This is a genomic window from Curtobacterium sp. MCBD17_030 (assembly GCF_003224255.1).
Classification (GTDB): Bacteria; Actinomycetota; Actinomycetes; order Actinomycetales; family Microbacteriaceae; genus Curtobacterium.
Genome location: NZ_QKLI01000009.1, coordinates 56,229 through 109,281, shown reverse-complemented (window position 1 = coordinate 109,281; position 53,053 = coordinate 56,229). Strand labels below are relative to the sequence as shown.

The window sequence follows — 53,053 nt, the reverse complement described above, 5'->3', positions numbered from 1 at the left end:
ACAGTCAGCGCTTCGTCGTAGAGCGGGAAGGAACCAGGTACTGGATCGCCGCGACAACGAGCGGCGGCGTGTGCTTGATCGCCCGGAACGGCGACCCGAACAGCACCGGGAACTGGGCAGTCTTCGCCGGCCCCACGGTCGAGCCAGCGACCGTCGTCACGAGCATGATCGATGAGGCAGGCCACCAAACGGCACTCGTGTCGGATGGGTATGCGGCGTCTGATCCCTCGGAGTTACACGAACTCGCAACGAATTTGTGGACCGGGAACCTCGACCCGAACATGCGCGAGGACGTCAGCGAAGGCTGACCGCCCGGCCGGGCACCTCGATCTGAGGCGACAGCGGCACGGGCACGGCAACTGCTCCAATCGACTCGCACTTCGACCTCCTGAACCAACGGGCCCGGTAGCCGATGGGCTACCGGGCAGGCAGACAGGTGCTGACTAGGTCCGGTCCTTGGGTTCGCGAAGCTCACCCCAGGCAAACGAGGACTCTGCGAGGAAGTCCTGCAGATCGCTTTGGACAGAGAGCACCATCTCTTGGGTGCCGCCAGCCAGCTGCAGCGTTCCTGAGCTCCCGTCCTCGCCGAACACCGCCCAGCGAAGGCGGGCCGAACCGCTCTCCACGATATCGGAGTCGAAGAGCTCTTGTCGGTCGGTGATCCGCTCGACTCGAACGGTGAGCGCCTTACGTTCACGAGGAGAGAGCATGGAGTCGAACATGGGGTCGAGGAGCCGCGTCAGATCCGTCACGGACAGCAAGGTGCTCATGCGATCACCGTAATCGCTGAGTGGTCTCGTTACTCAGACCGCCCCGTCTCGGTCGAGGATCCCCTATCGGAACCCTGCCTCCCCCTCCCTCCGCTCGCGTTTCGCAGTAACCGACGGTGACAGGGTCTGGAGCCGATACTCATATGTCCGATTTGGTTTTGCTAGCCGCTCTTCCGTCATCCGCCCGGTAACCGAGCAGTAACGGAGAGCCGGTTGCGAGGCCTGCGAAGGTGGGAGCAACTGCGTCCATCTTCCCCGTCAGGACGCAGATCTCGCTGCTTCGCCCGTGTCCTGAGGTCGTGCTCATGGGTTCAAATCCCACCGGTACCGCCACAGAAACCCCCGTTCGCATGGGGGTTTTCTTCTTGGGTGGCGCTGGTGGATAGGTGGTGTGTTCCTCCGAGAGGACCGCTTCACCTCGCCGCATCGCCGAGCGTGATGGCGCGGCCGAGGTCAAGGCTCATCGCGTCGATCGGGTGTCTGTGCTGCCGCGGGTGCCGCGCAGACCGAGGGCGAGTCCGTGCGCCGACTGCACTGGATGAGCATCAACGCAGAGCCTCAGTTCGAGGCCGTCGGCCTGCCGTCCCCCTCCGGCGGACCCACCTCCGCCCGCCGTTGTCAGCGGTTCCGACCCTCGTCCTCCACTCCGCTGCAGACCGGGACGCACCATACGGAGCATCTGCCAGCGCGCCGCAGCGCATCCCGTGGACGTCACCATGGCGTCGATCCCGCCGGTCCCGCACGGGCTGGAACGCAGCGCCGACCCGGCAGCGTTCGACGCGCACGTCGCCCACTTCCTCGGCAGGGTGACGGCGCATCGTCAGACGACGTCACCCTCGGTAGTTCCGCTGATGCCGAGGCGAACGGCGGCAGCAAACATCACGACAGGGCAGGAAGCCACCAGGCACGAGCCCCAGACACCAGCAACGAGATCGGAACAGCCATGACTCCGAATCAGGACGCGCCTGATCGCCCAGAGGACGCCCTCACCGGCGCCATCGACCCCTTCGCTCCTTACCAGTTCGCCGGACGCTCGCTGCGCAACCGCATCGTGATGTCGCCGATGACGCGCAGCCGTGCGCCCGAACCGGCACGGACCGCGACACCGTCGATGGCGCTCTACTACGCTCAGCGCGCCTCTGCTGGCCTCATCGTCACCGAGGGCACGTCGCCCTCCGAGGAGGGTCACGGCTACACGAACACCCCTGGAATCCACTCCGGCGAGCAGGTCGAATCGTGGAAGCAGGTGACCGCTGCAGTCCACGACGAGGGCGGGGTCGTCCTCGCGCAGCTCATGCACGCCGGCCGGATCGGGCATCCGGACATCCGCCCGGACGGCTTACCCCCGATCGGGCCCTCCGCGGTGACGCCGGTGGGCCAGACCTTCACGCATGACGGCATGCAGGACTACGTCGAGCCGCGCGCGTACTCCGAAGCAGGGATCGAGCGGACGATCGCGGATTTCGCCAGCGCAGCGCGGAACGCCTTGGAGGCGGGATTCGACGGAGTCGAGCTGCACGGCGCGAGCGGGTACCTCATCCACCAGTTCCTGTCGCCGCACACCAACCGGCGCTCCGACCGGTGGGGAGGTTCCGTCGAGAACCGCATCCGCTTCGCCGTGGAGGTGGCCACAGCGGTCAGCGCCGAGATCGGCGCCGAACGGGTCGGTTTCCGGATCTCGCCCGGGATCGCACTGAACGACATCAACGAGGGAACTGACCTGGCGGCCACGTACCTCCCACTCGTGTCCCGGCTCGCGGAGCTCGACCTGGCTCACCTGCACGAGATGGAGTCGGCTGGTCGCGCGCTCACCGAAGAGATACGAGCCGCCTGGCCCAACACCTTCATCCTCAACCCGGACACACACCCCCGACCCACCGGTCCGGACGAACTGATCCTGATCGAGGACGGCACCACGGACCTGATGTCGTTCGGGGCGAACTTCATCGCGAATCCGGACCTCCCGGAGCGGCTGCAGAACGGGAAGCCGCTCGCCGAACCCGACGGTGCGACGATGTACGGCGGTGGCGACGTGGGTTACATCGACTACCCGCGAGCGTGATCCAGGGCGACGGTGGTGGGTACACGGACAGCATGAGGATCACGCGCCGGTCGCTCTTCCTCTCCCTGGCCGTCGCGGGTCTGGCCTGGATCGTCGGCGTGGTCGTCTTCGGCGCTGCCGACCTGGCCAGCCAGGTGATCGCGGGCGACGACGGGTAGGCCGTGGCCGAACGCTCCGGCTGGATCGCTTGACACGGCCGGGCGACGGCCCTCCTGATTTGGAAACAGTTCAGGAGGGCCTCTCCGCGTCCGTCAGAGGTACTGCGAAATTGCGTCAGCCACCGCCTGGGGGTTCTCCCGCTGGAGGAAGTGGCCAGTCTCGTCGACCTCGATCAGATGCCGTCCGCTGGCGAAGTACGGTGCGTTCGCGCGCGCGAGTGTCGGCGTCTCGCAGCCGTCGTCCATGCCGTGCAGGAAGGTCGCCGGCGTGGGGATCCGCGGCCAGCCGTCCAGGAACTCCTGGGTCTCGGCGTACACCGCCACTCCCGGTGCCTCGCCCGTGCCGTGGCGGTAGTAGTGGACGACGTGGTCGGCGAAGTCGTCGGTGCCGACCGCGCGCAGGACCTGAGCGAGTTCTCCGTCGGACAGGGTGATCGCCGGCGACCAGTGCTTCCACGCCCACCGGACCAGGGCCTCCGGGTCCTGTCGGAACGCGTCGGCACCCGCCTGCGTGCAGAGCCAGTAGCGGTACCACGCGACGGACACCTCGTCGAGCGCCTCCTGGCCGTGGAGCAGGGACGACGGACCGTAGGCGGTGGCGACGGTCACCAGGCCGCTGACCGCCTCCGGCGCGAGTGCGGCGACGGCGTGGGCGGCTCGCGCGCCCCAGTCGTGGCCCACCAGGACGACGGGTCCGAGCGCGAGCTCGCGCAGGAGGTCGAGGACGTCAGTCGCCAGCGCGGCGACCTGTGCCGACCGGGCCTCGGGCGCGACGACCCGGCTGCGGCCGACCCCGCGGAGGAACGGGCGGATGATCCGGAGTCCGCTCGGCAGCAGGGAGACGACGCCGTCCCAGGTCCCCGGGTGGTCCGGGAACCCGTGGACCATCACCACGGGTGTGCCGGTCCGGGGGCCCTCGTCGAGGTACTCGACGTCGGTGAAGCGGGTGTGGGCGATCGGCAAGGTCGGTCCTCCGGTTCTTCGGTGCTTCGGTCTGCGGGTGGTGCCGTCCATGGTGCCGAGGGGCCAGGCGACCCGTCGGTCCGACACCCGTTCCCCGTCCAGGACCGGTGGTCCCACCGACGCGGGCGCACGCCGGAGCGGACAGCCTCTGACGATGAACGTCATCGTGCTCCTCTCCGTCCCCGGTCGTCCGCTGTGCTGACGGACCCCGCGGAGGCCGGCGTCCCCCGCCCCGGCGTCCGCGACTGGATCGCCGGCGCCCGTCCGCGCACACTGCCCCTCAGCATCGTCGCGGTGGTCCTCGGCACGGGCGTCGCCGCAGCCGGGGACGTCACCGGGAGCGGGTACTTCGGCCGCGACCACCACCTGCTCATCGCGGTCCTCTGCCTCGTCGTCGCCCTCGGCCTGCAGATCGGCGTGAACTTCACGAACGACTACTCGGACGGCGTGCGCGGGACCGACACGTTCCGTGTCGGCCCGCCACGACTCACGGGGGCTGGGCGTGCGACGCCGGACGCGGTGCTCGACGTCGGGCTGGCCTTCTTCGCGATCGCGGCCGTCGCGGGCCTGGTCATCGTCCTCATCACCCAGCTGTCGTGGATGCTCCTCGTCGGTGCGGTGACGATCGCGGCCGCCTGGTACTACACCGGCGGTCGCCGCCCCTACGGGTACCTAGCACTCGGTGAGGTGTCCGTCTTCGTGTTCTTCGGTCTCGTCGCCGTGCTCGGCACGCAGTTCGTCCAGACGCGGCACACCACGCTCGAGGGCTGGGTGGGCGCCGCGTCCCTCGGGCTGTTCGCGTCCGGCGTGCTCATGGTGAACAACATCCGGGACATCGGGCCCGACCAGCAGGCCGGCAAGCGGACGCTCGCCGTCGTCATCGGCGGCCGTGCCGCGAGGACCGCCTACGCGGTGTTCATGCTGCTGCCGTACCTCCTGTTGCTCGTCATCGTCCCGGAGCGCCCGCTCGTGCTCATCGCGGCCGTGTCCCTCGTGCTGGCCGTGCCGGCGGTGCTCGCCGGGACCCGCGCTCGGAACGCCCCCGGGCTGATCGCGTCGCTCCAGCTGTCCTCGTCCACGTCGCTGGTCCACGGGATCGTCCTCGCCGTGGTGCTCGTCGTCAGCACCGCCCGCTGAGGCGGCGTCGCCGGGTGAGAAAGCCGTCCCGACGAGGGCGGCTGCGGAGCGCTCGACGGCACCGGCCGTCCGGCCGTCCGGCCCTCCGGCCCTCCGGCCGTGCCGGGCTCGGAAGCGGGTACTGGTGGGGTCTGGGTCACGGTGCACCTTCTGTTCGCAACCTCCAGCAGCCTCCGTGCCGTCGCGCCCGTGGTCGCACTGAGACCAGCGGCTGCTGCGAGCCGCAGACCCTCGGCGTCACCGACCATCTCCGGGGAAGCACCGGCGCGCCGAGGGCAGCGGACTCACCAGTCCTCGGTGGCCGTCTCCGACAGTGCCCACAACTTCGCCGCCGTGTCCTCGTCGAGGGCGAACGGTGCCACGCCGCGGAAGGTCTCCGGTCGGCTCATGTCCCGGACCTCGTCGACGGCGAGCGGTGCCTCGGCGACGTTCTCGAAGTACTTGCCGCCGGCGGAGGCGGCGTCTGGCGAAGCGGCGAGGAACACCGGGGTGGCGGCGCCCTCGGAGAGGGTCTTCGCACCCGCCGTGGAGACCCGCATCTCGGCGGGCAGGTTCTTCTGCAGGCCGGTCTGGATGAAGCCCGGGTTGTAGGCGCTGACCGTGATCCCGCGGGCACTCCAGCGTCGGTTCGCCTCGACGGCGAAGAGGATCAACGCGGTCTTCGAGACGGCGTAGGCCGACCACGGCTCGTACGGCTCTGCCTGCCCAGCCAGGGCGTCGACGTCGACCGGGCCGAGCAGGTGCGCGTTCGAGCTCGCCAGGACCACGCGCGCGTCCCTGGCGGTGGTCAGTGCCGGCAGCAGGCGCTCGGCGAGGGCGAAGTGGCCGAGGTGGTTCGTCATGAACTGCGACTCCCACCCCTCGGCGGTCCTGGACTCCGGCGGCACCATGATGCCGGCGTTCGCGACCAGGATGTGGAGCGAGCCGGTCCACGCCGCCGCGGTGCGCGAGATCGAGGCGGGGGACAGCAGGTCGAGCTCCATGACACGGGGCCGGCCCCGTCCGGTCGAGGTGGCGATCCGGTCGGCGGCGGCGTCCCCGCGGGCGAGGTCGCGGACGGCGAGGGTCGTCTCGGCGCCGGCAGCGGTCAGTGCACGGGCGATCTCCTCCCCGAGCCCGGAGGACGCGCCGGTCACCAGGGCGCGGCGTCCGGTGAGGTCGACACCGGACAGCACGTCCGTGGTGGTGGGGTGGGCGGACGAAGTGGAAGCAGGCATGCGAGTCTCTCTGGGAGGGCCGCGGATCACGACCTCGGTGGTCGGTACGGCTTCCGCCAGTGAAACGAACACCCGTGTTCGTTTCAATGGGTGTCGATGAGGTCCCGTGGTTCCGCTGAGGTCCTGACGGTGGGCGTGGCGCGGCCGACCGTCATGGAGCGAGAGCCCGCAGGACGAGCGTCGCCGCACGTGCCCACCGTTCCGGGTCGCGCTCCTCGGAGGCACGCAACTGCCGCACGACGCCGCAGAGGACCAGGGTGAAGTCCCAGAGGGAGGTGTCCCGGGCGACCGTGCCGACGTCCTTGCCGCGTTCGGCCAGGACCCAGAGTGCGTCCACGGCCGCCGAGAACGCCGCCGCGCCCTCACCGGCCAGGGCGTCCGCCAGCAGGCCGTTCTCCGACAGGGCGGCGAACAGGGCCGACACCGCGGCCCCGAGCCCGTCATCGCGGGGGGCCTGCCTGCTGATCCCGATGATGGTGGTCGCGATCGCTGCGCCCTCGCTGGCGACGACCGCGGTCACCAGGTCAGCCTTGGTCGGGAACGCCCGGTAGACGGAGGCGGTCCCGACCCCGGCCGCGGCGGCGATCTCGGGAACGGTCGCCCGGAGCCCCGAAGCGGCGAACGTCGCCACGGCAGCCAGCACGATGCGCTGCCGGTTCCGCACTGCGTCCGATCGTCGTGACACGCGCGGCGCGACCTCCGCGCTCCTGGTCAGGTCCTCCACGGGCCCATTGTCACGCAGCCAGCGCGGTTCGGCGTCCGGACCCCGTCCCGGTGTGAGCCGGTGGTCGCCCCCGGTCCGGGATCCCGGTGGTTCCCCTGACGTGGCCCCCGAAGCGGATGGAAACACTCGCCGGATGACCCAGGACGAAACCAGGACGGACCCCGTCCGCATCAGCGACGCACTGCGCGACCTCGTGTTCGAAGCCGACCCGAACGAGGACGTCCACGACGTGCTCGACCGGTACTACCACCCCGACTACACGCACCGGAGTGACGGCGTCGTCATGGACCGCGCCGCGTTCGTGGCGATGGTGGTCGCGTCGCGGGCCGGGATCGTGCGCGGAGGAGCGGTCGTCGTCGACGAGCTCCGCGACGGCCGGATTTACGCCGAGCGGCATCGCTTCCACGTCGAGTTCACCGACGGGACGACCGCGGACCGTGAGGTCGCCGTGTTCGGCGCCGTCGGCAGCGACGGGCGGTTCGAGCACCTCAGCGAGGTCGGCTTCGCCGTGGCCGACGAAGACGCCGTCCGATGACGCGCCTGCCGGAACCGGCGCCCGGCTCGCTGCCGGCCGAGGTTGAGGCGTTCCTGTCCACGCTGCCGTCCGATCCGATGGTCAGCATGATGGCGCTGTCCTCGAGCACCACGATCCAGTTCGTCCGCTTCGCCGGCACCCTCTTCACCTCGCTCGAGTTGCCGCCCAGGACACGGGAGGTCGTGGTCCTGACGGTCGCGGCGAACACCGGTGCGGACTTCGTCCACGCGCAGCACCAGCCGATCGCGGACGCTGCCGGGGTGGAGCCGAGGGTGCGCGAGCTGATCGCCGACCGACGGTCGGACAGTGCCGAGCTGTCGGCGAGCGACGCCATCGTCATCCGATTCGCCGCGGGCACGGTGCTGTCGCCGCGGGTGTCCGACAGCCTGTTCGCCGAGGCGAGGCAGCTGCTGGGCGACCGGCAGGTCGCCGAGGTCATCCAGGTGATCGGCTTCTACTGGGCCTTCGGACGGCTCTCCACGATGCTGGACGTCCCCGTCACGACCATCCACGGTGACCGCGGGCCGGGCGACGCTGCGTCTTCCGTCCGGTTCGGTGATTCCGCGGGCGCTCGTGCGTCGTCCTCTGTCCTACCGTCGCCGCATGACCACTCCTGAAGCACCTCCCACACTCCGATCGGGGGCACCGTCGGACGTCGATGCCCTGGTCGCACGGCTCGCGCCGGGCAGCCACACGGCCGACGTCAACGGCAACCGTCTCCACTACGAGGTCCGCGGGTCCGGCCCGGTCATGCTCTTCCCGTCACCGGGGTGGGGCCCCTCGATCAGCTACCTGCTCCCGCAGCCGGCCCTGGAGCAGCACTGCACGGTGGTGTACTTCGACACCCGGCACAGCGGTGACTCGACCGGTCCGGAGCAGCCCGACCACTACACCCTGTCCCACTTCGTCGCCGACATCGAGGGTCTCCGCCGGCACCTCGGCGCCCCTCCTGTCTTCCTGGCCGGTCACTCCGCCGGCGGCCAGCAGGTGCTCGCGTACGGCATCGAGCACAGTGAGCACCTGCTCGGGATCATCGCCATCGACGCGATCGCGGCGCCGGACGAGCTGCGCACCCGTGAGCTCCTGGCAGCCATGGAACGACGCCGGACCCACCCCTTCTACGAGACCCGCCCCGGCTTCGTCGATGCCGCGATCGCGATGATGACCGGTGCCGACACGACGCCGCGCAGCATCACCGAGACCCTGGACGCCATCGGTCCCTTCTACTTCCACGACCCGGAACTCGCCGCGACCGTGATGCCCACGCTCCAGATCGACGAGACCGCGAACGGGTACGCCAACGCGTCCGGGTTCCAGGGTGACGACGTGCTCGCCGACCTCCACCGGATCGACGTGCCGACGCTGGTGGTCGTCGGTGACGACGACTTCATCTGCGATCCCGTCTCGCAGGCTGCCCGCATCGTCGAGCGCATCGCGGGGTCGACCCTCGCCGTCATCGAGGACAGCGGCCATGTGCCGTGGGCAGAGCAGCCGGAACGCTTCGCCGCGGCCTGCGACGAGTGGCTCGCCACGGTGACGGCCGAGCACGCCTGACCGAGACACGTCCGGGATGCCCTCCCGATCCACTCATCCGCGCGGTACCGGTCTGGTCCGGACTGCGCCCCAGGAAAGGAACCCAGATGACCACCCACCCAACCTCCCGCATCCCGAGCCGTGCCGACTCCTTCGACGTGGAACGCATCAGGACCATCCGTCTCATCGCCGAGCACGCAGAGAACGGCTGGTTCGTCGGTGACGATGAACTCGCCGTCGCCTGGACCGGCGCCGGGACGATCACCGCGAACGGACTCGTCACCGCGCGACCGGACGAGCCCGCCGCCGAGTTCGACCGGCTCCTCAGCCGACTCGGCGACGACCAGCGGGTCCGCGTCGCACAGGTCGGCGCCACCCCCACGGCCGAGCAGGCCCGGTGGGCCGCCGACCGCGGGTACGAGGGGTCCGCGGTGCTGCCGACCATGTCGACGGGACTGCTGGACGAGATCGCGGCGCCTCCGGTCACGCGGGCTGTGCGCCCTGCCGAGCGGTCGCACATCGCGGGCATCCAGCAGTGCATGGCGACCGCCTTCGGGCTGACCGACGTCGCCGGCACAGCACCGTTCGCGAACGACGCCGTGCTCGCCCGTCCGGAGGTGTCGGCGTTCGTGGTCACCGACGATGACGGCCAGGTGGTGTCGACGGGGATGTCCGTCCAGACGTCCCCGACGATCGTCGGCCTGTACGCGATCGGCACGCTGCCGGACCACCAGCGCAACGGCCATGGTGCGGCGATCACCTGGGCCCTGATGCACGCGGCTCGCGAGCAGGGTGCCGAGGTGGCGTACCTCCAGGCGAGCGACGAGGGTGCGCGCGTGTACGAGCGTCTCGGGTTCGAGACCGTCGCCACGCGGACCTACTGCTTCTGAGGCACGACGGGAACGGGGAGTCGGCCCGGCGGGAGAGCCGGACCGGCCCCCGACGAGACCGGGGAGCCGGGCCGGCCGTCGCTCAGACCGCGGCAGCCGAGACGGTCGAGAGGACCAGGTCGGCGAGTGCACCCGGCTCGGACAGGAACGGCGAGTGGCTGCTGGCGAGGTGCCGCACCGTGGCACCGGCGTGCGCTGCCATCGCGGCCTGCATCGAGGGCGGGATCGCCTGGTCCTGATCGCAGACGACGTACGTCGTCGGCACGGACCTCCAGCCGGCCCCGCGGACCCGCTCGACGAAGGCGCGTTGCGTCTGCTCGACCATCCGGGCGACGGCGACGGCAGCGCGTTCGTCGGTCAGGTCACCGTAGAACGTGGTCCGCGGATCCGGGACGGTCGGGACGAGGCCGCTGACGTCCTCGGGGTCCGGGACGCCGTGGAGGGTGTACATGGACCCGTCGACGTCCGGTACGTACGCCGCGACGTAGATCAACTGTGTGACACCGGTCGCAGTCGCGGTCGCCTCAGTGGCCGGGATCCCGCCGTAGGAGTGCGCCACGACGACGACGGGACCGGCGATGGCGGCGATGGCGGCCGTGACGGCGTCCGCGTCGTCGTGCATCGACCCGGTCGGTGCCGTTCCGGCGCTGGGGAGGTCGGTGACGACGGTGCGCACTCCGCGGAGGAAGAGCTCACCGCGCAGCGGCAGCCAGGCGTCCGGGTGGTGCCAGGCGCCCTGTACCAGGAGCACCGTGGGGTGGTCGGTTCGTGTGGTCATGCGATTTCCTTCGTCATGTGGCAGACGGCCGGCGGAACGAGCCGAACCACTGCTGTGCGGACAGTTCCTCAGCGACGGCCGAGTCGTGTGCGGGTGCGCCGGAGAGCACCTGCTGGGTGATGGCCTGCATGCCGCCGTGGACGAACATCCTGCTGGCGACCTCGACGTCCACGCTCCGGGGTGTGCGGCCGGCATGCTGCTCTCGGTGCAGCAGCAGCTCTGCATGCCGGACGAAGACCTCGAGTTGGTCGTCCCAGAACCGTCGGGTGTCCGCGTCGTAGGCCGCGACCTCCACCACGGCCCGGAGGAGCGGGGCTCTGTCCCGGTAGTGGGCCAGGATCTGGCGCATGATCGCGCTCAGGTCCTGCAGCGCGGACACGGCGGAAGGGTCCCAGTCTGCGAGGAGTCCGAAGGACGAGTCGCCGAGGTCCGCCGCGCAGCGGCGCAGGAGCTGCGTCTTGTCGGGGAAGTGGGCGTAGAAGCTCGACCTGGCGACGCCAGCAGCCTCGACGATCGCACCGACGCTCAGCTCGGTGAACAGCGCCCCGCCCGCCAGGAGGTCCTGCGTGGCGGAGAGAAGGCGCGACTCGACCGAGGAGGGCGAGGGGGCCTTGGAAGCGGAACGCGTCACGGAGGGCATGGCAGCAGCGTAGCGCACATCGGACAGCATGTCCGGACAGGCTGTCCGATGCTCGTGCTACGGTTCACTCGATCGGACAATCTGTCCGGACACACTGTCCGAACAATGCCGAAGACCCGAGGAGCTCCCGATGGACACAGATCACCACGACAACACCGGCGACCACCACGACACGTCACCGGAGCGCCGGACGACCGCCGCGGACGTCCTGGCCGGCGTCGACCTGACCGGGCGGAGGTACCTGGTCACCGGGGGTGGGTCCGGTCTCGGCCTCGCCTCCGTGGAGGCACTCGTCGGCGCCGGAGCTGCCGTCATCATCGCGACGCGGGACCCGTCGAACGTCGACGCCCTCGCCCGGTCGGGAGACGTCGACGTCCGGCAACTGGACCTGGCCGACCTCGATTCCGTCCGGTCGTTCGTCCGTGCGTGGGACCGCCCGCTCGACGGCCTGATCGCGAACGCGGGGGTGATGGCACTCCCAGAGCGCCGGTTGTCGGCGAGCGGCTGGGAGATGCAGCTCGCCACGAACCACCTCGGGCACTTCGCGCTCGCACTCGGACTGCACGAGCACCTCGTCGCCGCGGGGGACGCGCGCATCGTCGTGGTGAGCTCCGGGGCGCAGCTCCTCGCGCCGCTCGATCTCGACGACCCACACTTCGCCCGTCGCCCGTACGACCCCTGGGTCGCGTACGCCCAGTCGAAGACCGCCGACGTGCTCATGGCGGTCGGGATGGCCAGGCGGTGGGCCGGCGACGGCATCACCGCCAACGCGGTCGCGCCGGGATGGATCCGGACCCGTCTGCAGCGGCACGTGGACCCGGTCAGCCTGCGGTCGATGGGTGTCTACGAGGAGGACGGGAAGGTGCACACGCCGGCGTTCTTCAAGACGACGGCACAGGGCGCAGCGGACCAGGTGTCGCTCGTGGCCGCGCCGGCCACGGCGCACGTGACCGGTCGGTACTTCGAGGACGGACGACCCGCCGCGGTCGTCGAGGGCGGCACGGGTCTGCAGAGCGGCGTCGCGTCCTGGTCCATCGACCCGGACACCGCAGACGGCCTCTGGGAACTCGGGCTCGCAGCGATCGAGTGAGCGAGGACCCGATCCCGCGCGACGGACGAACCGGCACGACGACACCGGCACGACGACACCGTCACGACGACACCGTCGGCCGACACCAGGAGGACCCACACCATGCTCGACCCCTCGACGGAGCGCCAGCCCGTCACCAACTCCCGTATCGCCATGCGCGCCCGCCCGACGGGGCCCCTGCAGCTGCAGCACTTCGAGCGGCACGACGAGCCGCTCCGGGACGTGCTGCCGGACGAGGTCCTCGTCGAGAACGAGATGCTGTCCGTCGCGGCGGCGGCACGCGCGTCCATGGAGATGGACACCTACCGACCGCAGCTCGTCGTCGGCGAGACCATCCCGAGCACGGTGATCGGCCGGGTCCTCCGGGGACCGGAGGACGGGCCGGCCGTGGGGTCGCTCGTCGCCGGGTTCGCGGGGTGGGAGCGGTACTCGATCATGCGAGCGGACCAGCTCCGGGTGCTGGAGACGCCGGCTCCGATCGAGCAGTACCTCAGCGTCCTCGGGCAGAACGGCCTGACCGCCTACTTCGGGCTCACCACGGTCGGGAGGGTCGCCGCCGGCGAGACGGTCGTGGTGTCCGGCGCTGCCGGGGGTGTCGGGCACCTGGCGGGACAGATCGCTCGCTCGCTGGGTGCGCGTGTGGTCGGGATCACCAGTTCCGACGACAAGAACACCGCCCTCATCGGACGCCTGGGGTTCGACGCGGCGGTGAACCGTCGGTCGAGCACGTTCCTCGACGACCTGACCCGATCCGTGCCGTCGGGCATCGACGTCTACTTCGACAACGTGGCGGGCCCGGTGACCGCAGGGGTCCTGCCCCGGATGAACCGGCACGGGCGCATCGTCTGCTCCGGGGCGACGTCCGCGTACCAGGGCGGTGCTCGCGGTGTCACCGGGTTCGAGGACCTGGCGCTCACGGCGATCACGAGGAGCCTCCGCCTCGAGGGGTTCCTCGTCGGCGACTTCCGCGCGGAGTGGACCGAGGCGACCTCTGTCCTCAGCGCGTGGCGGCGTAGCGGCAGGATCACGTCGATCGAGACGATCACGACCGGCCTCGACAGTGCTCCGGCAGCGCTCCTGGAACTGCTCGACGGGCAGAACCTGGGGCAGTTCGGCGTCGCGCTCCGGGCATGACGAGCGCCCGACCGTCCCCGGGTGTTCCGTGCTCCCACGATGACCGGGGCAGGGGTGCTGGGCCTCTGTCGACAGCCGTCGATCAGGGGAGCGTGGACCGCTCGCTGAGCGTGAACTCGTTGCCCTCCGGGTCGAGGAACTCCCACGTGGTGGTCCCGCTCGGCCCGCCCGCGGTGCGGATGAACGGCACATGCATCTCGAACAACCGACCGAGGTGCGCGTCGGTGTCGTCCGAGACGAACCGGAACGAGATGCGGTTGCGCCAGATCTTCGGCTCCTCGGTCCGCGTGAACACGAGCGACGGGATCCGGTTGCTCGTCACGAGCGAAGCGCTGTCCGTCGTCGAGCCCGGGTTGACCGGGACGCCGAGGACCGCGGACCAGAACCACGCGAGCGCGAGCGGGTCGGCGGCGTCGATCTGGATGGTGTTCAACGACAGCGGGGCGGTCGAGATCGATCCGGCGACGTCCATGAGTGCTTCCTCCCGGTGGCCAGGACGTCCCTCGCGACGGTCGAGGGCTGCGGGCCACCGGCTGATCCTCACCGGTCCGCCGGTCGTTCCGCATCAGTGGGACCACGGTGGGGGGCGCACGGTTGTTCACCGGACCGTCATCTCCCCGATCTTTGACACAAATTCGAGTGCCACTCGGTTGATGTAACGTCATCCATCGAATTGCATGGTCTACAAAAAAGGAACGACGTGATGCAGCAGCACGGACAGGACGACCCGATGGGCCTTGCCCCGGAACGCCGAGGGCTGCTGGCGCGGGCGGTCACCGCAGCGACCACCTCCGGGGGACGGCTCATGCTGGTCGGCGAGCCCGGGATCGGGAAGTCCCACTTGATCGACACGGTGGTCCGACGGATCAACACCCGCCGGACGGTGCTCTTCGTGCGCCCGACCGAGGGCGACCGGCAGCCGTTCGCCGGCCTCCGAGACCTCCTCGCACCGGTTCCGGACGCGGTCTTCCGGCAGCTGCCGACGGGACAGCGGGAGTCCCTCCTCGCGGTGCTCGGCCGCGGAACGGGCCTGGGGATCAACTCGGTCATGGTCCAGGCCGGGGTCACGCAGGTCTTCACCACCCTCGCCAGGGACGGCGCGACGCTCGTCATCGACGAGTGGCAGTGGCTCGACCCGGAGACCCGACGGACGGTGGAACGGGCGTTCCTGCGGCAGGCCGTCGGGTCCACGCTTGCCGTGGTCGCCGCACGGCGTGCCGACGGAGGGCCGGAGGACCTCGCCGTCCGCCCGCTCTTCGCGCCGACCGACGTCGCGGCGGTCGTCCCCCTCGGGGCGACGTCCGTCCGCCGGGTCGTCGCCGATGCCGGACTCGGAGGACTCACGCCGTCCACGCTCGCGGAGGTCGCCGAGGCGAGCGGCGGCAACCCGCTCTGGGCCATCGAGCTCGCCGCCGCCCGGGCCGAGGGAGACCTCCGTCGGTGGGCGACCGGGTCCGTCGTCGAGGCGGTCGCGCACCGCGTCGCCTCACTCCCCGAGTCGGTCCGCGCGGTGCTCCAGCTCGTCGCAGTGCTCGGATCGGCGGAGGTCGACGACCTCGCCCTCATCTGCCCGAGCGCAGCTACCGCCCTGGCGGACGGCGCCGGTCGGCGCGTGTTCCGGTACGAGGCCGGCCGGGCCACCGCCGCGCATCCGTTGCTCGCGGCCGCCGCACTCCAGGCGCTCTCCGCCGACGAGGAACGGGCCCTCCATGCGACCGTCGCGGAGCTCCCGCTGCCCGCGACACGACGTCTCGAGCACCGGGACGCCGGGACACCGCCCGGTGCCGACGAGCAGCTCGCAGCGGAACTCGCGGACGCGGCCGGTCGTGCACGCCGAGCGGGTGCGACCGAGACCGCGCTCCGGCTCGCCTGGCGGGCACTCGCACGGACCGAGCACGCGTCGGCCGGTCGTGCGCTCCGCGTTGCGGACGCGGCGGAGTTGGCGTTCGCGGTGGGTGACCCCGCACTCGCACTCGAGGTCATGGCGGAGCTCGACGTCGAGACGCTCGACGTGCCCACCTACGACCGTGTGATCGCGGTCCTCGTCCAGGCACTCGAGCGGACCGGTGGGCATGGTGCCGTGGTCCGTCGCCTGAACGCCCTGCAACGGGTCGCACACGTCGGTAGCGTCCGGTGGAACATCCTCGAGACCTGGCGCCTGGCGTCGATGCCGGGCCACGAGGACGCCTCTGTCGCGCGGCTCATCGGCATGAAGGACCTCCTCTCGCGCGACGATGCTCCGCGTGCGCGCCGCGCCGCGCTGTCCTGGGCGGCCTACTTCCGCCTCGACCGTGGTGACGGCGTCGATGACGCGTTCCTCGCGGAGCTCCGCGCCACCGAGCGTTCTTCCGGCATCCCCGCGCTCGAGGACACCGCGGACGCGCTGGAAGCGCTGTGGCCGTACCAGGCTGACGACCTCGTCCGGTCGCGCGCGAACCTGGGCGCGTTCGTCCGGGCCGCGAAGACCGCTGGCGAGGTGTACGCGATCGTCCAGGGCCTGTCGCACTCGTCGATCGTCGAGACACTCGCCGGGCAGCTGTCGGTGGCCGACGATCTGCTGGAGCAGAGCGAGCACGAAGCCCGATCGCTGACGCTGCTCCCACCCAGCCTGTACCGCGCCAGAGGGCTCATGGCGCTCGCACAGAACGACCGTGAGGCGCTCGACGAGCTCCTCCTGACCCCCCTCAGCCCGGCGGCCGAGGGCCGCGGGGCGCTGCTCCGGGTCGGCATCTCGGGGCTCGACAACGCCTGGTCGGAGCGCTGGGACGAAGCACTCGAGGACCTCGAGGCGGCGTACTCGGCCGCTCGGCGACACGGCATCGACGAACCGGGCAAGCGGCTCTGGATCGACGTCGAACTCGTTCGCGCCCTCGTGCACGCCGGTGACGTCCACCGCGCCACCGCGGTCATCACCGACCTTGCGGAACTCGGCCGGCGCCCCGGTCGGACACACGCCCGCGGGCAGGCGCTCCGCTTGCAGGCTCTCGTCGCGGCGCACCTCGGCGACGAGGAGCGCGCCCTCCGGCTCTCGAGCCAGGGGCTCGTCGACCTCCGCCGAAGTGGGTTCCGCCCGGAGGTCCTCCGCGCCGAGCTCGAACAGATCGCGATCCTGTTGCGCGCCGACCAGGCCGCACGCGGCCTGCACGTCCTGGAGACCGCTACGGAACTGGCGGGCCGGATCGGTGACCCGCGCCTGCTCGCTCGGACGGAGACGGCACGGGTCCGCCTGGAGGAGGCTGACGGCAGGGCTCGCCTGACCCCCGCGGAACAGCGCGTGGCGTGGGCGGCGGCTGCCGGGCAGTCGAACCGGGAGGTCGCCGCGTCGTTGTTCCTCAGCGTGCGGACGGTCGAGACCCATCTCGCCGCGGTCTACCGGAAGCTCGGGGTGCGGTCGCGCACGCAGCTGGCGCTGAACCTCCACGAGGTCGCGTCGGTACAGTCGGCGTGAGCCACCGCGTGCACCGACTCCTGCCTGCCGCTGTCAGTGGCAGGAGGAACCGGTGTCAGCGATGTCGTTGACGGCGTGCAGCATCCCGCACAGGAGGTGCTCGTACACGGCGACGACCGGCGTGGAGACCTCGTTCGCGATCTGCAGCGGCTGCAGGCCGAACGCGATCGACGAGCCGATCAGGACGACGAGCGCAGGCGCAACGATCCAGGCGCCGCACGCAGGCCTTCTCGGAGACGGAGCGGCTCCACCTGCCGTTGGTTCGATGTCTGGTTCCACGGTGTCAACAGGACCATCCGCGCATGTGTCACCGCATCAGTACTCGTACGCATGGTGATTGCGAGGATCTACTGAGGCGGTGGCGCCGGATACCCGCGAACATCGCGACCATGCCTTCGTTCCTCTTGTGCGCACCGCCCATGCACGGTCACGTCATGCCCGTGATCGAACTCGGACGGGGGCTCCTGAGCCGAGGAGCCGACGTCACCGTGCTGACCGGGCGCCGGTACGAGGACGCCGTGCTCCGCTCTGGTCTCACCTTCGAGCCCCTCCCAGCCGAGGCCGACTACGACGACAGCGACCTGGAGGAGTGGCTCCCCGGTCGGCAAGCGATCAAGGGCCTCGCCGCGATGCGCCACGAGGTGATCGGCATGTTCGCTCGGGTGCTCCCCGGCCAATGGCGTGCCGTCCGGGCGCTGCTCGCTTCGCACCGGTTCGACGGGATCATCGGCGATGCCACCTTCACGGGGCTCGCTCCGTACTCGTCGCGTCCGGCTGCCGAGCGGTTGCCGGTCATCGGGGTGTCCCCCATCCCGGTCGTGATGACCAGTGTCGACACCGGACCGTTCGGCCTGGTGCTCGCGCCCGCGAAGACCGCCGTCGGCCGTCTCCGGAACCGAGCACTGACCAGCTTCCTGCTCCGCGGCCCGCTGAGACCGATCGGGATCGCTGTGGACGAGGCGTTGGCCGAGATCGGCGAGCCGCCCACCACGGTCTCGTTCTACGACCACCCCTACGTCTCCTACGACCGGCTGTTCCAGCTCAGCATCGCGGAGCTCGAGTACCCGCGCCGGGACCTGCCGGACACGGTCCGCTTCGTCGGTCCGATGCGCCATCGGCACCGCGTGAGCACCGGGGTGCCGGGCTGGTGGGCGGACCTCGACTCCGGCCGCCCGGTCGTGCACGTGTCGCAGGGCACCATGGACAACCGTGACCTCGGGCGGGTCATCGTCCCGACGCTCCGTGCTCTCGCAGACGAGGACGTCCTCGTCGTCGCCGCGACCGGTGGCCGCCCGGTCGACGACGTCGTCCGTGCCATGGGGGGCCGTCTCCCAGCCAACGCCCGGGTCGAGGAGTACGTACCGTACGACGAACTCCTGCCGAGGTGCGCCGTGTTCGTGACGAACGGGGGATTCGGCGGCGTCCAACGGGCCATCGCGGCCGGTCTCCCGCTGGTGGTGGCTGGTGCCACCGAGGACAAGCCGGAGATCGCGGCACGCGTCCAATGGGCCGGGTGCGGGATCGACCTCCGCACCGGGACACCCACACCGGAACAGGTCCGCGGAGCTGTTCGACGGGTGCTGGCCGACGACCGCACACGTCGTGGCAGCGAGTTCCTGCGCGACCGGATGAACGCCCTCCCGGACCCGGTCGACGTCATCTGGGACACCCTGGCAGAACTCACCACCGCCGGGTCCTCCCGCGGGACCGGTCAGCAGGAACCGACAGCCATGCGCCGCCCGATCGGGCCGGGTGAGGGCTGGGACTCGGGCCTTGCCTGACCCACCATCGCCTCGACGTCGACCCCGGGCCCCGGAGCCGGTGCAGTAAACTCCGACCGGTGGAGACACGTCCGTACCGCTCCCGCCGTCGCGCGTCATCGGCTGCCGAGACGCGTCGCATCATCCTCGACGCAGCGCTCGCCGCGTACCGCGAACACGGCTACGCCCGCGCCACGATCGCGGGCATCGCGGCCCGCGCCGACGTGGCGGTGAACACCGTCTACACGAGCGTCGGTGGCAAGCCGCAACTGCTCGTCGCGCTCGTCCGGTCAGCCGCTGCCGAGGCGTTCGCGCGCGTCGACGAGGACGTGCCGACCGCCGTCGGATCAACGGCGGAGGAGGTGCTCGGCCGGATCAGCCGGGTGGTCGGTTCGCTGTACAGCGAGCACACCTGGCTCCTCGACCAGCTCTGGGGACATGCACCGGCGGATCCCGCGATCGCCGGTGCCCTCCAGGAGGTCGAGGCGATCCACTCCGGCCACATGGCGCAGGTCGCGCGGCAGCTCGAGGTGCTCGGTCGGTTGCGTCCCGGGCTGGGGGTCGACGAGGCCACCGACGTCCTCTGGTTCTCCTTCGGCTTCCGCCAGTGGAAGACCCTCTGCGAGCGAGGGTGGGACGCCGACCGTGCCCGCTCGTGGCTCGACGAGCAGATCGCCGCGACTGTCCTCGCACCCGTGCCCGCGTCAGAGGGCTCGCCGGCGAGCGACTCCTCAGCACACCGCCGCTCCCACCGAACCTCCTCTGCCGGACCGGTGCAGTAGGGTTCGGCGGGTGGAGACACGTCCGTACCGGTCCCAGCGTCGGGCATCGTCCGCAGCCGAGACGCGTCGCATCGTCCTCGACGCGGCGCTCGCCGCCTACCAGGAACACGGCTACGTCCGCGCGACGATCGCAGGCATCGCTGCGCGTGCCGACGTCGCGGTCAACACGGTCTACACGAGCGTCGGCGGCAAGCCGCAACTGCTCATCGCCCTCGTCGAGTCGGCCGCCGCCGATGCCTTCCGCAGTGCGGCCGAGGGGGACGGCACCGAGGCGGCGACGGCGGAGGAGGTCGTCGCGGGGCTCGAGCGTCTGGTCGAGTCGCTCTTCATCGAGCACGCCTGGCTGCTGGGCGAGGTGTACAGCAACGTCGCGGCCGATCCGGTGATCCTGGAGTCGATCCGTCGGCTCGAGCAGCTGTACGAGGCGCGCGTGCGCGAGGCGGGCCGACGACTCGAAGCCCTGGGGTGCCTGCGTGCCGACGTCAGCGCCGAGGACGCCGCCGACGTCCTCTGGTTCTACCTCGGGTTCGGCCGCTGGAAGGTCCTGCGCGACCGCGGCTGGTCGGCGGACCGCGTGCGGTCCTGGCTCGGAGCGCAGCTGACCACCGCCCTCATCGCACCGAAGGCGACCTTGTAACTGTGGGGGTCCGTGAGCGCAACGCGGAGCACACGCGGTCGTGGATCGCGGACGCCGCGCTCGAGCTGTTCGAGGCGCATGGGTACGAGGCGACGACGCTCGACGAGTTGGCTCGGCGGGCGGGCGTGAGCGTATCGACACTGCACCGGTACTTCCCGACCAAGGACAGCCTCCTGGTCGACCATCCGATGATGGAGATCGGGACGCTCGCTCGGACGTTCCGGTCGAGGCCAACATCCGAATCCGTGGCAGAGTCGCTCGGCGCATCCGTTCGGGCGTTGCTGATCGGCGCTGACGAATCGCGCGACGTCGTGAGCCGGATCCGCGCGATCATCGATCAGGTCCCGGTCGCACGTGCCAGGATGTGGGACTCGGCCCACCGGGAGTCCGCGCTCCTCGCGGAGGCGGTACGTGAGCGACTCGCACCCGATCATCCCGACGAGGAGAGCCACCTCGCCGCGGAGTTCGCGTTCACCATCGTCGTCGCGGCATTGCAGCCCAGTGGTGGAGGCGAGGGCGGCGCAGTCGCCGCGGGCGATCGCATCCTGGCGTTGCTCGCCGACCCGGTCGTGCTCGGTCGGGTCATCCCGCGGTGAGGACGCGGCCCCCCACCCGATCGAGGTGAGGGGCCGGCGTTCGAAGGACCTCTCAGCGAACGTCTCAGTGCGCGGCTGCAGCAGCCTCAGCTCACCGCGGCGAGCAGGACCATGGGATCGCCCTCCATCCAGAGGCAGTCCATGACGAAGCGCGCGACGCGGGGGCCGTCCGGAGTGTTGCGGACGGTGAACGTCCACGTGTTGCCCATGAGCGCGCGCCGGGTCGCGGAAGCTTCCGGTCCGGCGCCCGGGAGGAAGTGCTGCGCGAGTGCGTAGGCCTCGATGCGGTAGCCGTCGCCCTGGGCACGGTAGGTGACGTTCGAGACCATGTGCATGGTGTCGAGCGGGCCGACGGCGCCGATCATGTTCGCGATGACGGTGTCCCGACCGGTGAGGACGGGGAACTCGAGGCCGATCTTCGTGGTCGCGGGGGTGAGGTCGACGACGACGTCCTCGGTCAGCAGACCCTGGAGCACCTCGGCAGCGGCCGTGTCGAGTGCGCGGGCCCAGGCGAGCGGGATCGGAGCGAGGGTGCGTTCGGTCTCGGCAGAGACCGCGGTCGTGATCGATTCGATGGTCATGGTGGTGTTCCTTGCTGTCAGGGGTCAGGACCGCGGACGCGGTCGTTCAGTGCGGAAGACGTCGCGCGGGTCGACGGCCGTCTTGACGCGTCGGAGACGCGCCCAGTCGTCCGTCGAGAACGCGGCTTCGGGTCGGCCGTCCTCCGGAGCGAAGTTGAGGTAGCGCGTGCCGGTGCTCCACCCGGCCATCGCTTCGACGACGTGGTGGGTTTCGGCGATCCCCGTCGCGTCGTCGTCGGGCATGCCGATCGACACCGCCCAGAGCACGTACGCAGCATCAGCGGTGGAGATCGTGCGCCCCGTCTGCGGTGTTCGGGCGAGGGCGCCACCGATGTGGCGGAGCTCGACGATGTGCAGGCCGGTACCCGATTCCGGTCCGACCTGCTCGAGGAGCGCCTGTTGCACGTCCGAGGTCAATCCGGTGAGCATCGACGTGTCCTCCGAGAACGGAGCGGGGTCGACCGGGTCGTTGTGGACGCGCTCGAACCCCTCGGACGGCGTCTCCTGCACGGTGTCCAGCAGGAGCGGTGCCGCGTTGCGGAGCGGCGCCAGCAGCAGGTCGATGTCCTCCGCCGACTTGATGAGTGCGACACGCACGTGCAGGACGAAACGTCCGGCGAGCATCTCCGGGATGCCAGGAACGGGCGGGAGACGCAGGAACGCGACGGACAGCGTCAACTCGTCGGGCGCGTCAGCGGTCACCCGCGCGAACGCGGCGAGCACCGCTTCAGCATGGGCGCCGTCGAAGAAGAGGCCGCCACCGACGAACCGACTGACGGGGAACAGTTCGATCTCCATCCCCGTGACGATCCCGATCGAGCTCCGGCCGCCGCGGATGGCCCAGAACAGCTCGCTGTTCTCGGAGGCGTCCGCGTGGAGGAGCGTGCCGTCGGCCGTGACCACGTCGAGCGCGATGACGTGATGTGCACCCCACCCGTACTTCCGGCCGAGGATCGGGCTGAGGCCGCCACCGAGCGTGAAGCCGACGACGCCGACGTGACCGGAGGACCCGTGGATCGGCGTCAGATGGTGCTGCGCAGTCTTCGGGACGACGTCGTTCCACCGGGCGCCGGCGCCGACGGTCGCCCGTCGACCGGGTCCGTCGACCTCGACGTCGTTCATCCGACTCGTGTTGACGAGCAGGCCGTGCTCGAGCGGTGCTACTCCGTGGTGGCCGGTCGCGACGACGGCGATCGGGAGACCGTGGTCGTTCGCGAACGTGACAGCGAGCACGACGTCAGCCGCGCTCTCGGTGAGGACGACGAGATCGGGTCGTCGGTGGCTCGCCAGGTTGTACCCGGTGCACGCGGCGAGGTACTCCTCGTCGTCCGGGGTGAGGGCCGTTCCGTCGAGCATCGCGGTGAGCCGCAGGATGTCTTCAGATGAGAAGGGCGTCTCCGGGAGAACCGGGGGTGGTGATGTCGGGGTCATTGCGTGCCTCCTGGAAAGCGGGTCCCGCCGCGGTGACGACGGACGCCGACGGGCGGACTGGCCCGCGGTGTCGGCAGTCTCTGCCGTGCGGCGCAGGCCGCGCGTCGGTGGTTCCGCTGAGGACGGCGTGGTGTTCCCCGAGCGGAGCAGCGTGGAACGTGTCGATGAGTTCGAGCCCGATGTCCCTGGCCGCCCGGTGCGGCTGCGTCCTCGCGACATCCAGAGCGGTGGTCACGATCATCATCGCGCTGCCGGCTGCGATCGCCGCCGAGTACGGGAGCGGCGCGTTCCCGGTTTCCCGGCTGATCGCGCGGTCGCGGACGGCACGTGCGAGCATCTCGTTCTCACGCGAGAAGAAATCGTGCACGCGTGCCTGCGCGGACGGCACCTGGTCGATGAGGGTACGGATCCGCCGGAGGAACAGCCGGTCGGAATCGGCCCGCCTGAGGAAGGCGAGCACGGCGTCCTCGAGAGCGGTGTCGAGGGAAGTGCCTGGCGCACTCGCACCGAACAGTGCTGACAGGCCACCGATGTAGAGCCGCGGGTGTCCGACGAGGATCCTGTCCTTCGCGGAGTAGTACCGGTGGAGTGTCGACACGCTGACCCCGGAGTGGCGTGCGATGTCCTCGAGCGTGGTCCTGTCGTAGCCGTGTCGCTCGAACAGCTCCAGGCCGGACTCCGCGATGTCCATGCGGAGTCGGAGCGCGTTCCGGGCGCGGATTCCACGGACGGAGACGACCGGATCGTGCAACATGCTCGTGCTCCTCGTTCAGTCTGCTCGTGTCCTCATCCGTGAGGTGCATCGCTCAACGGTCACCGAGCGGCGGTCTCCGTGCCTCCGTGGGAACACCGGTCATCAGCAGATCGACCGTGTCCGACCCGCGGATCCCGGTGATCGTGCGGATGTTCGTGGTCGGGTTGCCTCCTCCCGTCGAAGTCGTGCTGGTGGACGTCGTCGGGATCGTCCCCGCCCCGGGTCGTGCGCTGTGAGAGCCGCGCGGCCCGGGTCGGGATCGCCGGCCGCGTAGCCGGCCGGCGGTCCCTCTTCCGTCGTCGAGACCCTTGCGGGCGGAGTGGCGCGTCAGCGGACCCGGTCCCACGTGAGGTCCTGGGCGGTCCCGGTGTGTTGCGTCCCGTCCTTCGTCGTCCAGGTCAACGTGATCGCGCCGAGGTCCGGCAGGGTCCGGAGGCCAGGCGAAGGCCACCACATGGACCACAGGCCGTCGTCCACGGACGTGGTCACCGCCGGGTGGCCCGGCATCTCGATGGTGAGCGAGGTGACGTCGGATCCTGCCTGTCCGTACCCGCTCATCGTCGCGTTGTCATCGTCCCCCTGACCACCGAACGTCTGCAGGTTCAGCGATTGCGGACGGAGCGTCTTGAGGGGCGAGGCAGCGTCGTCGATGCGTTCCGACGTCGCGATGCCGTTCGGGCCAGCAAGGCACCACACGCGCGGTGCACCGGCACCGCCAGAGGAGATCAGACTCGTCACTTCGCCCCGCTGTTCGACGTTCGTCACGGTGACGACGGCAGCTTCACGGGGTGTCAACTCATGCTCGGCGTACCCGCGCAAGCACTGGACGGCGAGGTCATGGACATCCGTGGTCGCCGGGGGTGTCGACGCGATCGGGGTCCATGAACTGACCTGTGCAGTGGTCAACGTCGCCGAGTTCGCAGAACCGCCGATGACGTGCACCAGGTGCGCGAGCGGCCCGGTCCCGATGAGACTCACACCGCCGACTGCGGCAGCCACGGTCAGCGCCCCGGCGAGCATCCACGGACGGGCACGATGCGTCCGACGCTTCGAGGGCGCCGGACGAGTGGTGGCCCAGTCCGGCGGTGTGGCACTGATCGCGCGAAGCAACGCATCGGCGCGGTCGGCCTCCTGAGGAGTCAGCGGGCGGGCGGGTTCTGCGTCGTGGCGCTGGAGGAGTTCGTGGACGTCAAACATGGGAGCTTCCGTTCGTCGTGCTGGGGATGCCGGGAGGAGCCACCGGGCTGTGGTCATCCGATGCGTCCGCATCGAAGGCGGAGAGGAACGTGCCAAGCCGCCGTCGGGCCCGTGAGGAGCGCATGGAGCAAGCGGCACGGGAGATGCCGAGGACCGCCGCCGATTCGGCGGCAGTCATCCCCTCCCACGCTTGGAGCGCGAGCACCTCACGGTCGAGGGCGTCGAGCTGGTGCCACGCATCGGCCAGGCGCCGACGTTCGCCGACGAGGGCTGCAGGGTCGCGGGAGGCGTCGGAGGCGGAGTCGCCGGCGATGCGGACGTGCAGCGCGCTTCGCCGCCCCTGGGCCCGGACGGCGTTGAGCATGGTGTTCCTGGCAGTCCGGTACAACCACGGCAGGGGAGCGACCGCCATCTCCTCCTGCTTGTGCCAGGCGGTGGTGAAGGTCTCGGCGACGATGTCGTCGACATCAGCCGTCGGCGCCCTGCGCGCGACGAAGCGGAGGACGGACGGGTAGTGCTCTCGGTAGATCGAGGTGAAGTCGTGGGCCACTGGTGGTCCTTTCGGTCGTTCACCTGTTTGTGTCCGGCGGACACCCGGATGCAACACCCGGAGCTGATCGGATTCCGGTTCCGCAGCAGAGATCAGCACTCCGTGGTCGCACTGATGCGTGCACCTCTCAGGACCGTCAGCCTCTGACGGTCCGTCCAAGTCCCTGCACCTCGACTCCCATCGGAGCTCACCATGCGCATCGCCTTCGCCGCGAACCCGCTTCCCGGTCACATCATCCCGATGATCCCGCTCATGCGCGCTGCCCTCGCCGCGGGTCATCACGTCGCCGTCATCACGGCCGCCGCAGCCAGCTCGTTCATCGCCGCGGAAGCGAGCCCGGACATCGATGTGCTCTCTGCGGGACTCCCGACGCTCGAGGCGATGCAGGTCATGCGTCGACAGACCGGGGTGAGCCCTGCGACCGAACCACGGCCGGACGTGATCGCGGAGTACTTCGCAGTCCGCCGGGTGGGCAACGACGCGGACGATGCGGTCCGCGTTGCGCGTGCGTGGCAGCCGGACGTGGTGGTCAGTGAGAGCTCCGACCACGTCGGCCCGTACGTCGCGGAGGCGTTGAGTGTGCCGTTCTTCCGGCACACGTACGGACCTGAACGGTCGGAGGCGGTGCGCATCGCGATGGCTGCGGCAGTGGATCGGGCATCACGTGACCGTGGTGTGGTGCTCCCTGCGGTGACCGCCTGGATCGACGCCTACCCGTCTTTCCTGGAGGACGCGGCGACGCAACGGCCTGGGCAGCGGATCTCGATGCGTCCGGAACCCCACCGTCGTCACCCGTCAGCCGCTGACGAGGTCGTCGACCTGCCGGAGGCCGCCGACGGGCGGCGGCGGGTCCTGGTGACCATGGGCACCGTGTTCACCGACCAGCACCTCCTCGACCGGGTGATCGCTTCCATCCGGGCGACCGACCTCGCCGCCGACCTGGTCGTCACTGCGGTGAACGGCGTCGGTGCGGTGATCGAACCGGGGTCGGCGGTGACCGTCCTCAACGTCCCGTTCCGAGCACTCACAGAGCTGCTCGACGCTGTCGACGCCGTCGTCACCGTCGGCGGTGCCGGGACGGTACTGGGGGCCTTGACGCTCGGTGTCCCGATGGTCGTGGTGCCGCAGGGCGCGGACCACGAGGTGAACGCCGCGCGCGCAGTCGCGGCCGGATCGGCGCTCGTCGAGCGCGACCCTGTGGCCATCGGCCCGGTGCTGCGCCGACTTCTCCAGGACGACCGGATGGCGCTGTCGGCCCGGTGGACCGCCGCACGCATCGGGGACCTGCCCCCCGTGACCGATGCGCTTGCACGCCTCGAGGCACTGTCGACGGACCTCGCTGGGGGAGCGGTACGAGCCGGCTGATGGATGGGTGGCTCCAGCAGCGAGAGGGGGAACGACCAGCAGGCCGCGCCCCCTCTCGCTGTTGCCCGCAGTCCGTCAGGCAGCGCGGCGCCCCGTCGCCACGACGAGCGGCACGGCGGTCAAGAGTGCGGCAGCGATGATCACCACCGCGAAGCCCGTGAGCGCGGTGGTGAGGCTGACCATCAGGGTCGCGACGCCGATGCCGACCACTGGAACGGTGAGGCCGATGTACCCGACGAGGAAGATCCCGGCGAGGACCTCGCCGCGGTGCTCGGGCGCGGCGAGTCCGCCGGCGGTAGCGAGTGCGGCCGTGAACAGCAGGCCGGCGCCAGCGCCGCTGACGATCCCGCCGACGAAGAACGACGCGAGGCCGCCGGACGTGACGACGACCACCGTGACCAGGGCGATCCCTACGGCCAGCAGTCCTGCACCGATGCCGATCTTCCGGCGGGGCGGGATCGCGCGCAACAGGATCTGCGCGACCGCTCCCGCTGTGAACGTGACGAACACGACCGATCCCGAAGCCGCGGGGGAGGTGATGTGCAGCTGTCCGGCGACGACGACCGGGACGAGGGAAGTGAAGAGTCCGAGGACCGCGAACGCGGCGAACGTGATCCCGCCCGCGAGGAGGAAGACTCCGCGCGCATCCGCCGGGACCCGGATCCGCTGCGGCCGGTACGGAGCGCGCACCTCCTGCGACGACGCAGTCTCGGGCACCAGAGTGATCCCCACGAGTGCGAGCACCATCAACACCAGGAACACCGCGAACGGAGTGACCGTCGGAGCCGGCGCCCACTGCGCCAGCACACCGGAGACCAAGGCACCGGCACCGAACCCGCCCAGATTCGCGGCACCCGAGACGATCTGTCCCCTGGCCGGGGTGGAGCCCGGACGGTGTCGTCGGTGGAGCTCCATGATGTGTGCGGTGATCGTCGCGGTGAGCATGCCGACCCCGAGGCCGGAGAGGACCCGCGCCACTATCAGCCCGGAGAGTGCTGGCCACACCAGGAACACCACTGCTGACACCAGCTCGACCACGACTCCAGCCCCCACCAGCGGACGCCGACCGACGGTGTCGCCGAGGTGCCCGACGAGGAAGAGACTGATGACGACACCGACGGCGTACGCGGCGAACGCGATCGTGATCGCGAAGGTCGAGAAGCCGTCACGCTGCTGGAGCAGCCCCCAGAGCGGTGTCGGGGCGGTGCTGTAGGCCATCACGACGAAGAACGTCGCCGCCGCGATCCAGAAGCCGGCGCCGTGACCGAACCCGCGTCCTCGGGGTGCGGCGGGCTGGGAAGCCCCATTCCTGATGTCCATCGTGTTCCTTCTCCACTGGTGGGCTGCTCTGAGCAGACGCGTTCAAGTGGACCGCGTCCGATCGATCGGGTGCAGCCGATCCCGGTCGCCCGCATCCTCCATCTGCGGACCAGGGGGCGCGCCCGTGAAGCCACTGAGATCAACGCCCTCGGTCCTCGGGCTCACCGTGCCGGTCGAGGACACGATCCGGTCACGACGCAGCGTCATGACCGGCTTATGCGATATAGATAGAGACAACGTCGGGCGCGAGCACCGCGCCCCGTGAGAGAGGACCGCCCTTGCACCACGAACCACGACGAACCGCCCGGACAGCCCACTGGTGGGTGGACCGTGCGGCCGACTTGTCGCCCGCCGAGGTCCGCGAGGACCGCCGCGAGCAGTGGCACGCCGATGTCTTCGGTGCGACCGAGGTCGGCGTCCCGCCTCGTGGCCTCGTGCTGGGGATGGTCCTGACCGCTGCCTTCCACCGCTCCGCACGCCCCCATCCAGGAGGATCCATGACCGCGCTCCACACGCCGCACGGCCGCGCTGCGCGACTGCTCATCACCGCTGCGGTGTTGTCCGTCGTCACCTCGTCCGTGCTGCAGCGGACCGTGTTCTTCGTCTGGACCAGCACGCAGCAGCAGCGCGTCGGCGGGGTCCTGCAGCTCGCACTCGGGGTCATCGTCCCGGTCAGCCTGGTGCTCGTCGCCCTGTCGCGGGTGGCGGTGGGGCGTCGTCGCTGGGCCGCCGCCGTGCTCGCCGTCGCCGGTTCCGGCTCGCTGCTGGTCGGCACGGCATTGGGCGGCAGCGTGTGGGTCGTCTGCGCGGGTGTCGGGTTCGCCGGGCTGCTCGCGGCATGGTTCGTGGCGAACCGGGCCAGAACGCGCATCTGGTGGCTCGTTGCGGCCCCCGCCGTGGTGCTGATCGCGCTCGACGTGGCAGTGCGCGGAGCGCAAGCCGCGCTCGATGTGCCGACGCTGGCCCGGTCGGCCGTCTGGGAGACGGAGCGGATGCTCGCCTTCACCGTCCCGTTGGTGGTGACCGTCGTCGTCGCCCTGGCGCTGCCGTTCCTCGAGGGTCGCTCCGACGCACGGCGGGTGACCGCGTGATGGAGCCACTCACCCGCGTCACCGCGTCGACGATCGACGTGCTCTCCGCACTCCTCGACCACGACGGTCCGGTCTGGGGGCTGCTCGTGATCAAGTCGACCGAGCGGCCGGCCGGTACCGTCTACCCGATCCTGGAACGCCTGGAGAGTCGTGGATGGATCACGTCCACCTGGGAGGACGACACCGAACGGTCCGGACCGCGCCGGCGGCTCTACGAATTCACGCCTGATGGGCGCGCTGCCGCAAGCGAGGCTCGGGCCGTGTTCCGTCGACGGCAGGTGCCTGAGCGCCGCCCGAGCGGGCAGCCCGTGATCTCGTGACCATGGCGGAGGTCATCGTCGAGGTCGCCGCGTACCTCTCGCCCGCCTCCACCGCGCGCTCCCGCTCGCCGAGCACGTGCCGGTCGCGGCCCTGCCCGCCCATCGGGGAAGGAGCTCGTCGTGGGGCAGGTACGTGGGACCACCGATGACGGTTTCATGATCCGTCGTCAAGATCACAACCGTTCAGTCCGTACCGTCGCGGCTCGAACTCAATGATCGGAGAACGGCATGTACACAGTCATCGAGCAGTGGACGCCGAAGCAGGCGTTCCTTGATGCATCGATCGAGGAGCGCGGGGCGCTCTTCACGACCGTCGGCGCGACGTTGACGGAACTCGAAGAGATCGGAGTGCGCTGTCTTGGCGCGAGTGCCACACGGGCAGCGCCGTCAGCGACAGCGCACAACTGGTTCGCCGTCTGGGAGATGTCGGATGAGGCCTCGGTCAGCGCGTTCTTCGACGTCGTGAACGCCTCGGGCTGGTACGACTACTTCGACCAGGTGAACACCGTCGGCGAGTGCGTCCCCATCGCCGACGTTCTCGCGCAGCACATGGTCTTGCGCCCGTAGTCCGGCCGCGGTCGCAACGCTGCTGCACGACGCTCACCCAGTCGTCCCGCGCACCTGCAGCATCGTCGAAGGCCCTCAGGTCCAGCCTGAGGGCCTTCGTTCTCTCCCGATCCGAGCGTCGAACGTTCGGGTGAACGCGACGACCAGCTCGATGTCGTGCTCTCCCGCAGGGGTCGGTCATGCTGCGTGGACGTGCTCGATGGGCTCCGCCTCGAGCCAGATCCTGTTGAACCCGACGGGCGGTGGAACCACGCCCAGAGTCGTCATCACCGGCGCCCTGCTGGACCGCCACCCGCGGAGTTGTCGGTGGCCTCGGCCGTTGCCGAACGGCTGCCGGTCGAGGTGTCCCCGGGGGCGGAGCCGGACCTGCCCGCTTGGGAGGCTGAGGTGCATCCAGCGAGCAGTACCGCGACGGCGAGCACGACCGGGATGCCCGCGACGCGTCGCAGGGAGCGCGGACGGAGCAGGGTCTGGTTGCGGTTGCTGGTCATGGTGGACGACCGTACGAGCTTCGTGGTCGCGGAGGGGTGCTCTGGTGGAGCATCTCTCCGCGCAGCGCCTCGGCCTACCGTCGGACACGGTCGCGCAGGTGGCGGCCGGCGAGGAAGGGAACAGCACCATGCCCATCCGTGACGCGGCACGGCAGGAGGTGGTGACGGTCCTCTCCGGCAGCCCGTCCGACCTCGCCACGACGGGCCCCGAGTTCATCGAGCTCTCCCAGGACTTCGCCTTCGACGAGGTACTCCGCCACACCTCGCTGTCCCGCGCGGACCGGTTGACGATGCAGCTCGCCGTCGGACGGGCGACGCAGAGCGAGATCGCTCCCGCCGATGCCGTCCACGTCCAGGAGTTCCTGTCCGGCAACTGCTTCGGTGACTACTACACCCGCACCGGACTGGACGTGCAGCGCCGCGAGCTCCTGACGTTCGCGGTCCTCGTCGGCCTCGGCGGTGCCGATGCCCAGGTCGCCGGACACGTCGCGATGAACCGCAACGTCGGCAACACCCGGCAGGACCTGCTCGACGTGCTCACCGTCCTCGTGCCGTACGTCGGCTACCCGCACCCGCAACGGCCTCGCCGCCGTCAACGACGGCGCTCCCGCCGACAACGGAAAGGAACAGGCATGAACATCGAACCCCACACCCCGACCCAGAAGAACCCGCCGGAGCAGTTCGCGGGCGACGTCTGGGTGGACATGATCGTCGCCCCGCACGAGGCGGACCAGCACGCCACCGCGGCGCTCGTCCGGTTCGCGCCCGGCGCCCGCACCGCGTGGCACTCCCACGAGAAGGGTCAGTACCTGCACGTCACCGCCGGCATCGCTCGGTTCGGGACGCGCGACGGCGAGATCATCGAGGTCCACGCCGGGCAGACCCTGTACACGGCCCCGGGCGAGGAGCACTTCCACTCGGCCCCCGAGGACGGCTTCATGGAGCACATCGCGTTCCTCGAACTCGGTGAGGACCCGAGCGTCGCGACGACGTGGAAGGAACACGTCACCGACGACGAGCTCGCCGGTCGCTGATCGCGACGCGGGAAGGTCGTCTGACAGACGGGAGGCGCGGTGCCAGGTGGCACCGCGCCTCCCGTCTGCTCACGGGGAACGCGTCGTCGTCGCCGTGACGCCGTCGTCCGTCAGGACCAGTCGCCGTCGGCCGTGCCGAGGTGCTCGCGTCCCAGGTCGGTGATCGGGACCGCGGCGAGGCTGGTCAGCCCGATGTCGAGCAGCGTCGCGCGGGAGACGCCGGATCCGCCGAGGGTGGACATCCCCTCGATGACCGCGCAGAAGTACGCTCCCAACGAGCCGGAGTCGGCTGTGCCTTCGATCTCCCCGGCGTCCTGCGCCTCCGCGATGCAGGCGCCGTAGTGGTCCCGCATGGCGTCGAACGAGGCAGCGACGGTGGCGGCGACCTCGGCGTCCTGCGTCGCCAGCTCGACGGCGGCCTTCGTGAAGAGCGACGGGGGAGCCTGCGATGCCCCGTGTTCGACGGCGACCTTCACGAGTTGCGCCCGGATCCGCCCGATCGGGCTGTCCGAGCCGTGGCGGATCGACTCGACGGCGTCGACCGCCTCGGCGGCGTCGCTGAGGAACGCCCGCATGAACAGTTCCTTCTTGCCGCCGAAGGCGTTGTAGAGGCTCTGTCGCGCGAGACCGGTGGCCTCGAGGAGGGTGTCGAGGGACGTCCCGGCGTAGCCCGTCTCGGCGAACGCCTTCCGGGCGCGTGCGACGACGTCGGCTTCGTCGAACGTCCGAGGTCTCGGCACGGTCGTCCTCCTGGTCTGCTGCGGGGCTGTCGTGACCATCATGACGCAGCGGGCATGGCCTCGGCTCGGGTGGTGCACCGTCCGAGCCCGGTCCGGCGCCGGTCTTGCCGTCAGACGATCGAGGCGCCCCCGTCGACCAGGACCTCGCTGCCGGTCATGCCCGAGCTCTGGTCGGAGACCAGGAACAGGACGGTGGCGGCGATCTCCTCGGGCCGGAGTAGTCGACCGAGCGCGACCCCGGAGGCGATCTGCGCCAGGAGGGCGTCCGGGTCGCTCGGCGCGAGGCCCTTGAGGCCGGGCGTCTCGGTGGGGCCGGGGACGATGGTGTTGATGCGGATCCCACGAGGAGCCAGGTCGGCCGCCCACGTGCGGGTCATCGCCGCGACTGCCGCCTTGGAACCACCGTAGAGCCCGAAGTGGCGCTCCGTGCCGGACGCCGCGGTCGAGCCGGTCACCACGATCGCGGCACCCTCGTTCAGCAGGGGCAGGGCGCCCTGGATCGTCAGCGTGGTGCCGCGCACGTTCGTTGCGAAGGCGTTGTCGATGTCCTCGGCCGTCACCTCGGCGAGTGGCTTGAACTCGCCCAGTCCGGCATTGGCGTGCACCGCGTCGAGTCCGGTGCCGCGCACTGCGATCACCTCGAAGAGCGTGCGCACGTCGGCCGGGTCGGAGGCGTCCGCCCGGACCGCGGTGACGGCGTCACCGAACTCGGCCTGGACGGCGTCGAGCTGCGCCTGCCGACGGCCGGTGACGAAGACGTGGGCGCCCTCGTCGACGAAGCGGTGGACGACCGCCTCGCCGATCCCCGAGGTGCCGCCGGTCACCAGTGCGGTCTTGCCGGTGAGTGCTGCGTTCATGATGGAGCTCCGTTCGCGTAGTGGATCGATCAGTCCCGAACGTACGCTTCCTGGACCGATCGGTCAAGAACTGCGTAGGCGACTTCCCTGAGCGTCTTCGACTGTTCCCGCCACCTCCGGATCGTTAATCTACCTAGCTAGAACAGAGGGGTGGCTTGCCCCTCGATCCGAGAGGAGACGACCATGCGGCACCCACCACGCCAGATCACCCCCGCGGCCGACGGGGGCGCCGAGCACGGCCCCGACCGCGCTGCGCACCAGGAGGTGTCCTAGTGGAACCACTCACCCGCGTGACCGCCTCGACGATCGACGTGCTCGCGGCGCTCCTGGACCACGACGGCTCCGTGTGGGGGCTGCTCGTCATCAAGGCGACCGACCGCCCGGCAGGCACCGTCTACCCGATCCTCGAACGGCTCGAGGACCGCGGCTGGATCACCTCGACCTGGGAGGCCGACTCCGAGCGGTCCGGGCCGCGACGACGGCTCTACGAGTTCACGACGGACGGCCGGGCCGCCGCCGTCGACGCCTGTGCCGCCTTCCGCCGCAGGCAGGCACCGGAGCGACGCCCGAGCGGTCGGACCGTGACCTCATGACGTTCGCCGAGATCCTCGTCGAGGTCGCCGTCGACCTCTCGCCCGCCGATCACCGGTCGGTCCGCCGAGAACAGTGGCTCGCCGACGTCCGGGACGCCACAGAACTCGACCTCTCGCCGCTCCGGCTCGCGCTCGGGGCACTCACCACCGCGGTCTTCCACCGCGCCCGTCACCACCGCTCCACCTGGGGGAACACCATGACCACCACCGCGACCTCCCGCCCGATGATCGGCGCGGTCCCCGTCCTGACCATCGCCGTCGTCCTGTCGATCCTGCTCAGCGCTGCGTTCACCCTCGCCTTCGGCGGGGACCACGGGGGCGGGTCCTGGCAGTGGTACCGCTTCATCACGATCCAGGCGCTCTTCGGGACCGTCCTGCCAGCGGTCGGCGTCGTCACGATGCTCCGGGTGACCCGTGTCCCACGGACGCGCCTCGCGGTGTCCACCGTGCTGCTGCTCCTCGGCGCGGTGGCGTTCGGCGGGTGGGAGATCTGGGCGCTGCTCGGCATCATCCCGGTGGACTACACCTACTCGATGGCGCCCACGTTCTGGGGACTGCCCGTCCTCGGTCTGGCGCTCTGGTCGTGGTCGGCCGACGTGCGGGGCTGGCGTTGGCTCCTCGTCGCCGCACCCGTCGTCCTGTGGGCACTGCTGCTGCCGCTCGCACCGTCTCTGCCGGTGGCGTCCCGGCCCGGCCTCGAACGGCTGCCGCTCCTGCTCGCCGTCCTCGTGGCGGCCCTCGTCGCACCGCGTGCGGAACGGGCCGGCGCGCGCCAGTCCGTGGCGGTTCCGCCGGGCTCCTGAGGCCGGAAGCAGGGACGGGGGCGGCCTGACGGGCGCCCCCGTCCCTCCCGGTCGTCGCGGTGTCGGACGAGTCGCGTCCCCACCACTCAGCACCGGTGCACGGAGTCGGGCCGCCGGCACTGCCGAGGCAGTCGTCCTGCCGACCCGTGCCGCTCACGCAGCAGGCAGCGGACCCGTCCCCGACGCCAACCCGACGACGAGCCGGTGCACGATCCGGGCGGCCCGGGCGGCCGCGTCGTCGAGGTGCTGCCGGAACTCGTCGCCGTCCGGAGCGCACAGGTCGCTGATGCCGCGGACCGACACGAACGGCATCGCGTGCACGTGGGCGAACTGGGCGATCGCCGCCGACTCCATGTCGACCGCGGCGACCGTCGGGAAGGCCTGACGGAGGTCGCGGGCACGACCCTCGGTGACGAAGACCTCGCTCGACCCGATCGATGCCAGACGGACCACGTCGGAGGTCTGGACCTCCTGCGCACGGCGGACGAGGTCCGGGTCCCCGGTGAACCCGGTCGGCATGCCCGGCACCTGGCCGAGCGCGTACCCGAAGGCCGTGGCGTCGGCGTTGAGGTTCACGTACCAGTCGCCGATGACGACGTCGCCGAGCTGGACGTCCCGCGCGAGACCGCCCGCGGTCCCGACGCTGATGACCGGGACGCCCGAGCCGAAGTCGTGGAAGGCGTGGGCGACTGCCGCGGTGGCGTTCGTGAAACCGATCCCACTCCGGCGCACGGCGACCGTGGAACCGTCGACGTCGAGCAGGTGGTGCTCGTCGTGGCCGCCGGTCGGCCCGTGCAGGACCGGCTCGCCGCCGATCAGGTCCGTGAAGGCCGAGACCTCTTCGCTCATGGCGGCGATCACCACGGCCACGGGTCGTCGAGGGGCATCCACCGGACGATCCTCCCACAGGGGCGTGCACGATCCGGCGCTGCGGGCGGCGTCACGAACCGCAGCATTCCGTAAGCGATGGTCATCTTCCCCCGCTCGTCCGCACCGCGTGGCACCTTCTCGGCATGGCCTCCATCTGCTTGATCCTGTCCGCGGCCGCGCTGCTGCTCAACGGCCTCACCCTGCTCGGACGTGTCCCCGGACGCGACAGCGGGGTCTCCAACGTCCTCATCGGCGGGCTGCAGCTGCTGCTCTGCACCGCCGTCGCAGTCACGGCCGACGGGTCGCTCCCGGCCCTGCTCGCGATCACCGGGACGTTCCTGTTCGGCCTGACGTACCTGTACGTCGGGGTGGACGCGCTCGCGGGCCTCGGATCGGCGGGGCTCGGCTGGTTCTGCGGGCTCGTCGCCGTGGCCGCGGTGGTGTTCGCCGCGATCCACGTCGTCGACGACCCGGTGCTCGCCGTGCTGTGGGCCGGATGGGCGGTGCTGTGGGCGCTGTTCTTCGTGCTCCTGGCGCTCGGCCGGGCGTCCATCACGGCGTACACCGGGTGGGCGCTGGTGCTGGCGAGCCCGCTGACCGCACTCGTGCCGGCGCTGCTCGCACTCACCGACCACTGGCCGACGGGACCGGCCGCCGCCGGCGTCGCGGTGCTCGGCGAGATGGTCGTGTTCGGCGGCGCAGCCGCCCTGGCCCGCCGCAGCGCACGGAGCACGACCGACCCGACCACCCGGACCGCCGCGACCGACCCGGCCACCCGGGCCGTCGCGACCGACCCGGCCACCACACCAGCCGGTGCGTCCCTGCCCAGCGCGACCGCAGCCTCCTGACCGCCCGCCACACGAGATCGGACGAACCATGACCACGACGACCACCACCCCGCACGCCGTGCCCGACACCGTGCCCGACTACGAGACCCTCGCCGCGCGCTTCCGCCCGCTCTTCGACCGGATCGCCGCCGGCGCCTCCGAACGCGAGCGCACCCACACCCTCCCGACCGCCGAGATCCGCGAACTCGCCGCCGCCGGCTTCGGCGCCCTGCGGGTCCCCGTCGAGCACGGCGGCGCCGGTGCCACGCTGCCGCAGCTGTTCCGGCTGCTGACGGAGCTCGCCGCCGCCGACAGCAACATCCCGCAGGCCCTCCGCGGCCACTTCGCCCTGGTCGAGGACCGTCTGGTCGGCCGCTCGGGGGAGCGGGCGCGCTGGCTCGACCGCTTCGGCCGCGGCGAGATCGCCGGCAACTCGTGGACCGAGGTCGGCGCCGTGCAGATCGGCGACGTCATCACGAAGGTCACCCCGCAGCCCGACGGCACGTTCCGGATCAGCGGGCAGAAGTACTACTCCACGGGGAGCGTCTTCGCGGACTGGATCGACACCTACGCCGAGCGCACCGACACCGGCGAGCGGGTGATCGCGATCGTCGACGCCCACCAGGACGGTGTCACCCACGGCGACGACTGGGACGGCTTCGGTCAGCAGACCACCGGCTCCGGCACGAGCACCTTCGTCGACGCGCGCGTGGAGCCGGACGCGGTCACCCTGTTCGATGACCGGTTCAAGTACCAGACCGCCTTCTACCAGGGGGTGCTGCTGGCGGTCCTGGCCGGGTCGGTCCTGGCCGCCGAACGGGAGGTCGCCCTCGCCGTCCGCACCCGCAACCGCGTCTTCTCACACGGCAACGCCGACACCTTCGCCGCCGACCCGCAGATCCTGCAGGTCGTCGGCGAGGTCTCGTCCGCCGGCTTCGCCGCCGCCGCGATCGTCGACCGGGCAGCGCAGGCGCTGCAGGCCGCGTACGAGGGAGCAGCCCTGGACGAGGCCGAGGACGAGCGCCGGAACGACCGTGCCGAACTCGCGACCGCGCAGGCGCAGGTCGCACTCACGTCGCTCGCGACCCAGGCGACCTCGCACCTGTTCGACGCGCTCGCCGCGTCCGGCGTCAGCACGACGAAGAACCTGGACCGGCACTGGCGGAACGCCCGGACCGCGGGCAGCCACAACCCGTGGGTCTTCAAGGCGCGGATCGTCGGCGACCACGCCGTGAACGGCGCGGAGCCGCCGCCGGTGTGGGCGATCGGCGCGACGCGCGCGCGGTAGACGCGACCGACGACGGACGGGAGGCCCGGTACCAGCTGGTACCGGGCCTCCCGTCCCGTTTCTGCTCGCGCTGGGCGTCAGGCCGTGGCGGCCGTCTCGCTGCGCTTCGGGAGCACCCAGTTCGGGCGCACGAAGTGGCACGTGTACCCGTAGGGGTCCTTCTCGAGGTAGTCCTGGTGCTCCTCCTCGGCCTCCCAGAACGGGCCGGCCGGCGCGACCTCGGTGACGACCTTGCCCGGCCAGATGCCCGAGGCGTCGACGTCCGCGATGGTGTCGAGCGCGACGTCACGCTGCTCGTCCGAGGCGAAGAAGATCGCCGAACGGTAGCTGACACCCACGTCGTTGCCCTGCCGGTCCTTGGTGGACGGGTCGTGGATCTGGAAGAAGAACTCGAGGAGTTCCCGGTACGAGATCACCGAGGGGTCGAAGACGATCTCGACGGCCTCGGCGTGCGTGCCGTGGTTGCGGTAGGTGGCGTTGGGGACGTCGCCGCCGGAGTAGCCGACGCGTGTGCTGATGACGCCCGGGCGTCGGCGGAGCAGCTGCTGTGCTCCCCAGAAACATCCGCCGGCGAGGATCGCGGTCTCGGTGGTGGTCATCGGTACCTCCGTGGTTCGTGACGCTGGCTGCGACAGTACCGGGTGCAACACCGGGGAGCCCCTGCGTGTTCCACGACCGGTCGTCGGAGCCTGGGACCGGATCCATCGTCGGTGCGTTCACTGGGGCGGTGAAGGACATCCATTACGCCGGCCGGGCGATCCGGACCACGGACGGTGCCGCCGACGCCGTCATCAGGTACGCCGCCGTCCTCGGGGCGAACCGGAAGACCGACACGGTCGACGTGCCGACGGTCGACGAGCGCGGACGACCGAGCATCGAGACGCTGCTGCTCGGTCCGGCCAGCCAGATCACCCTCGGGCCCGGAGCGGACGACGTACGTGACGCGGACAGCGACGACGCGGGCAGCGACGACGCGGGCAGCGACGACGCAGGCGTCGACGACGCAGGCGTCGACGACGCGGAGTTCATCGAGCACGTACGGCGGCTGGCGGTGCTGGCCGGGCCGGTCCGGCCGGTGCACGAGGACCCTGACCACCGTGCCGAGGAGTTCGACGACTTCGACTGAGACGGGACGAAGCGGGCGCTGCCGCCCCCGCCGTCAGCGCCGCAGGGTGTTCCGCGGGTACTCGCCGTAGGCGTTCCGGTACGCGGCGGAGAACCGGCCGAGGTGCGCGAACCCCCACGCTCGGGCGATCGCCTGCACCGATCCCGTCGTCGCGTCCGTCTCCAGCAACTCCCGTCGCACCCGTTCGAGTCGCACGTGCTGCAGGTAGCGGAGCGGGGTCATCCCGATGTGCCGTTGGAAGGCCTCCTGGGTGGCGCGGACGCTGAGCCCCGCGGCCCGGGCGACGTCCGAGACGTTGAGGGGCTCGGCGACGTGCTCGTGCACGAACTCGACCGCGGCGCGCAGGCGTGCGCGGCGGGGCAGGAGCACGGCGGGCGGCAGCGCGGTGACGGTCGGCGGGTACATCCCGAGGAACGCGGCGGCCGTCCCGCGGGTCAACGTGTGCCACAGGAGGCTGTCCACACCGCCGACGCGGAGCTCGCGGGACAGCAGGGCCAGGCTGTTCCGCCACCGCGTCACGGCGGCGGGGTCGAGGGTGCGCAGGTGGTCGATGCCGAGGTCGGGGACCTGTCCGGTGTGGAACAGCTCGTCCGCGACCTCGTGCACCAGTCGGCGGGACATGTGGACCACGCGCTGGTCGTAGTCCTCGTACTCGAACACGAACTCGCGGGCGGTCGGGAACAGCATCGGGACGTCGCCGGCCATCGGGACGCGGTCGTGCACGACGTCGGGGATCCCGTTGCCGGCGGTGAGCCACTGCACGATGTAGTCGTCGGACGCGCCGATCAGGCCGCGGATCGATCCGGAGATCTGTGAGCGACGGAGCGTGACGTCGGCATCGCCCACCGCCGTGTAGCGGTACGAGAAGGGTCGGTCCGTGGTCCGCGCGGACCAGTGCCGTCCCGCGTAGAACCCACTGAGGTCCACCACAGCGGTGTCGGGAGAACCGCCGATCGCCTCGATGCGGACGGTGCTGCGGTCGTCGGCTGCCGCCCGGTCGGGCACGGTGTCGTCGATCGTGGTCATCCGCGTCCTTCCCGTCCGGGCGCGCAGACAGAGCGCACCATCGGAAACGGTACGGACGCCGGCGTCCTGTCCGCGAGGGGTTGACTCGCCATGTTCGGATGCGCTATCGACTGTGTCCTGCTGGGCATCCCGAGCGGGATGGGGCAAGGTCAGAGGATGCGCACCGAACCTGCCTCCGCCTTCCGCGCCGCCCGAGACGTCCTGCTGCACGCCCGGTCCGACAGTGCCGCGGCACGCCGGGACTTCCGCTGGCCCGACGTCGGCGAGACGTTCAACTGGGCGATCGACTGGTTCGACGTCATCGCGCAGGGCAACGACCGCGAAGCGCTCGTGATCGTCGAGGAGGACGGCCGCGAGTCGCACACCACCTACGCCGAGATGTCCGCGCGCTCGGACCGACTGGCGGCACGGTTGCACGACCTCGGCGTCGGCAAGGGCGACCACGTCCTGCTCATGCTCGACAACCAGCTCGAGCTCTGGGAGTCGATGCTCGCGGTGATGAAGGTCGGCGCCGTGATCCTGCCGACCTCGACCATGCTCGGGGCCGCGGACCTGCAGGACCGGATCGACCGCGGACGGGTCGCCCACGTGGTCACGACCTTCCGCGAGACCCCGAAGTACGCCGACGTCACGGGTGACTTCACGCGCATCGTCGTCGGGGGGAGCGCGGACGGCTGGACGACCTACCCGGCCGACCTCGGCGAGCCCGCGCCCGCGGACGAGTGGCGCCCGGAGGTCGTGACCGCGGCCTCCGACCCGTGCCTGGTGTACTTCACCTCGGGCACGACCGACAAGCCGAAGATGGTCGTGCACACGCAGACCTCGTACCCGGTCGGGCACCTCACGACCATGTACTGGATCGGGCTGCAGCCGGGCGACGTGCACCTGGCGATCAGCTCCCCCGGCTGGGGCAAGCACGCATGGAGCTGCTTCTTCGCGCCCTGGATCGCCGAGGCCACCGTCTTCGTCCACAACCAGCAGCGCTTCGACCCGACCGCCCTGCTGCACCAGCTCGAGCGGGCCGAGGTCACCTCGTTCTGCGCTCCGCCGACCGTGTGGCGCCTGCTCATCCAGGCCGACCTCGGCGCCCGCCCACGTGCACTGCGCGAGGTCGTCTCCGCCGGTGAGCCCCTCAACCCCGAGGTGATCCGGATGGTCGAGGAGGCCTGGGGTCGGACGATCCGTGACGGCTACGGCCAGACCGAGACCACCGCGATCGTCGGCAACGCCCCCGGTGACGCCGTCCGCCCCGGGGCGATGGGCCACGGCCTGCCCGGCGTCGCGATCGAGCTCCTGGACCCGGTGACCGGAGCGCCGGGTGTCACCGAGGGCGAGGTCTGCCTGGACCTGACCACCCGGCCGGTCAACCTGATGGCCGGGTACCTCGATGCCCCCGAGCGGACCGACGACGCCCTGCGCGGTGGGTTCTTCCACACCGGTGACGTCGCCACCCGACACGAGGACGGTTCGCTGACGTTCGTCGGGCGGACGGACGACGTCTTCAAGTCCTCGGACTACAAGGTGTCGCCGTTCGAGGTCGAGAGCGCCCTGCTCCAGCACCCCGCGGTCGCCGAGTCCGCCGTCGTCCCGGCCCCGCACGAATCACGGCTCAACGTCGTGAAGGCGTACGTCACGCTCGCCGCCGGGTGGGAGCCGACCGCAGAGACCGCGCGGAGCATCCTGGCGCACGCCCGGACCGCGATGCCCGCCTGGCAGCGGGTGCGCCGGGTCGAGTTCGGTGCGCTGCCGAAGACCGTGTCCGGCAAGATCCGCCGTGTCGAACTCCGCGCCCGGGAGCAGGCGGCGGTGGGTGGCGTGCCCGTCGAGGGCGAGTGGCGCGACGACCAGTTCGAGGGCCTGCGCACCGGCCGTCGGGACGACTGACCCGGTGCGGGCAGGACGACTGACCTCCCGCGCACCACGACGCGCGTAGCGTCCGCCGCATGAGCGATGCAACGAACGGAACCGGCCCGGACGGCGTGACCGACCAGGAGGCCCAGCGCACCGAGGACCTGCCCGACGGCTCCGCCACGGGGAACGCCACCGAGGACCCCCAGCAGGACAGCGACGTGGACTCCGGCGGCGAGCCGGCGGAGCCCGAGGAGGGCTGACCGGTGCCCCGGAACCCCGCCGTCCACGACCGTTCGACGGGGGTCCGGCCGCCCGGCGAGGACGGGGGCTTCCGCCTCGCGCTCCTCGACCGGGGTGCCGACCTGCTGCAACCGACGGACCCCCTGAAGGGGTTCGACGTGTACGTCGTCGGGTTCCACTGCGTGAAGGGCGAACCCGACGTGCAGATGGAGGCGCACCACTACTGCAAGGTGGTGAACGCCGAGATGCTGCAGTGCGTGCTGTTCGACGGCAACACCGCGGACGCCAACCTCATCGGCATCGAGTACATCGTGTCCGAGCGGCTGTTCGACTCGCTGCCCGAGGACGAGAAGCCGTCCTGGCACCCCCACAACCACGAGGTGTTCTCGGGCGAGCTCGTCGCCCCCGGCCTGCCGATCCCGGTCGAGACCGAGCTGATGGGCCACCTGGTCAACTCCTACGGCAAGACCTGGCACACCTGGCACAGCGCACCGATGGGCGGGCACGAGGCCGATCCGCTGCCGGTCGGCGACCCGATGCTGATGTGGTCGTTCAACCGTGAGGGCGAGGTGCAGACCGCCCTGCAGGAGGACCGGAACACCGCCATGCACACCGACCCTGAGCCGCGGAAGGCGTCGCGGGCGAAGCACCTCGACCGCGCACACCCGCAGCGCGGCGTCGGCACGATGCGCGACGACTTCAGCGGCACGACCCCGACGCCCGGTGTCGTGGACGCGGAGGACGGCCGCCCCTGACGACGGACGGGAGGCCCGTGACGACACCGCCACGGGCCTCCCCTCCGTCCGTCTGTCCAGTCAGGCCGCGACGTCGAAGACGACCACCCGCGCGCTCCGCGCCCCGATGTGGTCCGCCACCGGCTGGTGCGCCGGGTGCGGCAGGTACGCGTCCCGCGCCGCCGCATCGCGGAAGCGGACGACGAGCGCCCAGTCGAAGCCGCCCTCGAGCCCCTCGGGGCTGACGCTCGGCCCGGACGTCACGGACACGACCCCGTCGATGGTGGGCAGGTGTTCGGCGACGAGGGCGCTCGCGCGTTCCGGTGCGGTCCCGTCCTCGCCGTCCCAGTCCACGAGCACCACGTGCACGATCTCGGTCATGGTCGTCCTCCCGTCGGGTCCGCGCACCGACGGTGGCGATCACCCGAGCCTCCGCCGTCGTGCTGGGCGTACCCCGAACCCGCTCGCGGCTGGGTCGTCGCGGACACCACGCGGCCTAGCGTCCAGGGCACACCACGACGAGAGGAAACACCATGGCAAGTGGAGTCGCAGCAGTCTGGGTCCCGGTCAGCGACATGGAGCGCGCCGTCGCGTTCTACCGCGACACGCTCGGTCTCACGGTCAAGGACCAGTCCGACGACTGGAGCGAGATCGACGCCGGCGGTCTGATGATCGGGCTCAACGGACGCGAGTCCGCCAGCCAGTCGAGCGACGGCGGCGCGGTCGTCTCGTTCCAGCCGGACGGCAGCATCGAGGACGAGGTCGCCTCGCTCAAGGAGCGCGGTGCCGACATCCAGGGCGAGATCAGCGAGCACCCGTGGGGCAAGATCATCCCCTTCAAGGACAGCGAGGGCAACGACCTGCAGCTGTACTCGCCGCCGCAGGGCTGACGACGGAGCGGCCGTGCGACGTCGCACGGCCGGACCGCATGACGGGAGGCCCGTGACCAGATGGTCACGGGCCTCCCGTCATGCGTCAGCGCGGTGCGCGGACCGTCAGCGTGTTCAGCGGGCGGTACGGGCTCCGGCGCGCGGTAGGACGATGCCGAGGATGATCATCGCGACGGCGAGGATCAGGTGCAGCACGTTGTCGGCGCTGTTCAGCGGCACGAAGTTCGCGGCGCTTTCCATGCCGGCGGTGAACAGGCCGTAGATGAAGAGCACGGCGTAGATGATGCCGCCGACGAGCAGGTACTGGCGGGAGAAGCCGTGCGAGCGGGCGGCGATGAGGCCGACGATGCCGAACAGCAGGTGCACGATGTTGTGCAGGACGGAGACCTGGAACAGGCCCAGGAGCTGCGCGTTCGAGTCGTTGCCGGCGGCCATCATGCTGCCCATGTCCATGGTCAGGCCGGGGATGAAGCCGGCGATGCCGACGATGAGGAAGACGACGCCGAAGACCAGCGCGCCCTTCTGCGTGAGCGTGCGGCCGTAGCCGTGGTCGGTGCGGGTCGATGCGTTGGTGGTCATGAAGGAACCTTTCGTCAGGAGTCGACGCGGTCGGTTGCCATGCGCCTCGCAGGACATTCGGAGTGGACCAGCAGTCGGTTTGGTGGGAGAACCCAGCAGTACACGAAGCGGAGCCGTCAGGACCGGACGAGGCGTTTGATGGCCAGTGTCGCTTCCTGGATCTTCTGTTCGGCCTGATCGCCGCCCTGGGCCACCGCGTCGGTGACACAGTGGCGCAGGTGGTCCTCGAGCAGGCCCATCGACACCGCCTGCAACGCCTTCGTCATCGCGGACACCTGGGTGAGGATGTCGATGCAGTACTCCTCGTCCTCCACCATGCGCTGCAGCCCACGCGCCTGGCCCTCGATCCGGCGCAGCCGCTTGCGGTAGTCGTCCTTCGCGGAGATGTAGCCGTGGTGGTGCGCATGCTGTGCTGTCTCGTCACTCATCGGGAACACATCCTCGTCGTCGGCGTTACGGTAAAGGTACCCCCCATGGGTATGCGCACATCGTACCCGCCCGACGGGCGACACGAGGAGGACCGATGACCGAGCAGCAGACCGTGACCTACGCCATCGACGGCATGACGTGTGAGCACTGCGTCATGAGCATCGACGAGGCGTTCCGTGAGTTGCCGGGCGTGACCGACGTGCAGGTCGACCTGGTCGCCGGCGGCCGCTCCACCGCGACCGTGACGAGCACCGCACCCCTGGACGGCACGGCCGTCGACGCTGCGGTCGAGGACGCCGGCTACACCCTGGCGGAGCGCTGACCCCGGTGGCGGCACCTGCTCCCGCGGTCGAGCTCGCGATCGAGGGCATGACGTGTGCCTCGTGCGCGAACCGCATCGAGCGCAAGCTCAACAGGATGCCCGGGGTGTCGGCGACCGTGAACTACGCCACCGAGACCGCGACGGTCTCGCTGCCCGACGGCACCGCGGTCGACGACGCCATCGCGACCGTCGAGCAGGCCGGCTACGGAGCACACCGCCCCGAGCCCGAGCAGCGCGACGTGGACGCCCTCGCCCCGCTCGGACGACGCTTGGTCGTCTCCACCGTCCTGGCGGTCCCGGTCGTCGTGCTGTCGATGGTCCCCGCGTTCCAGTTCCCCTGGTGGCAGTGGGTCGCGCTCGTCCTCGCCGCCCCGGTGGCGACCTGGGGCGCCTGGCCCTTCCACCGGGCCGCAGCACTGAACGCCCGGCACGGCACCGCGACGATGGACACCCTCGTCAGCCTGGGCATCGTCGCCGCCGGACTCTGGTCGGTGTGGGCGCTCGTGTTCGGCGGCGCCGGTGGGCCGGACATGCACATGACCTTCGCGTTCACCGCGCCCCGTGGTGCCGCGCCCGAGCCGTACCTCGAGGTCGCCGCCGCCGTGACCGTGTTCCTGCTCGCCGGCCGGTACGCCGAGGGCCGCGCGAAGACCCGGTCCAGCGCCGCCCTGCGTGCGCTGCTCGCCCTCGGCGCCAGCACCGCCCGGGTGCTCCGCGACGGTCGGGAGGTCGAGGTCCCGGCCGCGTCCCTCCGTGTCGGCGACCGGTTCGTCGTCCGACCCGGTGAGCGGATCGCCACCGACGGCACCGTCGTCGACGGGACCAGCGTCGTCGACACGAGCGTCATGACGGGGGAGAGCGTCCCCGTCGAGGTCGGCCCCGGCGCCGCGGTGACCGGCGCGACCGTCAACGTCGGCGGGCTGCTCACCATCGAGGCCGTCCGGGTCGGTGCGGACACCGAGCTCGCCCGGATCGGCAAGCTCGTGACCGAGGCGCAGACCGGCAAGGCCGACGTCCAGCGCCTGGCCGACCGGGTCTCCGGGGTGTTCGTCCCCGTCGTGCTCGGGCTCGCCGCACTGACCCTGGTCGGGTGGCTCGTGCTCACCGGGGACGTCGAGGCCGCCCTGACCGCAGCCGTCGCGACGCTCGTCATCGCCTGCCCCTGCGCGCTCGGCCTCGCGACACCGACGGCGCTCCTGGTCGGCACCGGCCGCGGGTCCCAGCTCGGGATCCTCATCCGCGGCCCGCAGGTCCTCGAGGCCACCCGCCGGATCGACACCGTCCTGCTGGACAAGACCGGCACGGTCACCACCGGCACGATGCGGGTCACCGACGTCCTGCCCGCCGAGGGCGAGGACGCCGACGCCGTCCTCCGCGCCGCGGCCGCCGCCGAGTCCGGTTCCGAGCACCCGATCGCCCGGGCACTCGTCGCTGCCGTCCCGGACGTGCCACGACCGGAGTCGTTCGCGTCGAGCGCCGGCCTCGGCGTGCAGGCCGGCGTGGACGGTGTCCTCGTGCTCGTCGGTCGACCGTCCTGGCTCGCCGACCAGTGGGCCGTCCCGATGCCCGGGTCGCTGGCCGTCGCCGTCACCGATGCCGAGCAGGCCGGGCGCACCACGGTCGCGGTGGCGTGGGACGGCCGGGTCCGCGGGCTCGTCGTCGTCGCCGACACCGTCGCGCCCGGCGCGGCCGAGGCCGTCCGCCGGCTGCAGGAGCTCGGCCTCGACACCATGCTCCTGACCGGGGACGCGGCCGGGGTCGCGCACCGTGTCGCGGCCGAGGTCGGCATCAGCCGGGTGACTGCCGGCGTCCGACCCGAGGACAAGTACCGCGTCGTCACGGAACTGCAGGCCGCCGGTCGCACCGTCGCCATGGTGGGCGACGGCGTGAACGACGCCGCCGCGCTCGCCGCCGCGGACCTGGGCATCGCGATGGGCACCGGGACGGACGCCGCCGTCGAGGCCGCGGACATCACCCTGGTCCGTGCCGACCTCCGGGCCGCCGTCGACGCCGTCCGGCTGTCGCGCCGCACGCTCCACACCATCCGGACGAACCTGTTCTGGGCCTTCGCCTACAACGTCGCGGCGATCCCGCTCGCGATGGCCGGGCTGATGAACCCCGTCATCGCGGGTGCCGCCATGGCGCTGTCGTCGGTGTTCGTGCTGACGAACAGCCTGCGCCTCCGCCGCTTCCGGTCGGTCGACGGGAGCGCACGATGAGCGGACACGCCGGCGACATGGGCGGACACAGCGGCACCACCACGTGGTCGACGGCGGCCCAGGCGACGCTGCACTGCCTGACCGGCTGCGCGATCGGCGAGGTCCTCGGCATGGTCATCGGCACGGCCACGGGGCTGCACGACGCCGGCACCGTGGCGCTGTCGATCGTGCTGGCCTTCGTGTTCGGCTACGCCCTGACGATGCGCGGAGTGCTCCGCTCCGGGCTGTCGCTCCGGGCGGCGGTCCGGGTGGCGCTCGCCGCCGACACGGTGTCCATCGCGGTGATGGAGGTCATCGACAACACGGTCGTCGTCGCGATCCCGGGCGCCCTGGACGCGCAGCTCGACCAGTGGCTGTTCTGGGCGTCGCTGGCGCTCTCCCTCACGCTGGCCTTCGTCGTCACGGTCCCGGTCAACCGGGCGCTGATGCGCCGCGGGCTCGGCCACGCGAAGGTGCACGGGCACCACTGAGCGCACCACGGCGCACACACATGACGGGAGGCCCGGTACCAGCTGGTACCGGGCCTCCCGTCATGTGGTCAGCGCGTGTGCGCCGTCCGGTCAGGCGTCTGCGTCGCCCGCAGCGGCGTCACCGTCGGTGGCGTCCTCTTCCGGGTTGAAGTGCGAGTCGTCACCGACGAACCCGGCGGCCACGCCCTCGGGCTCGTTGGGGACGGTCCCGTCGTCGCCGAGGCCGTCCGGCTTCGGCGTGCCCTCGGGGTCGTGCGCCGTGGTGTCGTTGCTCATCGTGTGCTCCTTCGCAGTGCTGGCCGGACTCGGACGTCGGTCAGAAGGCGGGCGTGCCGCCCGCGACGGTGATCGTCGAACCGGACTGGTAGCTCGATTCTGGACTGACCAGGTGGACGTACGCCGCGGCCAGCTCGGCGGGCTGACCCGGACGCCCGAAGGGCGCCTGCTGCCCGAACGTCGACACTGTCTCGGCGTCGTCCGAACCCGGCTGCAGCGGTGTCCACACCGGACCCGGGGCGACCGAGTTGACGCGGATGCCCTTCGGCGCGAGCTGCTGGGCGACCGCCTCGGTGAAGAGCTTGATCGCACCCTTCGAGACGGCGTAGTCGATCTTGTCCGGCGACGGGGTGGACGCCTGGATCGAGCCCGTCGTGACGATCGTCGAGCCGGGCTCCAGGTGCGGGACCGCGGCCTTCGTCAGCCAGAACAGCGAGTAGATGTTCGTCTTGAAGGTCGAGTCGAACATCGACGTGTCGAGGGTCAGGATGTCGTCGTTGCTGTCCATCCGACCGGCGACCATGACGAGCGTGTCGAGGCCGCCGAGTTCGTCGACGCCCTTCTGCACCAGATCGGTGCAGTACTGCTCGTCGGAGATGTCGCCGGGGAACAGCACGATCGTCCGGCCCTCGGCCTGGAGCAGGTCGCGGACCTCTTCCGCGTCCTGCTGCTCGTCGGGCAGGTAGGAGAGCACCAGGTCGGCGCCCTCCCGAGCGAGGCCGATCGCGGCGGCGCGGCCGATGCCGGAGTCGGCACCCGTCACGATGCCGCGGAAGCCCTCCAGCCGGCCCTTGCCGACGTAGCTCTCCTCGCCGTGGTCCGGCTTCGGGTCCATCTTCCACGCAGCCCCGGGCAGCGACTGCTCCTGCTTCGGGAACGGCGGGACCGGGTACAGGGTGATCGGATCGTGCTTCTCGTACTGGCTCATCGCTCCACTGTCCTCCGGTGTCACTGCAGGGCGGTGAAGGAGGCGTCGCGGACGAGCAGCGTGGTCGCCTCGCCGTCCACGGCCTGGTCGGGGTCGCTCGACAGGCCGAGCGCCCACGGACGGCCGTCCGCACGCTCCGGCAGCGTGAACTCGACGGTCGTCTCCGAGGCGTTCATCAGCACCGCGACGCTGTCGTCGCCCTGTTCGAGCACCAGGATCACGGCGCGGTTGCCGCCGTCGGTCCAGTCGCCGTCCTCGAAGTCGTTCGCGTCGGCGCGGAGCACGGACACCGTCGACGGCGACAGACCGGGCGCGGTGCGGTACCACTCCGGGCGCAGGGCGACGTGCTGCTTGCGGAAGGCGATCGCCGCGGTGGTGAAGGCCAGCAGGTCCTCGTCGGCGGCGGCCCAGTCGAACCACGAGATCTCGTCGTCCTGGCAGTAGGCGTTGTTGTTGCCGCCCTGCGAGCGGGCGATCTCGTCCCCACCCAGGATCATCGGCACGCCGGCCGAGAGCAGGAGCGTGCCGAGGAAGTTCCGGCGCTGGCGGTTGCGGTAGTCGTTGACGCTCTCGTCGTCGGTCGGCCCCTCGATGCCACCGTTGAACGAGGTGTTGTTGCTCTCGCCGTCGTTGTTGTCCTCACCGTTCGCCTCGTTGTGCTTCTCGGCGTACATGGTGAGGTCGGCCAGCGTGAAGCCGTCGTGCGCGGTGACGAAGTCGACCGAGCAGAGCGGCGACCGGCGCGAGCCCTCGTAGACGTCGGGGGAGCCGAGGACGCGCTGCACGGCATCGCCGAGCGTGCCCTCGTCGCCGCGCCAGAACGAGCGGAGGTCGTCGCGGTACTTGCCGTTCCACTCCGACCAGTCCGCCGGGAAGCCGCCGACCTGGTAGCCCGCGGTGTCCCACGGCTCGGCGATCATCTTGACGTCGCGGAGCACCGGGTCCTGGTGGATGATGTCGAGGAACGCGGAGTGCTTCTCGGCCTCGCCGTCCTGCCGGGTGAGCGTGGTGGCGAGGTCGAAGCGGAAGCCGTCGACGTGCATCTCCTCGACCCAGTAGCGGAGCGAGTCGGTGATGAGCCCGAGCGCGGTCGGGTGCGACACGTTCAGGCTGTTGCCCGTGCCGGTGGTGTCGAAGTAGTTGGCCTCGTCGCCCTCGACCAGCCGGTAGTACGACTGGTTGTCGAGGCCCTTGAAGGAGAGCGTCGGGCCCATGTGGTTGCCCTCGGCGGTGTGGTTGTAGACGACGTCCAGGATGACCTCGAGGCCTGCGGCGTGCAGGGCCTTGACCATCTCCTTGAACTCCGCGACCTGCTGCCCGGCGGTGCCCGAGGCGGAGTACTCGTTGTGGGGGGCGAAGAAGCCGATGCTGTTGTAGCCCCAGTAGTTGCGGAGGCCCTTGTCCACCAGGGTGGAGTCCTGCACGAACTGGTGGATCGGCAGCAGCTCGACGGCGGTGATGCCGAGGTCGGTGAGGTGCTTGATCGCGGCCGGGTGTGCCAGGCCCGCGTAGGTGCCGCGGATCTCCTCGGGCACGTCGGGGTGCTGCTTGGTGAAGCCCTTCACGTGGACCTCGTACACGACGGTGTCGGCGAGCGGGGTCTCGAGTCGGGTGTCGCCCTGCCAGTCGAACGAGCGGTCGGCGACGACTGAGCGCGGCATGGCGTCGGCCGAGTCGGACTCGTCCATCTGCTCCGGCTCGTTCATGTCGTGGCCGAACAGCTCCTGGCCCCACCGGTAGTCACCGTCGATCGCGGTGGCGTACGGGTCGAGCAGCAGCTTCGCGGCGTTGTGGCGCAGGCCGTTCGCCGGGTCCCAGGCGCCGTGGACGCGGAAGCCGTAGCGGGTGCCGACGGTGACGTCCGGCACGACGTCGTGGAAGGTGTAGCCGGTGCGCTTCGTCAGCTCGGTCCGGTGCTCGGTGCCGTCGTCGTCGAACCGGCAGAACTCGATGCGCTCGGCAGTGCTGGAGAAGACGGCGACGTTGGCGCCGCCGTCGACGAGGGTGACGCCGAGCGGGTTCCGCGTGGAGGAGGTCATGACTCCTTCTACCGGTCGGTGACTGTGCTCGGCATCGATCGGCGTACCCCGGGGCGGCATCCGCCGGGCGGCGCGGTGCTCGCGCGCGGCGGACGAGCATGGGAACATCAGGTCGTGACCCATGTGCGCCCGAGCTCGGGGACCCCTGACGGCTTCCGCGCCGTCCGGTTGGCGGGGACGAGTGCGACCCGCCCTGCCGTCCTCGACGACAAGTACGGTACCGGCGGTGGCATCGGCGACGAGCGCTCCGCGTTCCGCTACACGGGCGCGGGCGACGCCGACCTCTCCCTGAGCGGTTCCGCCGTGGAGGGCCCCCGCACCGGGACGATGGAACCCCGACCGTCACACATCGTCTTCTGGATCGGTGACGGCAGCGCCGTCATCACCGGGGAGGACGGTGTCCGCTCCGCGGTGCGTCCGGGCCAGCCGTTCCTGCTCGCCGCCTCGCTCCGGTACGAGTTCGAGGCCGCGACCAACCGCGTGTCGATGCTGCACCTGTCCGATCGGTTGCTCCGGTCGGCGCTCGCCGCCGACGGCGTGCAGGTCGCCGGCCCGCTGCGGTTCCGCCGGGTCGAGTCGGACACCGACCTGGCGCCGCTCCGGTCGGCGCTGCAGGCCCTCGGCACGGCGATCACCGCGCCGGAGGTCGAGGGTCGAGCGCGTGCCGAGCTGAACCTCCGGGTCGCCCGCGTCGTCGTCGCCACCTTCCCGGTGGACGTCCCCGCGACCACGAGCAGCGAACGGCTCCGCGATGCCCTGACCTACATCCAGGAGCACGCGCACGGCGTCGTCACCCTCGCGGACATCGCCGCTGCCGCCGGCATGAGCCCCCGCGGCCTCCAGCAGTCCTTCAACCGCTCGGTCGGGGTCTCCCCGCTCGCGCACCTGCGGAACGTCCGGCTGGACGCCGTGCACGAGGCGCTCCGGTCAGCGGACCCGTCGACCGCCGCGGTCGCCGAGGTCGCCCGGGACTGGGGCTTCGCCCACCTCGGCCGGTTCTCCGGCGCGTACCGGGAACGGTTCGGGGAGTTGCCGAGCGTGACGCTCCGCAGCGGCGTGCACGCGGAGGACTGACCGGCCCACCGCTCGGCAGGCCGCGGCACGCACGGCACGGCCGGGAGGCCCTGGGCGCGCCCGACCCATCGCCCGCGTCAGCCGCGGTGTCCGTCCACTGCAGCCCGTGCTGCCCGTACCACCTCGGCATCGGTCTCGAAGTGACCGGACCCCGCGTCCCCTGCGCCCATCGGGACGCCCCTGTGCGCGGTGTCCGCCAGACGTTTGGCCGAGAGGTGCACGGCGGCGGTGCCCGTCGCGAGGAGCACGGGTACGTCCGCCGGGGTGACCCCGGCGCCGGCCATCACCTGGACGGGACCTGCGGCCGTGACCATCCGGGCGATGGTGTCGGCACCGGCGAGGGCGGTCGGGGCACCACCGGAGGTGAGGACCCGCGTGAACCCGAGGTCGGCGAGTCCGGCCGCGGCGGCGACCGGGTCGGCGGCGTGGTCGATCGCCCGGTGCAGCGTGACCTCGGCGTCGGGGCGTTCGGTGCGCGCGGCGGCCACGAAGCGCGTCAGGGTGTCGGCGTCGAGCGTGCGGTCCGGGCGGAGCGCGCCGACCACGACGCCGGTCGCCCCGGAACGCAGGACGGCGACGAGCTCGCGCTCCATCAGGTCGACCTCGTCCGGGGCGTGCACGAAGCCGCCCGGACGGCAGCGGACCAGGACGTGTACGGAGATCCCGGTGGCGACGGCGGCCTCGACGAGCCCCTGCGAGGGGGTGAGCCCGCCGAGTTCCAGGGCGCTGCAGAGTTCCACCCGGTCGGCACCCCCGGCCAGTGCGGTCGCGGCGCCGGTCGCCGAGGTGACGGCGATCTCGAGGGAGCGGGTGGCGGTGCGTCCGGTCATGCGTGGGCTCGGAGCGGTCGGTCGGACGCGGGGATGATCCGGGCGGTCAGGTCGGGCGGCTCCGGGAAGGTCCGATCGAAGGGGAACACGGGCCGTTCGATCCGGTGGTGGCCGAGGCGTTCGAGGTCCTGGTCGACACCACCCGGGGTGAGCGCGAGCATCCAGTCGGCGGCCATGTCGTACAGCTCCGGTTCGAGGTAACCGATCTTGACGACGACCAGGTCGGCACTCCGCGGGTCGAGGTCCAGGTCGGTGAAGTCGTGCTCGTGGTGGTACGGCTTCCGCAGCTCGGTGAGGATCGCGAACACGCTGCCGACCTGCAGCACGACCTCGGTCCGGGCGTCCCGGTCGCCGTGCTTGACCGCGTGCACGCGTCCGGTCATGGTGATCGGTCCGGCGTGCAGGTCGTCGACCTCGGCGCCGGCGGTGACGGTGACGGTGGCCCCGACGCCGGCTTCGACACAGGCGGCGACCGCGGTGGGGCCGG

The 53,053-nt window shown here is 70.9% G+C and carries 61 protein-coding genes and 1 pseudogene (2 of these 62 only partly in view); 34 read left to right on the top strand and 28 right to left on the bottom strand.

Features of this window, described 5'->3' with window-relative positions; translation table 11 throughout:
• Positions 1 to 308, top strand: the 3' portion of a protein-coding gene (locus DEI89_RS10155; protein WP_146236740.1) for a hypothetical protein. It extends 265 nt beyond the left edge of the window; 308 of the gene's 573 nt are visible here — the last part of the coding sequence; its start codon lies beyond the left edge, outside the window; its stop codon occupies positions 306 to 308.
• Between the two features lie 135 nt (positions 309 to 443).
• Here DEI89_RS10155 and DEI89_RS10150 read toward each other — a convergent pair whose 3' ends face one another.
• Positions 444 to 770, bottom strand: coding sequence for a hypothetical protein (locus DEI89_RS10150; protein WP_110903931.1), 327 nt, complete (start codon positions 768 to 770; stop codon positions 444 to 446).
• 943 nt (positions 771 to 1,713) lie between these two features.
• Here DEI89_RS10150 and DEI89_RS10145 point away from each other — a divergent pair.
• Together DEI89_RS10145 and DEI89_RS18085 are read left to right on the top strand one after the other, a co-directional pair.
• Complete coding sequence (locus DEI89_RS10145) at positions 1,714 to 2,832, top strand: alkene reductase (protein ID WP_110903930.1); 1,119 nt, start codon at positions 1,714 to 1,716, stop codon at positions 2,830 to 2,832.
• Positions 2,833 to 2,864: 32 nt separating this feature from the next.
• Positions 2,865 to 2,990, top strand: coding sequence for a hypothetical protein (locus DEI89_RS18085; protein WP_258366341.1), 126 nt, complete (start codon positions 2,865 to 2,867; stop codon positions 2,988 to 2,990).
• 93 nt (positions 2,991 to 3,083) lie between these two features.
• On the opposite strand, the gene DEI89_RS10140 is transcribed toward DEI89_RS18085, so the two are convergent.
• On the bottom strand, positions 3,084 to 3,953 hold the full coding sequence (locus DEI89_RS10140; protein WP_181421585.1) for an alpha/beta fold hydrolase: 870 nt from the start codon (positions 3,951 to 3,953) through the stop codon (positions 3,084 to 3,086).
• Positions 3,954 to 4,148: 195 nt separating this feature from the next.
• Between DEI89_RS10140 and DEI89_RS10135 the strand changes: the two genes are divergently transcribed.
• A complete protein-coding gene (locus DEI89_RS10135) occupies positions 4,149 to 5,090 on the top strand; it encodes a 1,4-dihydroxy-2-naphthoate polyprenyltransferase (RefSeq protein ID WP_110903928.1) in 942 nt (313 codons plus the stop codon).
• A 284-nt stretch (positions 5,091 to 5,374) separates the two neighbouring features.
• Here the strand turns inward: DEI89_RS10135 and DEI89_RS10130 are convergent, their stop codons facing one another.
• Together DEI89_RS10130 and DEI89_RS10125 are read right to left on the bottom strand one after the other, a co-directional pair.
• Positions 5,375 to 6,307, bottom strand: a complete 933-nt coding sequence (locus tag DEI89_RS10130; protein WP_110903927.1) for an SDR family NAD(P)-dependent oxidoreductase — start codon at positions 6,305 to 6,307, stop codon at positions 5,375 to 5,377.
• Positions 6,308 to 6,458: 151 nt separating this feature from the next.
• Entirely contained in the window at positions 6,459 to 7,031 is a 573-nt protein-coding gene (locus tag DEI89_RS10125) for a TetR/AcrR family transcriptional regulator (protein WP_181421584.1), read from the bottom strand.
• Between the two features lie 133 nt (positions 7,032 to 7,164).
• Here DEI89_RS10125 and DEI89_RS10120 point away from each other — a divergent pair, with 133 nt between their 5' ends.
• The 4 genes from DEI89_RS10120 (at position 7,165) to DEI89_RS10105 (ending at position 9,989) form a co-directional block, all read left to right on the top strand.
• Complete coding sequence (locus DEI89_RS10120; protein ID WP_110903925.1) at positions 7,165 to 7,566, top strand: nuclear transport factor 2 family protein; 402 nt, start codon at positions 7,165 to 7,167, stop codon at positions 7,564 to 7,566.
• Positions 7,563 to 8,183: a carboxymuconolactone decarboxylase family protein gene (locus DEI89_RS10115; RefSeq protein ID WP_110903924.1), complete on the top strand. Its 621-nt coding sequence runs from the start codon at positions 7,563 to 7,565 to the stop codon at positions 8,181 to 8,183. The genes DEI89_RS10120 and DEI89_RS10115 overlap by 4 nt, the downstream gene beginning before the upstream one ends.
• The gene (locus tag DEI89_RS10110) at positions 8,170 to 9,120 is read left to right on the top strand and encodes an alpha/beta fold hydrolase (RefSeq protein ID WP_110903923.1); all 951 of its coding nucleotides are present in this window, start codon (positions 8,170 to 8,172) and stop codon (positions 9,118 to 9,120) included. The genes DEI89_RS10115 and DEI89_RS10110 overlap by 14 nt, the downstream gene beginning before the upstream one ends.
• Before the next feature lie 86 nt (positions 9,121 to 9,206).
• Positions 9,207 to 9,989, top strand: a complete 783-nt coding sequence (locus DEI89_RS10105; RefSeq protein WP_110903922.1) for a GNAT family N-acetyltransferase — start codon at positions 9,207 to 9,209, stop codon at positions 9,987 to 9,989.
• Positions 9,990 to 10,071: 82 nt separating this feature from the next.
• Here DEI89_RS10105 and DEI89_RS10100 read toward each other — a convergent pair whose 3' ends face one another.
• Entirely contained in the window at positions 10,072 to 10,767 is a 696-nt protein-coding gene (locus tag DEI89_RS10100; protein WP_181421583.1) for an alpha/beta hydrolase, read from the bottom strand.
• A 13-nt stretch (positions 10,768 to 10,780) separates the two neighbouring features.
• A complete protein-coding gene (locus DEI89_RS10095; RefSeq protein ID WP_111122325.1) occupies positions 10,781 to 11,407 on the bottom strand; it encodes a TetR/AcrR family transcriptional regulator in 627 nt (208 codons plus the stop codon).
• A gap of 130 nt (positions 11,408 to 11,537) precedes the next feature.
• On the opposite strand from DEI89_RS10095, the gene DEI89_RS10090 reads away from it, so the two are divergent.
• Both DEI89_RS10090 and DEI89_RS10085 read left to right on the top strand, forming a co-directional pair.
• A complete protein-coding gene (locus DEI89_RS10090; protein ID WP_110903919.1) occupies positions 11,538 to 12,497 on the top strand; it encodes an SDR family NAD(P)-dependent oxidoreductase in 960 nt (319 codons plus the stop codon).
• Positions 12,498 to 12,599: 102 nt separating this feature from the next.
• Positions 12,600 to 13,631 carry an NADP-dependent oxidoreductase gene (locus tag DEI89_RS10085; protein WP_110903918.1) on the top strand — a complete coding sequence of 344 codons (1,032 nt, stop codon included), beginning with the start codon at positions 12,600 to 12,602 and terminating at the stop codon, positions 13,629 to 13,631.
• An 82-nt stretch (positions 13,632 to 13,713) separates the two neighbouring features.
• On the opposite strand, the gene DEI89_RS10080 is transcribed toward DEI89_RS10085, so the two are convergent.
• A complete protein-coding gene (locus tag DEI89_RS10080; protein ID WP_220033194.1) occupies positions 13,714 to 14,103 on the bottom strand; it encodes a VOC family protein in 390 nt (129 codons plus the stop codon).
• A gap of 231 nt (positions 14,104 to 14,334) precedes the next feature.
• Between DEI89_RS10080 and DEI89_RS10075 the strand changes: the two genes are divergently transcribed.
• Positions 14,335 to 17,079 (top strand): LuxR family transcriptional regulator, encoded by a 2,745-nt coding sequence (locus DEI89_RS10075; RefSeq protein ID WP_110903917.1) that lies wholly within the window; start codon positions 14,335 to 14,337, stop codon positions 17,077 to 17,079.
• Positions 17,080 to 17,112: 33 nt separating this feature from the next.
• Here the strand turns inward: DEI89_RS10075 and DEI89_RS10070 are convergent, their stop codons facing one another.
• On the bottom strand, positions 17,113 to 17,358 hold the full coding sequence (locus DEI89_RS10070; RefSeq protein WP_110903916.1) for a hypothetical protein: 246 nt from the start codon (positions 17,356 to 17,358) through the stop codon (positions 17,113 to 17,115).
• Positions 17,359 to 17,513: 155 nt separating this feature from the next.
• Between DEI89_RS10070 and DEI89_RS10065 the strand changes: the two genes are divergently transcribed.
• Genes DEI89_RS10065 through DEI89_RS10050 form a run of 4 tightly spaced genes read left to right on the top strand, consistent with a single transcriptional unit; the run spans position 17,514 to position 20,854 of the window.
• Positions 17,514 to 18,860, top strand: coding sequence for a nucleotide disphospho-sugar-binding domain-containing protein (locus DEI89_RS10065; RefSeq protein WP_258368838.1), 1,347 nt, complete (start codon positions 17,514 to 17,516; stop codon positions 18,858 to 18,860).
• Between the two features lie 59 nt (positions 18,861 to 18,919).
• Entirely contained in the window at positions 18,920 to 19,621 is a 702-nt protein-coding gene (locus tag DEI89_RS17945) for a TetR/AcrR family transcriptional regulator (protein WP_220034526.1), read from the top strand.
• Between the two features lie 10 nt (positions 19,622 to 19,631).
• Complete coding sequence (locus tag DEI89_RS17940; protein WP_220033196.1) at positions 19,632 to 20,258, top strand: TetR/AcrR family transcriptional regulator; 627 nt, start codon at positions 19,632 to 19,634, stop codon at positions 20,256 to 20,258.
• A gap of 2 nt (positions 20,259 to 20,260) precedes the next feature.
• Entirely contained in the window at positions 20,261 to 20,854 is a 594-nt protein-coding gene (locus DEI89_RS10050; RefSeq protein WP_181421582.1) for a TetR/AcrR family transcriptional regulator, read from the top strand.
• 86 nt (positions 20,855 to 20,940) lie between these two features.
• Here the strand turns inward: DEI89_RS10050 and DEI89_RS10045 are convergent, their stop codons facing one another.
• The 5 genes from DEI89_RS10045 to DEI89_RS10025 form a co-directional block, all read right to left on the bottom strand.
• Positions 20,941 to 21,435: a nuclear transport factor 2 family protein gene (locus tag DEI89_RS10045; RefSeq protein ID WP_110903912.1), complete on the bottom strand. Its 495-nt coding sequence runs from the start codon at positions 21,433 to 21,435 to the stop codon at positions 20,941 to 20,943.
• Positions 21,436 to 21,459: 24 nt separating this feature from the next.
• Complete coding sequence (locus DEI89_RS10040; protein WP_181421581.1) at positions 21,460 to 22,791, bottom strand: FAD-binding oxidoreductase; 1,332 nt, start codon at positions 22,789 to 22,791, stop codon at positions 21,460 to 21,462.
• A 22-nt stretch (positions 22,792 to 22,813) separates the two neighbouring features.
• On the bottom strand, positions 22,814 to 23,620 hold the full coding sequence (locus DEI89_RS10035) for a TetR/AcrR family transcriptional regulator (RefSeq protein WP_110903910.1): 807 nt from the start codon (positions 23,618 to 23,620) through the stop codon (positions 22,814 to 22,816).
• 327 nt (positions 23,621 to 23,947) lie between these two features.
• Complete coding sequence (locus DEI89_RS10030) at positions 23,948 to 24,817, bottom strand: hypothetical protein (RefSeq protein ID WP_146236739.1); 870 nt, start codon at positions 24,815 to 24,817, stop codon at positions 23,948 to 23,950.
• Complete coding sequence (locus tag DEI89_RS10025) at positions 24,810 to 25,367, bottom strand: RNA polymerase sigma factor (RefSeq protein ID WP_220033197.1); 558 nt, start codon at positions 25,365 to 25,367, stop codon at positions 24,810 to 24,812. The genes DEI89_RS10030 and DEI89_RS10025 overlap by 8 nt, the downstream gene beginning before the upstream one ends.
• Before the next feature lie 192 nt (positions 25,368 to 25,559).
• Between DEI89_RS10025 and DEI89_RS10020 the strand changes: the two genes are divergently transcribed.
• The gene (locus DEI89_RS10020; RefSeq protein ID WP_220034525.1) at positions 25,560 to 26,732 is read left to right on the top strand and encodes a glycosyltransferase; all 1,173 of its coding nucleotides are present in this window, start codon (positions 25,560 to 25,562) and stop codon (positions 26,730 to 26,732) included.
• 75 nt (positions 26,733 to 26,807) lie between these two features.
• On the opposite strand, the gene DEI89_RS10015 is transcribed toward DEI89_RS10020, so the two are convergent.
• Entirely contained in the window at positions 26,808 to 28,052 is a 1,245-nt protein-coding gene (locus DEI89_RS10015) for an MFS transporter (protein ID WP_110903906.1), read from the bottom strand.
• 497 nt (positions 28,053 to 28,549) lie between these two features.
• On the opposite strand from DEI89_RS10015, the gene DEI89_RS10010 reads away from it, so the two are divergent.
• From DEI89_RS10010 to DEI89_RS10000, 3 genes are all read left to right on the top strand, one after another.
• Positions 28,550 to 29,143 (top strand): hypothetical protein, encoded by a 594-nt coding sequence (locus DEI89_RS10010; RefSeq protein ID WP_146236738.1) that lies wholly within the window; start codon positions 28,550 to 28,552, stop codon positions 29,141 to 29,143.
• Positions 29,143 to 29,463 carry a PadR family transcriptional regulator gene (locus tag DEI89_RS10005; protein WP_110903904.1) on the top strand — a complete coding sequence of 107 codons (321 nt, stop codon included), beginning with the start codon at positions 29,143 to 29,145 and terminating at the stop codon, positions 29,461 to 29,463. Before DEI89_RS10010 ends, DEI89_RS10005 begins: the two co-directional genes overlap by 1 nt.
• A 228-nt stretch (positions 29,464 to 29,691) precedes the next feature.
• Positions 29,692 to 30,030, top strand: coding sequence for a DUF6616 family protein (locus DEI89_RS10000; RefSeq protein WP_110903903.1), 339 nt, complete (start codon positions 29,692 to 29,694; stop codon positions 30,028 to 30,030).
• Between the two features lie 266 nt (positions 30,031 to 30,296).
• On the opposite strand, the gene DEI89_RS09995 is transcribed toward DEI89_RS10000, so the two are convergent.
• Positions 30,297 to 30,521, bottom strand: coding sequence for a hypothetical protein (locus tag DEI89_RS09995; RefSeq protein ID WP_110903902.1), 225 nt, complete (start codon positions 30,519 to 30,521; stop codon positions 30,297 to 30,299).
• Positions 30,522 to 30,649: 128 nt separating this feature from the next.
• Between DEI89_RS09995 and DEI89_RS18245 the strand changes: the two are divergent.
• Positions 30,650 to 31,030 (top strand): annotated as a pseudogene (locus tag DEI89_RS18245) (carboxymuconolactone decarboxylase family protein); the annotation flags it as partial.
• Between the two features lie 123 nt (positions 31,031 to 31,153).
• Positions 31,154 to 31,555, top strand: coding sequence for a cupin domain-containing protein (locus DEI89_RS18075; protein ID WP_110903901.1), 402 nt, complete (start codon positions 31,154 to 31,156; stop codon positions 31,553 to 31,555).
• 110 nt (positions 31,556 to 31,665) lie between these two features.
• Here the strand turns inward: DEI89_RS18075 and DEI89_RS09980 are convergent, their stop codons facing one another.
• The gene (locus DEI89_RS09980; protein WP_110903948.1) at positions 31,666 to 32,295 is read right to left on the bottom strand and encodes a TetR/AcrR family transcriptional regulator; all 630 of its coding nucleotides are present in this window, start codon (positions 32,293 to 32,295) and stop codon (positions 31,666 to 31,668) included.
• A gap of 110 nt (positions 32,296 to 32,405) precedes the next feature.
• The gene (locus DEI89_RS09975; protein ID WP_110903900.1) at positions 32,406 to 33,152 is read right to left on the bottom strand and encodes an SDR family oxidoreductase; all 747 of its coding nucleotides are present in this window, start codon (positions 33,150 to 33,152) and stop codon (positions 32,406 to 32,408) included.
• Between the two features lie 272 nt (positions 33,153 to 33,424).
• Here DEI89_RS09975 and DEI89_RS09970 point away from each other — a divergent pair, with 272 nt between their 5' ends.
• Together DEI89_RS09970 and DEI89_RS09965 are read left to right on the top strand one after the other, a co-directional pair.
• Entirely contained in the window at positions 33,425 to 33,745 is a 321-nt protein-coding gene (locus DEI89_RS09970) for a PadR family transcriptional regulator (protein ID WP_110903899.1), read from the top strand.
• The gene (locus tag DEI89_RS09965; RefSeq protein WP_110903898.1) at positions 33,742 to 34,548 is read left to right on the top strand and encodes a hypothetical protein; all 807 of its coding nucleotides are present in this window, start codon (positions 33,742 to 33,744) and stop codon (positions 34,546 to 34,548) included. The genes DEI89_RS09970 and DEI89_RS09965 overlap by 4 nt, the downstream gene beginning before the upstream one ends.
• Positions 34,549 to 34,701: 153 nt before the next feature.
• Here DEI89_RS09965 and mtnN read toward each other — a convergent pair whose 3' ends face one another.
• Entirely contained in the window at positions 34,702 to 35,439 is a 738-nt protein-coding gene (gene mtnN, locus DEI89_RS09960) for a 5'-methylthioadenosine/S-adenosylhomocysteine nucleosidase (RefSeq protein ID WP_146236737.1), read from the bottom strand.
• A gap of 122 nt (positions 35,440 to 35,561) precedes the next feature.
• Here mtnN and DEI89_RS09955 point away from each other — a divergent pair, with 122 nt between their 5' ends.
• On the top strand, positions 35,562 to 36,266 hold the full coding sequence (locus DEI89_RS09955) for an AmiS/UreI family transporter (protein WP_110903896.1): 705 nt from the start codon (positions 35,562 to 35,564) through the stop codon (positions 36,264 to 36,266).
• A gap of 28 nt (positions 36,267 to 36,294) precedes the next feature.
• Entirely contained in the window at positions 36,295 to 37,533 is a 1,239-nt protein-coding gene (locus DEI89_RS09950) for an acyl-CoA dehydrogenase family protein (RefSeq protein WP_110903895.1), read from the top strand.
• 77 nt (positions 37,534 to 37,610) lie between these two features.
• Here the strand turns inward: DEI89_RS09950 and msrA are convergent, their stop codons facing one another.
• Positions 37,611 to 38,132, bottom strand: a complete 522-nt coding sequence (gene msrA / locus DEI89_RS09945) for a peptide-methionine (S)-S-oxide reductase MsrA (protein WP_110903894.1) — start codon at positions 38,130 to 38,132, stop codon at positions 37,611 to 37,613.
• 128 nt (positions 38,133 to 38,260) lie between these two features.
• On the opposite strand from msrA, the gene DEI89_RS09940 reads away from it, so the two are divergent.
• Entirely contained in the window at positions 38,261 to 38,659 is a 399-nt protein-coding gene (locus DEI89_RS09940; RefSeq protein ID WP_146236736.1) for a hypothetical protein, read from the top strand.
• A gap of 33 nt (positions 38,660 to 38,692) precedes the next feature.
• Here the strand turns inward: DEI89_RS09940 and DEI89_RS09935 are convergent, their stop codons facing one another.
• Positions 38,693 to 39,685, bottom strand: a complete 993-nt coding sequence (locus tag DEI89_RS09935) for a helix-turn-helix transcriptional regulator (RefSeq protein WP_110903892.1) — start codon at positions 39,683 to 39,685, stop codon at positions 38,693 to 38,695.
• 156 nt (positions 39,686 to 39,841) lie between these two features.
• On the opposite strand from DEI89_RS09935, the gene DEI89_RS09930 reads away from it, so the two are divergent.
• Genes DEI89_RS09930 through DEI89_RS09925 form a run of 3 tightly spaced genes read left to right on the top strand, consistent with a single transcriptional unit; the run spans position 39,842 to position 42,531 of the window.
• Positions 39,842 to 41,569 (top strand): AMP-binding protein, encoded by a 1,728-nt coding sequence (locus tag DEI89_RS09930; protein WP_110903891.1) that lies wholly within the window; start codon positions 39,842 to 39,844, stop codon positions 41,567 to 41,569.
• A gap of 59 nt (positions 41,570 to 41,628) precedes the next feature.
• Positions 41,629 to 41,796, top strand: coding sequence for a hypothetical protein (locus DEI89_RS17670; RefSeq protein WP_181421580.1), 168 nt, complete (start codon positions 41,629 to 41,631; stop codon positions 41,794 to 41,796).
• A 3-nt stretch (positions 41,797 to 41,799) separates the two neighbouring features.
• On the top strand, positions 41,800 to 42,531 hold the full coding sequence (locus tag DEI89_RS09925) for an OBAP family protein (RefSeq protein ID WP_110903890.1): 732 nt from the start codon (positions 41,800 to 41,802) through the stop codon (positions 42,529 to 42,531).
• A gap of 60 nt (positions 42,532 to 42,591) precedes the next feature.
• Here the strand turns inward: DEI89_RS09925 and DEI89_RS09920 are convergent, their stop codons facing one another.
• Positions 42,592 to 42,891, bottom strand: coding sequence for a Dabb family protein (locus DEI89_RS09920; RefSeq protein ID WP_110903889.1), 300 nt, complete (start codon positions 42,889 to 42,891; stop codon positions 42,592 to 42,594).
• 152 nt (positions 42,892 to 43,043) lie between these two features.
• Between DEI89_RS09920 and DEI89_RS09915 the strand changes: the two genes are divergently transcribed.
• Positions 43,044 to 43,400 carry a VOC family protein gene (locus tag DEI89_RS09915; protein ID WP_110903888.1) on the top strand — a complete coding sequence of 119 codons (357 nt, stop codon included), beginning with the start codon at positions 43,044 to 43,046 and terminating at the stop codon, positions 43,398 to 43,400.
• A gap of 114 nt (positions 43,401 to 43,514) precedes the next feature.
• Here DEI89_RS09915 and DEI89_RS09910 read toward each other — a convergent pair whose 3' ends face one another.
• Positions 43,515 to 43,979 (bottom strand): DUF4383 domain-containing protein, encoded by a 465-nt coding sequence (locus DEI89_RS09910; protein ID WP_110903887.1) that lies wholly within the window; start codon positions 43,977 to 43,979, stop codon positions 43,515 to 43,517.
• A gap of 116 nt (positions 43,980 to 44,095) precedes the next feature.
• The gene (locus tag DEI89_RS09905; RefSeq protein ID WP_110903947.1) at positions 44,096 to 44,407 is read right to left on the bottom strand and encodes a metal-sensitive transcriptional regulator; all 312 of its coding nucleotides are present in this window, start codon (positions 44,405 to 44,407) and stop codon (positions 44,096 to 44,098) included.
• A gap of 95 nt (positions 44,408 to 44,502) precedes the next feature.
• Between DEI89_RS09905 and DEI89_RS09900 the strand changes: the two genes are divergently transcribed.
• From DEI89_RS09900 to DEI89_RS09890, 3 genes are read left to right on the top strand one after another with little or no spacing between them, the layout of a single operon-like run.
• On the top strand, positions 44,503 to 44,730 hold the full coding sequence (locus DEI89_RS09900; protein WP_110903886.1) for a heavy-metal-associated domain-containing protein: 228 nt from the start codon (positions 44,503 to 44,505) through the stop codon (positions 44,728 to 44,730).
• Between the two features lie 5 nt (positions 44,731 to 44,735).
• Positions 44,736 to 46,949: a cation-translocating P-type ATPase gene (locus DEI89_RS09895; RefSeq protein ID WP_258368837.1), complete on the top strand. Its 2,214-nt coding sequence runs from the start codon at positions 44,736 to 44,738 to the stop codon at positions 46,947 to 46,949.
• On the top strand, positions 46,946 to 47,419 hold the full coding sequence (locus DEI89_RS09890; protein WP_110903885.1) for a DUF4396 domain-containing protein: 474 nt from the start codon (positions 46,946 to 46,948) through the stop codon (positions 47,417 to 47,419). The genes DEI89_RS09895 and DEI89_RS09890 overlap by 4 nt, the downstream gene beginning before the upstream one ends.
• A 90-nt stretch (positions 47,420 to 47,509) precedes the next feature.
• Here DEI89_RS09890 and DEI89_RS09885 read toward each other — a convergent pair whose 3' ends face one another.
• Genes DEI89_RS09885 through glgX form a run of 3 tightly spaced genes read right to left on the bottom strand, consistent with a single transcriptional unit; the run spans position 47,510 to position 50,662 of the window.
• Positions 47,510 to 47,695, bottom strand: a complete 186-nt coding sequence (locus DEI89_RS09885; RefSeq protein WP_110903884.1) for a hypothetical protein — start codon at positions 47,693 to 47,695, stop codon at positions 47,510 to 47,512.
• A gap of 40 nt (positions 47,696 to 47,735) precedes the next feature.
• Positions 47,736 to 48,623: an SDR family oxidoreductase gene (locus DEI89_RS09880; RefSeq protein WP_110903883.1), complete on the bottom strand. Its 888-nt coding sequence runs from the start codon at positions 48,621 to 48,623 to the stop codon at positions 47,736 to 47,738.
• A gap of 20 nt (positions 48,624 to 48,643) precedes the next feature.
• Positions 48,644 to 50,662: a glycogen debranching protein GlgX gene (gene glgX, locus DEI89_RS09875; RefSeq protein ID WP_110903882.1), complete on the bottom strand. Its 2,019-nt coding sequence runs from the start codon at positions 50,660 to 50,662 to the stop codon at positions 48,644 to 48,646.
• A 114-nt stretch (positions 50,663 to 50,776) separates the two neighbouring features.
• Here glgX and DEI89_RS09870 point away from each other — a divergent pair, with 114 nt between their 5' ends.
• The gene (locus DEI89_RS09870) at positions 50,777 to 51,736 is read left to right on the top strand and encodes an AraC family transcriptional regulator (protein ID WP_146236735.1); all 960 of its coding nucleotides are present in this window, start codon (positions 50,777 to 50,779) and stop codon (positions 51,734 to 51,736) included.
• A 77-nt stretch (positions 51,737 to 51,813) separates the two neighbouring features.
• Here the strand turns inward: DEI89_RS09870 and DEI89_RS09865 are convergent, their stop codons facing one another.
• Positions 51,814 to 52,566, bottom strand: a complete 753-nt coding sequence (locus DEI89_RS09865; RefSeq protein WP_110903880.1) for a copper homeostasis protein CutC — start codon at positions 52,564 to 52,566, stop codon at positions 51,814 to 51,816.
• A protein-coding gene (locus DEI89_RS09860; protein WP_110903879.1) for a M81 family metallopeptidase crosses the window boundary here: on the bottom strand, positions 52,563 to 53,053 show its end. Its footprint extends 1,051 nt past the window's final position; 491 of the gene's 1,542 nt are visible here — the last part of the coding sequence; its start codon lies off the right edge, out of view; its stop codon occupies positions 52,563 to 52,565. The genes DEI89_RS09865 and DEI89_RS09860 overlap by 4 nt, the downstream gene beginning before the upstream one ends.

What these genes read in the sequence shown, in the direction of transcription:
- DEI89_RS09900 (WP_110903886.1), top strand. Translation starts at nt 44,503, where the DNA reads ATGACCGAGCAGCAGACCGTGACCTACGCCATCGACGGCATGACGTGT.
- DEI89_RS10065 (WP_258368838.1), top strand. Translation starts at nt 17,514, where the DNA reads ATGCCCGTGATCGAACTCGGACGGGGGCTCCTGAGCCGAGGAGCCGAC.
- DEI89_RS10030 (WP_146236739.1), bottom strand. Translation starts at nt 24,817, where the DNA reads ATGTTTGACGTCCACGAACTCCTCCAGCGCCACGACGCAGAACCCGCC.
- DEI89_RS09955 (WP_110903896.1), top strand. Translation starts at nt 35,562, where the DNA reads ATGGCCTCCATCTGCTTGATCCTGTCCGCGGCCGCGCTGCTGCTCAAC.
- DEI89_RS09920 (WP_110903889.1), bottom strand. Translation starts at nt 42,891, where the DNA reads ATGACCGAGATCGTGCACGTGGTGCTCGTGGACTGGGACGGCGAGGAC.
- DEI89_RS10115 (WP_110903924.1), top strand. Translation starts at nt 7,563, where the DNA reads ATGACGCGCCTGCCGGAACCGGCGCCCGGCTCGCTGCCGGCCGAGGTT.
- DEI89_RS10150 (WP_110903931.1), bottom strand. Translation starts at nt 770, where the DNA reads ATGAGCACCTTGCTGTCCGTGACGGATCTGACGCGGCTCCTCGACCCC.
- DEI89_RS18085 (WP_258366341.1), top strand. Translation starts at nt 2,865, where the DNA reads ATGAGGATCACGCGCCGGTCGCTCTTCCTCTCCCTGGCCGTCGCGGGT.
- DEI89_RS09950 (WP_110903895.1), top strand. Translation starts at nt 36,295, where the DNA reads ATGACCACGACGACCACCACCCCGCACGCCGTGCCCGACACCGTGCCC.
- DEI89_RS09905 (WP_110903947.1), bottom strand. Translation starts at nt 44,407, where the DNA reads ATGAGTGACGAGACAGCACAGCATGCGCACCACCACGGCTACATCTCC.
- DEI89_RS10005 (WP_110903904.1), top strand. Translation starts at nt 29,143, where the DNA reads ATGGAGCCACTCACCCGCGTCACCGCGTCGACGATCGACGTGCTCTCC.
- DEI89_RS09885 (WP_110903884.1), bottom strand. Translation starts at nt 47,695, where the DNA reads ATGAGCAACGACACCACGGCGCACGACCCCGAGGGCACGCCGAAGCCG.
- DEI89_RS09995 (WP_110903902.1), bottom strand. Translation starts at nt 30,521, where the DNA reads ATGACCAGCAACCGCAACCAGACCCTGCTCCGTCCGCGCTCCCTGCGA.
- DEI89_RS10090 (WP_110903919.1), top strand. Translation starts at nt 11,538, where the DNA reads ATGGACACAGATCACCACGACAACACCGGCGACCACCACGACACGTCA.
- DEI89_RS10020 (WP_220034525.1), top strand. Translation starts at nt 25,560, where the DNA reads ATGCGCATCGCCTTCGCCGCGAACCCGCTTCCCGGTCACATCATCCCG.
- DEI89_RS10000 (WP_110903903.1), top strand. Translation starts at nt 29,692, where the DNA reads ATGTACACAGTCATCGAGCAGTGGACGCCGAAGCAGGCGTTCCTTGAT.
- DEI89_RS10130 (WP_110903927.1), bottom strand. Translation starts at nt 6,307, where the DNA reads ATGCCTGCTTCCACTTCGTCCGCCCACCCCACCACCACGGACGTGCTG.
- DEI89_RS09965 (WP_110903898.1), top strand. Translation starts at nt 33,742, where the DNA reads ATGACGTTCGCCGAGATCCTCGTCGAGGTCGCCGTCGACCTCTCGCCC.
- DEI89_RS09910 (WP_110903887.1), bottom strand. Translation starts at nt 43,979, where the DNA reads ATGACCACCAACGCATCGACCCGCACCGACCACGGCTACGGCCGCACG.
- DEI89_RS10105 (WP_110903922.1), top strand. Translation starts at nt 9,207, where the DNA reads ATGACCACCCACCCAACCTCCCGCATCCCGAGCCGTGCCGACTCCTTC.
- DEI89_RS10080 (WP_220033194.1), bottom strand. Translation starts at nt 14,103, where the DNA reads ATGGACGTCGCCGGATCGATCTCGACCGCCCCGCTGTCGTTGAACACC.
- DEI89_RS10110 (WP_110903923.1), top strand. Translation starts at nt 8,170, where the DNA reads ATGACCACTCCTGAAGCACCTCCCACACTCCGATCGGGGGCACCGTCG.
- msrA (WP_110903894.1), bottom strand. Translation starts at nt 38,132, where the DNA reads ATGACCACCACCGAGACCGCGATCCTCGCCGGCGGATGTTTCTGGGGA.
- DEI89_RS09935 (WP_110903892.1), bottom strand. Translation starts at nt 39,685, where the DNA reads ATGACCACGATCGACGACACCGTGCCCGACCGGGCGGCAGCCGACGAC.
- DEI89_RS17670 (WP_181421580.1), top strand. Translation starts at nt 41,629, where the DNA reads ATGAGCGATGCAACGAACGGAACCGGCCCGGACGGCGTGACCGACCAG.
- DEI89_RS09880 (WP_110903883.1), bottom strand. Translation starts at nt 48,623, where the DNA reads ATGAGCCAGTACGAGAAGCACGATCCGATCACCCTGTACCCGGTCCCG.
- DEI89_RS10095 (WP_111122325.1), bottom strand. Translation starts at nt 11,407, where the DNA reads ATGCCCTCCGTGACGCGTTCCGCTTCCAAGGCCCCCTCGCCCTCCTCG.
- glgX (WP_110903882.1), bottom strand. Translation starts at nt 50,662, where the DNA reads ATGACCTCCTCCACGCGGAACCCGCTCGGCGTCACCCTCGTCGACGGC.
- DEI89_RS10100 (WP_181421583.1), bottom strand. Translation starts at nt 10,767, where the DNA reads ATGACCACACGAACCGACCACCCCACGGTGCTCCTGGTACAGGGCGCC.
- DEI89_RS10010 (WP_146236738.1), top strand. Translation starts at nt 28,550, where the DNA reads ATGACCGCGCTCCACACGCCGCACGGCCGCGCTGCGCGACTGCTCATC.
- DEI89_RS18075 (WP_110903901.1), top strand. Translation starts at nt 31,154, where the DNA reads ATGAACATCGAACCCCACACCCCGACCCAGAAGAACCCGCCGGAGCAG.
- DEI89_RS10120 (WP_110903925.1), top strand. Translation starts at nt 7,165, where the DNA reads ATGACCCAGGACGAAACCAGGACGGACCCCGTCCGCATCAGCGACGCA.
- DEI89_RS10145 (WP_110903930.1), top strand. Translation starts at nt 1,714, where the DNA reads ATGACTCCGAATCAGGACGCGCCTGATCGCCCAGAGGACGCCCTCACC.
- DEI89_RS09865 (WP_110903880.1), bottom strand. Translation starts at nt 52,566, where the DNA reads ATGACCGGACGCACCGCCACCCGCTCCCTCGAGATCGCCGTCACCTCG.
- DEI89_RS10035 (WP_110903910.1), bottom strand. Translation starts at nt 23,620, where the DNA reads ATGTTGCACGATCCGGTCGTCTCCGTCCGTGGAATCCGCGCCCGGAAC.
- DEI89_RS10040 (WP_181421581.1), bottom strand. Translation starts at nt 22,791, where the DNA reads ATGCTCGACGGAACGGCCCTCACCCCGGACGACGAGGAGTACCTCGCC.
- DEI89_RS09915 (WP_110903888.1), top strand. Translation starts at nt 43,044, where the DNA reads ATGGCAAGTGGAGTCGCAGCAGTCTGGGTCCCGGTCAGCGACATGGAG.
- DEI89_RS10045 (WP_110903912.1), bottom strand. Translation starts at nt 21,435, where the DNA reads ATGACCATCGAATCGATCACGACCGCGGTCTCTGCCGAGACCGAACGC.
- DEI89_RS10075 (WP_110903917.1), top strand. Translation starts at nt 14,335, where the DNA reads ATGCAGCAGCACGGACAGGACGACCCGATGGGCCTTGCCCCGGAACGC.
- DEI89_RS10085 (WP_110903918.1), top strand. Translation starts at nt 12,600, where the DNA reads ATGCTCGACCCCTCGACGGAGCGCCAGCCCGTCACCAACTCCCGTATC.
- DEI89_RS09930 (WP_110903891.1), top strand. Translation starts at nt 39,842, where the DNA reads ATGCGCACCGAACCTGCCTCCGCCTTCCGCGCCGCCCGAGACGTCCTG.
- DEI89_RS09975 (WP_110903900.1), bottom strand. Translation starts at nt 33,152, where the DNA reads ATGAACGCAGCACTCACCGGCAAGACCGCACTGGTGACCGGCGGCACC.
- DEI89_RS10015 (WP_110903906.1), bottom strand. Translation starts at nt 28,052, where the DNA reads ATGGACATCAGGAATGGGGCTTCCCAGCCCGCCGCACCCCGAGGACGC.
- DEI89_RS09890 (WP_110903885.1), top strand. Translation starts at nt 46,946, where the DNA reads ATGAGCGGACACGCCGGCGACATGGGCGGACACAGCGGCACCACCACG.